Source organism: Brasilonema octagenarum UFV-OR1, from assembly GCF_963888615.1.
In the GTDB taxonomy this organism is placed as follows: Bacteria; Cyanobacteriota; Cyanobacteriia; order Cyanobacteriales; family Nostocaceae; genus Brasilonema; species Brasilonema sennae.
Window position 1 is genome coordinate 1 of record NZ_CAWPKW010000274.1, and the last position, 43,363, is coordinate 43,363.

Below are 43,363 nucleotides of genomic sequence, written 5' to 3' on the forward strand. Positions count from 1 at the left end.
TAGCGTCTCCGCAGGAGATACCCGAAGGGCTTCCCGCTTTCTTAGCACCTGGCGTCTGTGGGGTTCTTAATTTTGAACTTTGAATTTTGAATTTTGAATTAAGCGAAGGGGTGACGTACCGCTATTAATCTACCTGCTGCACCTCCGGTATAAGTATTTGTCTTTGTTACTTTTGCTCCGCTAGTTTCTATTAATTGGATAAAATCAGGCATCTTTAACTGATTAATAATGCTTTGGGCTAAGTAGCGATATGGAGTTGTATCGGCAATAAAAGGACGTACAATCTGGGGTACAATCTTACTCATCCAGATAGTATAAATGTTTCTCCACAGCACAGGTTTTTCTGGATAAAAATGGTCGAGTATGAGTAAACGTCCTCCTGGACGTAGGACTCTTAACATTTGTGCAAGTGACACTTCACGATTTGGAAAGTTACGGAAAGTAAACGCCGTTACCACTACGTCATATGTGCAATCAGGGCGAGGAATTGAACACACATCACCTTCAAAATAGTTACTGTCAGCGTCCATGCTACGAGCTACGCTCAGCATTCCAGGGGAAAGATCCATTCCCTCAATTTGTATTCCAGGATAGAAGCGATTCAAACATCTGGTAGACTCTCCAGTACCACAACCAACATCTAGTATTTTTTCACCTGGTTGCAGTTGTAAATCGCGTAAAGCTTGTCGATACCATAAACTAGTGTGCCCAAGAAAAACAAGAGTTCTTAAGAAATCATAACGAGTAGCAATATCGTCAAAGAGATTACGAATATAGTTGCGTTTGTCATCTCCTTCTAATTTGGTTGCTTGGGTTGGAGTGACAGAGGAGTAATTTGTGTTCTGGGACATTTTAGTTTTCTCACTGATGTTGACTTGGTTGTTAAGTAGTTGGATAAAAATATTATGCGTCCGCCGCGTTAGCGCAGCAGGAAAGGGAGGGCATACGAAGCGTAAGCACTCCGGACATAGTGAAGTTTATTTCTGTCCACTTATAGCAGGGAACGCTTAACAGGGAATAGACTTGAAAGTCTCTTGGTGAGGGTGTTTTCTCATTAGTTCGTGTCCTAATCTACCTGGCGACTGCTATACTTAATAGTCATTAGACACTCGGAAGTAAAAATCCGATTCCTAATAAGAGTCCAAGGCTCAAGTACATGGACACAGCAATAAACTTAGAGTTACTCACCTGATTAGGCTGGTCATGATAATTATTGACATGAGTAAATAATTTCAGAGCGTAAAAAAGACTTAGAAAACTTAGCAAACTCAGCGGTGGAAATATTTTTAATAAAACGAAGACAGCAATTAAAAAATATATTCCATATCCCCACCAAGACAAAACCTGCGCAGATTTTGCGGTACCCAAACGTACAACAGGTGAATACTTCCCTCCAGCTAAATCATCTTCAACTTGGTGAAAATGCGAGCAGAACAAAATTAAGCAGGTTACTAATCCTACAATAACTGAAGCAGCTAAAGCAGTTAGGGACCAAGTTGGATTTTGATTGTAATAAGCTGCACTCACAGACAATGGACCATAGGTGATGAAGCAAATTATTTCACCTATACCTTTGTAGCCGAATCGAAAGGGAGGCCCTTGGTAACTGTAACCTAACAAACATGCAAGTAATACTAAGATAAGAAGCGTTACATCTTTTTGCCAAAAAGCTAATAGCGATGTTGTTAATACACCTATAATTAAAAAGGAATTACCAAACCACAACCAGAAATTTGATGTTTCTTTGCCCGTCAAATTAATAAGAGAGTGTAGTTTATTGACATCTACCCCTGTTTCTGCATCAAACACATCATTACTAACATTAACCCAAACCTGAATGCAAATAGATGCAAATAAAAAAATCAAAAAATTTGTGGAATTAAAGTTTCTAGTCTCTGCGATCGCCACAGTTGTACCCACCCACAGAGGTATGAGAGCAACACTGTAAATAGGAAGCTTAATTGCTGCCCGCCAAAGTTTACTTCTAGATGAATTATCTATTACTGTTGTCATTTGCAAAAAGTTTTGTCAAAAGGAACTGAACTAAGTGAACCGGAATCAACCAGGGTAAATTACTTCAGCTAAATTGCTCAATCGTAAATGAAATGAGACTTTTGGGAACTTATAAAGATATTTCAATATTTTCTCCCTAGAGTCGTATTTCTACAATTGTTCTGATGGTAGTTGTGATGTTTTATTATGATAAATGAAAATGGTAATTGACAAAAAGAAAATTAACTTAAGTTAAAAAGATGTTTTAAGGGTTCCTTCCAACGAACTCTGGTGGGCACATACTGGGCGATGGTCCCAAAAGGGCAATTGCCGGATGGGCAAACTTATGGCAGGATATCGCATTTGTGCATAATTAGCAACTTGGGTTATTAAGGCAATCAATCAACAACTGTTTTGCATTGTCATATTGGGTTTCATCATCCGCCACAAGACTATCGAGTTGGCGTTTCATCAACTGCAACAGGTAGTCTGGGTTTGGCAACATCTGGACTGCGAACAAAAAGACTTCTCGCCAGCGTTTCTCACTCATATGGCAGACAAGGTTTTGAAAAGCTTCTTGTGCATGTGATGGTGGACTAGCAACAATTTTTCTGGCAGCAAAGTATTTCTGAAAGATGATGTGGCCAAAGGAGTAAATACCTCTTGCTCGCTCAACCAGTAAACCATGCTGAGCTTCTATAGATTTCAAAATATCTTCGCTGTCAACTTGAAGTGTTTCTAAAAAGGTGCTATTCTCAGGAGATGTATGGATATGATGGGATATCCCTTGCTTAACGGCACTTACCTTGAAGAAGTACTCGCCACGTTCAAAGGTCGTCCAAGCAATTTGACTTAGCATATCTTCTTTATCCTGCCGAGATTGTTTATAAACCTGATTTCGCTCAATACCGCGTTTGGCATCCCATTTTTTGAGTAATAAATCTACTGCTTCTTGATAAAGCTGCAAACAATGAGTTGGAAAATCTGCTGTTTCGTCAAACACCAAGCATAACAGAGTCAGCAGCAAGGGATTACTTGCTAGTTCTTTAAGCGGCTGACTTGCTTGCAGCTTTTGCACAAAGCGTTCTGCTTGTAGCGTATCTTGAGCTTGAAACCATTTGGCGGCAAAGTCAGCGATTTGTTGGTCATCAAAATCGGCAACTTCCACTTCGGTGAATTCTTCAAAAGTATATTCCAGCGCTGCAATCCGGCAAGTTATAACTATAGAATTGGCACAAAACCGCGTTGAAACGTTGCGAATCTCCTGTAGCACTCGGTTAAGCTCAGTTTTTTTGACTTCATCTAATCCATCTAATAAAAGTAGCGATCGCCCTTGAGTCAAAAGCGTGAGAACTGTTTGAGGTTCAACAACTCCACATTCCTCAAATTGTACTGTGATGTAGTCCAACAAGCTTGGTTGCCCTTTAGTTTCAGCAAAGTCCTTAAGGGTGATAAAAATTGGGACAAGATTCGACAAAAACTGATCGGAATTACATTGAGTTGCTACCCATTTCAAAAACGTCGTTTTACCCGAACCTGGTTTTCCCCAAATCCAATGCTTGTTGTAGCGTTCTACCCTTTCGAGTCCTGAGATCCGTTTTTGGTAAATCTTGTTCTTGTCAGAACTCTCATACAATTGAGCAAGGGAAAGCCGCCTGCGTCCAGTGACTCTCTCTAAAATATAGACATCAGTGTATATACTCTCCAAGCTTACTGGTTGCTCTTTATCTAGGAGCCGAATTATGCTACAACGTCTGGCAATACTGTCGTGAACTTTTTCTCGTACAGTCTGCACCAGACTCTCCATCTGGGAAGTACTTGCTGCATCATCTACATCTGGAAGTGAGCAGAAACTCGCAATCTCATCCCATTCCAATCCTAGTTTTTCGCAGATTGTGACAAAAATATAGCGATCAACTGGTTTACCTTGAAAAAACTTGCTAACTGGCTGACGGCTAATACTCAGTTCCTCAGCTAACGCCTGCTGCGTTAGTGAATTACGAATCAGCGCAGCTTGCGCTTTTTTCATACCCTCAGCAGATGCTTGAAGCGATCGCCGGCTCATTATACTCCATCAGAAATAGTTGTTATATGTATATTAGCTGATTTTTCATAAGTCATGCATAAGTCATACAATACTCAATCTATACTCTCACCTTAACTCACTCAGGAACATAGAATACTGGAATTGTAGTTACTTGACATCTCTTACATCAATTCAATTTATCGGATAACAAATGATGAGAATGTCAAACGAGGTGAAATAATGACTGGAATTAACGTGACAATAGATGCTCCTTGCGACAACGACGTAATGCAACCGCTGTTGCGGATAGCAAGGGGGTTTCAAGATTATCTGAATTCACTACACCCGGACGAAATTAAATGTTTGGCGGAACAAATGGAAAGCACTTCTAGTAAGGCAAAGTACTCTAAGGCTGAAATTGAGTTTGCTGCCAAACTTGGTGCCAATAAAATTAGTGATGAAGAGCGAAGTAAATTAGAATTTGCTGCCTTGACTAAAAATTTTCACTGGAGACAAGAGTTACTCAAATCTTCATTAACTGCTCCTCAAGTCGCCCAAATGCTCAATACAACTCGTCAAACTCCGCATGATCGTTTAAAAAAGAACAGTTTAATTGCAGTTCAAGACAATGGAGTTTGGAAATTTCCCACCTGGCAATTCGATCCTCAAGGACCAGATGGCGTCATTGCTGGACTACCAGACGTTTTAAATGCTCTCAATGTTCCTGCTATGTCCAAAATTAGTTGGTTAACTCGACATAACAAAGCTTTAAACGGGCTTACGCCCATAGAAGCCTTGAAAAGCGGTCAAAAAGAGGAAGTTATTGCTGAGGCGTGTTCCGTGGGAGTCTATTGACGATGTATTAGAGTTCATTCATCAAATGGTACTAAATTTACAAACCCAGGTGTTCCCAGCCACCTGGGTTTTCAGTATTTTTATTTATAAAAATGATAATTAAGAAAATTACTGAAGTTATACTAAAAATTTTTATTGAACTTACAAAAAATTTCCGGAATGATGTGTATAGCTTGTGGATCTTCCAGCTGACAGAGTTTCTAACTTTAGATTCTGCTACGTTTCAAGGCTAATGGAACGCTAAATCTCCGAATTTTATCTATCAATCGGAACAGGAGTAACAAATGTGGTAATAATAACATCCCCCCCTTCTTGCCTTCGCAAGCCGAGACCAAAATTTTATAGATTAAAAAAAGGAACAGAACTTTTAAGAATTTTTCGCCCGGACGAATTTAATACTGACGCCCTAACCTTTCGTTTTTGGGGTCCACTTCATCGCTTTGACCATCATTTGGGAGAGTGTTCCTGTGTTGGTGTTGCACAAGAGAATAATAATACTTGTGGGTTGTGGACAGAGGAGATACTTATCCCAGAAAAACATTTTGCTGCTCCTGCTTGCTATAAACCATTGGAACGCAAAGCATGGAAAGATCCAGAACGTGGGATATACTATGCTGCGCCTGCACCTTTACTTTCGAGCTGTTTAGTGGAAGTTTTTGGGGATACAGGCTGTATAGAAATTACTGACCACCAGATTGCTATGATCACTTGCACAAGTCGCTTAAAATTATTGGATGTACGTGGTTCGGGTGCAATGCGAGCTGGTGCGAATGAGGCAACATTAGCAAAGACAGACAAACGCGGTATGAGTCAAGCTTGGTCGCGCTACTTTTATGAACAAAAAGAAATATACCCTGACATTCAGGGGATTATTTACCACAATGCTCATAATGGTGAAGAGGCGATCGCAATTTATGAGTCTGCTAAAGATCTGCTCACCTGTCTACCAGAAAGCATTTACTCACTAAAACATGAATTGTTCCGGGGTGCAATTCTAAAAGCAGCAGACGAAAATAATCTTGAAGTGGAGCGTTATTGGTGATTCTCACGCTCCGTTGAAAGCTAAAACAACACAAACAAAAGTATGGATAGTAAATCCGATAATTCTGAGTCTGGTAAAAGTGTAATTGCTAGGGAAGCAGTAGATTGGCTACTGCAACGCATCTTCCAACTTCCTAAAAAATGGTTAATTATTAGTATTATTCTTATTCTTCTAAGTACTTGTGAAGTAGGCTGGAGTAAAAAAGAATTATTTTCATTTAAATTTAAAGTTACAAATACAACAGCTATTTTTTTGTCGTTGATTTGGTTACCATCTATATTAAAAGTTTTTGCTTTAAGTGGAGGAGCACTCAAAACACCTTTGGGAGAAATTGGTGGCTCAGGTATGAAGACAATGCTAGAATCATTAACTGGTGATTCACTCGGATTTCTTATTGAGCAAACTAAGAAAGCAGAAGAAGTTGCTCCACCGAAACAGCAAGAAGAAATGCGCCAAATTCGTCGAGAATGGCAGAAAGTTTACGCATCAACAGTTCCTGTGTCAGACGCCAGACAAGAAATGGAGCGCTTAGCCGAACGCTATAAGGAACTAAGAACGACAATGCCTTTTGGAGCACAGCGAACATTTGAGATGGAATCTGTGAGTGGACGCATGCGTGCTTTAGCTCCAGAAGTTAAATATACTGTACAAGAAGTTAAAGACCTTCTGCAATCAGATGACCAAGGTAAACGTTTACTAGGACTTTCTGTTGCTGAGTGGTCTAGTGATGTAATTTATTTTGATTTGGTTTTACACTTAGTTAATCGTTCAGAAACAGCGTTTGAGCAAACAAGTGCATTGCGGGCAGTTGGAAAAATGGTGTCTAAATTGGATGCTCACCAGAAGAAAAATTTACAAGCAGCAATCATTGAACAGCGTAACTTCAATGAAGAAGAAAAGCGTTGGATTAAGCCTAATTCTAATCGTTGGGTATTGAGCGATCGCATTTTATCAACGCTCAATGAATTAGTGTGACTTGCAGTATTTTGAAGTTTTTTAACGTTGAGCAGAATTTACCAGGACTAAAGAGCTTCCAACCCCAAATCCCAGATTTCACTGAGATGATATTTGGTGAATCAAAGTAAGGTGAGCACTGCTTTAATATATTTTCAGATTTTGGTAGGTAATGCCCACGCTACAAGCTTGTGCCTTTACAAAACTTAATTCAGTATATAAGGCGTATATACTTGTACTTCTATCAATATATAAGTCCTAATTGCAAAATTCTCAAATTTTCTACCTTTCCTACTTTTTTTATAGAAATAACCTAACTTTCTCACTTTTAATAAATACAGAGATCTGCTAGTATTTAGGCTGATTTGTAAAGTAAAAATACTTTTTGATTTGAAAATAAATTCATATTTTGTCAATTTTCCGAAAAAGTTAGCGCTTTAAGCATTCTTTTTCAGATAAAGTTAGCTTGAGGAGTGCCTATCGTGGACAAGATTCAACTGGCTTTGGTTGTTAGTTACCTACTGATAACCTGCTATTTTTTTGTGAATTGGTTAATTTTTTCTATTCGGCATCCAAACTCTTCTCCAGAAGGAAAGTTTTTAAATTTGGTGATGCTTGTAATAACAACTGGCTTATGGTTTGTGATTATTCCTATGTCTTATCTAGAAATCTTGAAGACACGGAAACTAGAGGTTAGCATTTTTATACCTGTTATCGTTGCGTTTTTTGCGTTCAGCATGTATCTGTATGCATTTTTGACAAGTTAAGAAAATTGCTTTGACCAACTAACAACTAATAACCCACTCATTACAACTTAGGCAGAATCTCCGGTAACAATTGACCAGGAACTTTAGACAAAGCTAAATTTTGCCCCTGTATGCCTAATTCACTGTGGAAAGCACGAATCGTCTTGACCACATAACCAAAAGTTGTTTGATAAGCTTCAGGTTGTTTACTCATTCCATTCAAAGCTTGCAAGTGATTATCTAATGCTGCTTCTAAATGTTTAGAACGAGTTGCTTTCTCACCATCAAAATACTGGTCTGTTGCTAATTGAAAATGAGCGAGTGCGAGATTATTGTGAGTGGCTAACAGATCAAAATTCAAAGGCATACCGCTAAGTGAATGAGCAAGGGTAAGTGCTTCTTCATATGAACTAATGCACTGTTCTAACAACTTTTGCCGCTCATCTTTGGAAGTTTGTGATTGATTTGCTAGGTGCCAATAGGCAGTTCCAAGGTTATTTTGGGTGGCGGCGCAAGCAGGAGGAACATTAGCAGGAGTTCGATATTTCAGTGCTTCGCGGTAAGCATCAATAGCGGAGTGCAGATTTTCTGGTGGTTGTTCGTACTGTGCAATATTCCAGTATGCCGTGCCTATATTGTTTTGAATCATCCCATATTTAAGCGGTTCTTCCTCGGGATTGTAATAAGCAAGCGCGAGTTTGTAAGCTGCAATGGCTTTCTTGAGATGCTCAACTGGTTGATTGTATTGTGCTAAATGCCAGTAAGCTGTCCCTAAATTGTTTTGGCAAGCAGCATACTTTAATGGTTCTATTTGAGCCGTACGCAGGGAGAGTGCTTCGCTGTAAGCTAAAACTGCTTGTTGCCAGTTTTCAGCAGGGTTAGTAAAACGAGCCAAATCACCATAAGCTGTCCCTAAATTATTTTGTACACGACCGTATGTTTCAGGGTGGCTTTCTGGTGAAATCAGCTTCAACGCCAAATGATAAAATTCAATTCCTTGCTCTATGTAAGCTTGTCCCTCCTCAGAATTGGGTGGCGTGCGGTAAAGCATCCAGTAGAGTGTACCCAAGTCATTTAAGGTATCAGGAACTTGGGGTGAATCGTCATCATGAGTGATTGATTCTTGATAGGTAAGAATTGCCACCATTAAGTTTTCTAAGGTAGGCTGTCCTTGTTCAATACGAAGGCGATATAAGTTTCCTAGGTGATGATAAGCTGCTCCTAGCTTGACGTTTGAAGCTTGTTGGGCGTGTAATTCTTCTATCTCCTCCAAAATTTGCTTGACTTGTAAGTTGTGTTCATCGTCTTGAGCAATTGCCGTGTTCATCGTTGCTAGTACTAGCTCTGCTAACTCTTTGCTAATATGAGATGTCTGCTGAGGCAATGAGCTATCCTTGGTACTGACTTTATCAGTGGATTCCTCTTGAAGAGGTTGGTTTGTTAATTTTTCCGATTTTGACGGAGGAACCTCCTGCGGTTTTTGTCCACTATTCACTAATGTTTGTGTTGGAAAATCGAAATCATCTTGAATGACTGATTCTTCTAAAATAGGTTGCTCAACATTGGCTAACTCCAAACTTCTAGAACCAGAAAAACGTTCTGGTGAGGTTTTGTTTTGATTTGTCGGTGTGGGTTCTCCAGCGAAGACAAAAACACCAGTACGGTAACGCCAAAACTGTGGTGCTGATTGCTGGATAGCATATAACCAAGGACGCGGCACCCACAACAGTAAACTGGATTCAAAGTTAGACAGTTGTTGCTCAGTCAAACGCAGATAGTGCAAAAATAGCCGCTGTACTGCTACTGGTTGTTTAGTGAGATGTTCTACACCTACAATCTGAAACGCTGGTACTGGTAATGATCGCCCTGGATTGTCTTTCGATGCTCCAACAATCGGTGGTGGATAATTAGATAACCACTGATTTATCTGAGCTATAAGATTAGGATCGCTTAAATTCAGCCGCAAGGTGACTAATCGGGGATAGGCTGGTGTGCTAGCTTCCTGTGTATTTGATGGCTGATACAGCACTTGCCCAACAGGATAAGCCAAAGTTGAATGCAAACGCGCCGCCACCTGATTTCTCAGGTTTAAATCATCACACACCGCCAAAAAGATTTGTCGTCTTAAACCGAGACTAAGAGCAAGTTTTAGGCGATGATACACTTGCCGATTCCACGCAAAATTATCTGAGTGTGTACTTTCATTTACGCTCATGGCGGCTAGAGAGCCAAAACGCAGTGGATATACCCCCTTGGGGTGCATGCAAACAGCCAGTAAATCTAACCATGACTAGAATTTTCAGGTCATTGTTGCTTTGCTCAGGATAAATCTATTCATGGAAAGATCAAAGAAGCTAAGTATACAATTACACTTTAAACCGAAAAAATCTTTGAAATAACTTATTATAAATATTTATTATATATAACAATAACCCAGGCTCCGATAAAACCCTGAGCCTGAGAAAACTTAAAAAATGAAATTACTAAGTTCCTAATATAACTCTTTATCAACCAAGGGCGGAAACAGAGAAAGCGACAAAAATCAAGGCACTAACTAAAATTGTAGCAGTAATTCCCAATATAACGTAGTTTCGCTTTTGACCATCGCTAGGAATTTCTGCTTTATAAATTTTGGGTTCACGGGCAAAGTTATTTAGACGACCACCCTCTTCAGTTGTGTAAGGCATGAGTATAATTCCTTATTATGTTCATTCATTTAATTTAACATAAACGTTATATTTGCTCTTAAACATATGATACAAATCGTTATTTTAGTCATTAGTCAGGGAACAGGGAACAGGGAACAGTTCCCTGTGTTTCTTAAAAGTTTGATTCAGGACTAACTAGTAATCGTCCCAGTCAAGGGTGAACTGGCAATAGCATAACTTTTGAGAGGCATTCTGCCAGCAAGATAAGCCAAACGACCTGCAACTGTTGCCAAATTCATGGCATGAGCCATTGCAGGCGAGTTTTGTGCCAGGGCGATCGCACTATTAATCAACAAAGCATCTGCGCCCATTTCCATTGCTTGCGCCGCCTCTGAAGGTGCTCCAATGCCCGCATCTACCACCACTGGCACCTTAGCATTTTCAATGATGATTTGAATATTTGCAGTCGTTTTCAATCCTTGTCCGGAACCAATGGGTGAGGCTAAAGGCATCACCGTTGCACAGCCAGCTTCTTCCAAATGCCTCGCCAGCATAGGGTCTGCATTGATATAAGGCAACACAGCAAAACCTTCTTTCACCAACTGTTCTGCTGCTTGTAAAGTACCAATCGGATCTGGTAGCAAATACTTAGGGTCAGGAATCACTTCTAATTTAACGAAGTTGTTGTCTTCCTGTCCTAAAAGTTTTGCCATCTCTCGCCCCAAACGTGCGACGCGAATTGCCTCTTCTGCTGTTTGACAACCGGCGGTATTAGGTAACATCCAGATTTTTGTCCAATCTAATGCTTCGGCTAAACCTTCATGTCCTGGGGCATTGGTTTGTACTCGCCTTACCGCAACAGTGACAATTTGACAACCACTTGCAGTCACACTTTGCTGCATATCCTCGATGCTGCGATACTTGCCAGTTCCCGTCATCAAGCGAGATTGGAAAGTTTTTCCGGCTATTTGGAGTGGTGAATCTTCCAAAGTGCTGAGTTCTGAGTTTCGTAGCTGAGATTTGTCGTAGTTCTCAGTTGTGAGTTCTGAATTCTGAGTTTTGAGTGTGGGGTAACTAAGCATTGGGGTAGTAGATGACTTGGTGTGGAAGCGCGAGTAGTGGAAATCACAGAGTAAAGGGTCTGTTTTTTGTTCGAGAATCAAATCAGCCAGCAATCTTGCTGTTATAGGTGCTAGAAGAATACCATTACGATAATGACCTGTGGCAATGGTTAAGTTTTCACAAGGACTGGTGCCAAGAATAGGTAATTCATCTGGAGTTGCAGGACGAAATCCCCACCATAACTCCTGAATGGGGTAATTTTGTATTTGAGGAAATAGACGAATAGCTCTTTGTAGTAAGGTTTGAATTCCTACTGGTGTGTTGTGGGGAGTTAAACCGACATCTTCAACTGTCGCACCAATAATAATTCGTCTGTCGCGCCTCGGTACTATGTAAATTTTCTCTCCATACAAAACCCGTGTCAAGGGCAAATCTGGCACAAATTCTGGTACTTTCACACTCAGCATTTGACCTTTGACAGGACGCACCGGCAAAGGAAACAATGAGTTTGACCAAGCACCTGCTGCCAAAACGTAATGTTGTGCATGAAGGACTCCTGTACTCGTTTGCACACCAACAACTTGCCGTTGCTGCTGTTGAATTCCTTCTACGACAATACCTTCTTTGAGTTCAACGCCAAGGGATTTAGCCGCTGCTAGCAGGGCTTGCGCTAATGCCCTATTATCTACTTGTGCGTCTTCAGGATACCACCAACCCCCAAGGACTTCTTCTCCCAATCCTGGCTGATATTGATGAATGGCTTCTTTTTCTAGCCAGTAAGCAGGGGAAGAGGAATCAGGGAGAGAAGTTTCCCTCCCTCTGTCACTCTTTTCCTGTTTCGCCGCTTTTTCCCCTTGTCCCCTTGTCTGGTCTTGATAAACTGGAGCCAGGATACCGCAGGACCAATAACCAGTATTGATACTAGTAAACTCTTCGAGCTTACGCGTCCAGTCAGGGTATAAATACAGAGAGCGCGTGCATAACTCTTGCATTGCCTGGTCTGAGATTCTTTCAGCACCAGGTGCTAACATCCCAGCTGCAGCATGAGTCGCAGCAGCCTGAATATCGCGGCTGACAACTGTTACTTTGGCACCGCGTAACTTTAATTCAATGGCGATCGCCATACTGATGACGCCGCCACCAATAATTAAAACGTCACTAGTCATTAGTCATTAGTCATTAGTCATTAGTCAAGAGTCAATAGTCAATTGTCAATGGACTTTGGACTAATAACTCGTGACTTATAACTCATAACGCATAACTCATAACTTGTAACTCATAAGTTGCAACTTCTAACTTATGAGCTACTACCATAAGGCACGAATTGGTTCGTTGCTCTGATTCTGATTTGTGTCTTTAGGTGATTGATTGTTTCCTGATGATTTACCACCTGATGATTGACCACCTGTTGGCTGGTTGTCAACAGCGTCTGTGTCATCATCTTGTTTTTGGCTATTATTTGTATTGCTGTTCTGATTTGTCTGAGCAGTAATGTTGTTTTTCCTGTCCGCAGAACCGTTTCCAGCCGCAGTGCTATTAACATTAATATTAGCTGGGAGAACTTTTGATTCTTTCGGTGCTTGTGTAGTTGTGGGTGTAGGTGCTTGTGCACTATTTTGTCCACCCATAGGAAAACTAATGCCTAGCAATGTCCCGAGCAAAATTGCTAAGCCTCCAGCCATAAGAATAAGTGGTGTCCATCTACCCATATCGTTAATTTCTCCGTCTTAAGCTTGTGATGTCCAAAGTTTTTGAGAACCTGGGGTTCCGCTGAAAATTAATTAAATCTTGTCAGTTTCACATTGCCCAAAACCTTGGTTTGACATGGCTTACGCACCCAAGATAACCGAAGAATGGGGAGCTAGTGACCGCCGCGTTTTTTGCGCTTGAGCTATTGACACTTTACCTTCTAGAAGAACTGCACAAGGATCGCAGCTACCAAGGTTCCAATAGTCTACTACCTTAGCATCGTTATTGTAGAGGTCAACACCTTTTTGCAGCAATATTTGCGGCAGATTGGCTCCGCGTTCGCCCGTATAGTGCCAAGGCGTTTCTGAATGAAACTCTTGTCCTTGTCTGACAAGGGCGAGTAGCCCAGCTGTCTTACCTTGAGTTTGTGCCTTGGGCATTTGTGATCACTAAATTAGGTTTTTGTTGTATTGTAACAATTCATTTCGATGCCGAAAAATACAGAAACAATATATAATCGATAACTCAAGACTCGAAAAAACTCAAGTCGCTTGTGCATATTTCTGTTGACACTATACAATTAGCGGTAGAGAGCAGGGGCGCTACACTCAACACCCCCACTTTACAATGATGGGGAATCCTGCCGAAACCTCAAATAAACGATGCTTGACTTACCAGTTCTGAGTTTAAAGCAATGAGTCCGGAAGTATTTTATCTTAATTTTTCTTATTGGACTCAGAACTCTGATTACGCCGAAGAAACGGTATTTGTACTCTGGTGAAATCCTCCAAATTGTTTGACGAGGACATTCTAAATTCTGTGTTCTGAATTCTCCTCAATAAAGAAGTGCTCTGCGTAACTTTGATTGTCCTATCCTTAAGTATACTTACACATTACCTTGAAAGTTGTCTCCAAGAGTTCGTATCTTATGACCGCAAATTCCTCACACCAACTTTGGATCTATGACACAACGCTACGGGATGGCACTCAACGTGAAGGGTTATCGGTGTCCATAGAAGATAAATTACGCATTGCCCGGAGATTAGATCAACTGGGAATTCCTTTTATAGAAGGAGGTTGGCCTGGGGCAAATCCCAAAGATGTACAATTTTTCTGGCATCTCCAAGAAGAGCCGCTTCAACAAGCAGAGATTGTTGCGTTTTGCTACACCCGACGTCCTCAGAAAACAGCAGGAGATGATCCAATGTTGCAAGCAATTCTTGCTGCTGGCACTCGGTGGGTGACAATTGTTGGTAAGTCTTGGGATTTACACGTCACAGAAGGACTCAGAACAACCCTCACAGAAAATTTAGCGATGATACAGGATACGATTGAGTATCTTCGTTCTCAAGGACGTCGTGTGATATACGATGCAGAACACTGGTTTGATGGCTATAAGCAAAATCCAGATTACGCTTTACAGACCCTAAAGACCGCAATCTCTGCTGGTGCTGAATGGATAGCTCTTTGCGATACGAATGGCGGCACTTTACCCCATGAAATGACTCAAATTGTCACAGATGTGGTAAAAGCAATTCCCGACAATACTCAACTAGGAATTCATACTCACAACGATTCTGATACCGCAGTTGCCAACGCTTTGGCTGCTGTCATGGCAGGAGTGAAGATGGTACAAGGTACCATCAACGGATATGGTGAGCGCTGCGGTAATGCCAACCTCTGTTCGTTAATTCCCAATTTACAACTGAAGCTAGGTTACACGTGTATTGAAGATAGTCGATTGTCGGAACTGACACAAACCAGTCGCTTTGTAAGTGAAGTTGTTAATCTTGCTCCTGACGAACATGCTGCCTTTGTGGGACGTTCGGCTTTTGCTCACAAAGGTGGTCTTCATGTATCGGCTGTAGAACGCAATCCTCTGACTTACGAACACATTCAACCAGAACAAGTCGGAAATTGTCGCCGCATTGTAATTTCTGAACAGTCTGGAATGAGTAACGTTTTAGCAAAAGCTCGCACTTTTGGTATTGAACTGGATAAGAATAATCCAGCAACAGGGGAAATTCTGCAACGTCTCAAAGCTTTAGAGAGCGAAGGATATCAATTTGAAGCAGCAGACGCAAGTTTTGAGTTGTTGATGCGCCAAGCGTTAGGTCGTCGCCAGTCTTTCTTTGAAATCAAAGGTTTTCAAGTTCATTGTGATTTGGTTGAGGGGAAAGAAACGACTAACGCTGTCGCCACTATAAAAGTTGCTGTCAAGAATAGAGATATTCTAGAAGCGGCGGATGGAAACGGACCGGTTGCAGCTTTGGATGCTGCTTTACGCAAGGCTTTGAGGAATTTCTATCCCCAGATAGCTGAGTTTGAGTTAACAGATTATAAAGTACGGATTCTGAATGGACACACGGGGACTGCAGCGAAAACCCGCGTTTTGGTAGAGTCGCGTAATAGTCATCAACGCTGGACAACAGTGGGCGTTTCCACAAATATTTTGGAGGCTTCTTATCAAGCTGTCGTAGAAGGTTTAGAATACGGTCTTCTGTTACACTCTCAAGCTGAGGCAGCTTTGAGTACTTCGAGTGGAAACTGAACCATCATTGATGATGAGTTGTGAGTTTATTGTCAAGATTGCCAATCCCAGACAATTTATTAAAGCTCCCACACCACGAAGGTGATTGGCAATTTGGCTTTGTGAGTTGACTGTATGATTAGTTGTTAGTTATTAGTTGTTTGATCACAACTCACTTCTCGCGCGCAAAGAGTGCGATTGACTAACCACCAAACCTCTGTTACGAGAAATTTTCCCAAGCTTGAGCAACGACTTGGCTAAGCCAACGTCTTTGTTGTAAATCTAGCAGGCTGTCGTCGGCTAGCACTTGGGCAGTTAAATCTTCTAAGGATTGACCTTGAGCACGAACAATTTTGATGACACCAGCGATCGCAGCAGCAACCATTTCTTCATCAATCGGTTTTTGTCTCAAGGCAACAATTTCTTGTGGGCTGTCTGGAATGGGATAATTCATGGCGTGTGTTTACAAAAACAAAGAATGAACAAGAAATCTGAAAAAGTCTTAATATTTCTTTACTAAACAGGAAAGAGACAGATAGGGCGGATAGTACTATACTCTATTCCTTTATAAAATCTGTCTCAATACATAGATTTATCGGAGATTTGACAAAAAAATGCAAGAGATTCTTTACCTGGAAATTTCCACTTCTGATACAACCGCTGTGTGTAACTGGTTGCATACTGATTTTGAACCGGGAACTGGTGAAAAAGTCCTAACTGCGCAAGGCTTTCGCCTAAGAGTTTCTAATACTACAACTAGCACGGAAATTATTTCGGAAAAGTTACCTAGTGAACTTTCCGTCTTTATCTGGTCAGTGCAGCGAACTACGTATTTAAAAGTATTCCGTTGGGCAGACAAACCCTTCCCCAGAGAGCAACAAATTCTGCAAAAGCTCACTACTGGGATAAGAAGGCGCTTTCCCCATGAATACCCTGAACCTCCAACGATTAATTTATCTGAGCAATCGATTTTTGAGGCACTTGCTCCATACTATCCTCTAACTGTCAAATATTTTCAAAAAATGCCCAATGGCGAATATGACCTGAAGCGAGTCTACTGGTGGGAGCAACGATGGCGTGAAGGTGTGCGCAATCCTCAGCAACCGCGTCAGGTAGTGTTCTCCCATAGAAGTAAAGCAGGTGAGACAGCGCTGCGGGAGGGGAGCCAGTGCGTTGCGGAGCCAGTGCTGAAGACGGGTTTCCCGTCGCAGGCATCTGGCGTTGGGGTTCCCCCCGTTGTAGCACCTGGCGTTTTCCCTCCGCAGGCGACTGCGAACCCGAAGGGGCAGCACACAGAAGACTTTTCTCCTTTGCCTGAGCAATACGACCTCATCTACATCGGTGGGGCGCTTGGCGTTATCCATGCAGCAGTCATGGCAAGACTGGGTTACCGAGTGCTGCTGATTGAACGGATGCCTTTTGGACGAATGAACCGAGAATGGAATATTTCCCGTGATGAGATTCAAAGTTTGATTAACCTAGGTTTGGTAACGACAGCAGAATTGGAATCAATCATTGCGCGGGAGTATAAAGATGGATTTAATAAGTTCTTTGATGCCAATAACCCCAAGAAGCTAAAAGCACCTGTTTTGCATACGCCCACAGTACTAAACGTGGCTTTAGATTCCGAAAAATGGTTGCATATGTGTGGGCAAAAGCTACGAGCAGCAGGCGGTGAAATCTGGGATGAAACAGAGTTTATCCGGGCAGATGTGTATGACACACAAGTTGTGCTAACTGTCAATAATTTGACCAATCAAACCCCAAAGCAAGTGAGTGGGCGATTGTTAGTAGATGCGATGGGAACCGCTTCACCAATTGCATGGCAATTGAATGGTGGTCGTGCTTTTAACAGTGTTTGCCCGACTGTAGGAGGAGTGGTTTCGCGTGGATTTGAGCCTGGAGTATGGGATTCTCAGTACGGGGATGTTCTCTACAGTCATGGGGATATTTCGCGAGGACGACAGTTGATTTGGGAGTTGTTTCCTGGGGCAGATGAAGAACTGACGATTTATTTATTTCATTACCACGAAGTTAATCCAAAAAATCCCGGTTCCTTATTGGAGATGTACGAAGACTTTTTCACAATTTTGCCAGAGTATCGCCGCTGCGATATGGATAAGCTGGTGTGGAAAAAGCCGACATTTGGGTATATACCAGGGCATTTTAGTGTGGGGAGTCGCGATCGCACAGTTGCTTTTGATCGCTTAATAGCCATCGGAGATGCAGCATCACTCCAGTCTCCCCTAGTTTTCACTGGCTTTGGTTCTTTAGTTCGCAACTTAGAACGTCTGACAACTCTTTTGGATACAGCTCTCAAACACGACTTGGTGAGTTTCCGGCATTTGAACCAAATTCGCGCCTTTCAAAATAATATTGCCGTCACTTGGATGTTTTCCAAAGGGATGATGGTTCCTACTGGAAAATTTATACCACCGCAGAGAATCAACTCTATGCTCAACAACTTTTTTGGGCTGTTGGCAGATGAACCCCGACAAGTGTCAGATAATTTTATCAAAGATAGATTTGATTGGTTGACCTTCAATCGACTGGCGCTGAAAGCAGCTCGCAATAACCCAGCATTGCTTCTGTGGATTTGGGAACTTGCAGGTGCCAAGGATTTACTGAGATGGACTAAAAACTATCTTGACTTTAGTCGCCATGCTCTTGTCCGCGCTTTGCTCAATGGATGGTTCCCAGGCTTCCTTCGTCGAATTGGTCCAATGCTGGAACAACGATATCCAGCATTATGGTTACAGCTATTAGCGATTAACTATTCTCTCACAGCAGGCATTGCACGTCCGCAAAATCTAGTCCCTCAGGTGACATCGAAAGCCAGACTTGAGAAGCCAGAAGTTATTTAGTTATTAGTCATTAGTGAGCGCTGGCTCACTATTGGCTCTTTTGTTGAAAATTTGGTAGCTCAACAGATGCTAGAGACTTTCGCTTTTTGGGTGGACGCTGCGGATAGAGTAGTGGGGAAGGGTCGTTAGTAGCGTAATCGGTGAAGGCTTCTGCAGAGTCAGGAGTTTCTTGCAATTCGAGGGATGATGATGATTGTCCTACCTTTATCCAGTAGTCCTCAGTTTCTTCTGAAGAATCGTTAGTCGTCAATGTTTCAGTAGTTTTTGGTTCATCTTTGAGGGGTATTACAGGAGTTTCCCAAATTGCTTCACCTACTTGGATGTTATTTGCATCTTTTTCAACAGGAGGCTCAACAGATGTCGATACAGGAGGATTGGCAACAAAAAACATTTGGATAACACCATCCAACTGCTCTTCTAAGCCTGTTAATTCCAAAGATGAAACTGTTTGAATTTCTGGTTCTGGTGTGTCAACTGATTGCGTTTGTGTAAGTGTTTCTTCTGTATCTAAATCGCCAGTAGATGATGGATTTGGTGTGGAGTTATCCGATTGATTTATGGGTGAGGCTGGAGTTTGCTTTAATGCATTATCTACACCGTTTGTCAAGGGTTCTGATTCTACCGACCAAGGTCGAATTGGTTGTGCTTGGCTAAACAAAACGCTCTTGTGTCTAGAAGGTCTTGTTTGACTAGTGCTTGTGTCCTCATTCTCAAGGCAGTCGTAGCTAGGAACAGGTGTCTCCAGACACTTTTCCAGAGCTGATTTGAACTGCAGAGTCTGACGTTGTTGTCGCATGAGCCTTGTTCGTAGCTCCCGACAAGTACTTTCTGATTGCAACAGTTGGTGAGACTGATCGTTGTAGCTAGATTTCATGAAGGCACATTCTCGTTCTAGCTGTGCAAGGCGTTGTTGACTGATTTCGAGCTGAGTTTTATAATTTGAAATTAAACTTTCTTGGCGCTGAACAGTTTGTACAGCAGTTTCCAATTGTTGAAATAAGGAATTTATTTGCTCTTGACCCGCACTCAGTTCCTGGGCTTGTTGGTTAAGCATTGACTCTGTGACACTTGAGCGTTTTTTCTGCCACTGCAAAGCCATCTCCGACTCAGTTAGGGCACCTTTTAGCTCCTCTACTTTGTCATATAATTCATTGTTGGCAGAACGTAATTCTTCATTCAATTCCAGCAATTTCTTGAACTCAGCGTCTACGAGTTCTTGTTTTTCGCCCTCAGGTTCTGCAACCCAGTCTTGCTGGGGTGCATTTTCTTCTGATATAATCTGGCTTTTACGCTCCTGGTTTTCTGCTGGTGCCAATAGTGGCACTTTCGCAGTTACAGTGTTTTCACTTTTGCTAACTGAGTAAAATGGACAACTCACATGCTCAGGTTGCAGTGAATTGCTATCTAGGGGTTGAACAAAATCCCCATTGTTTGGGGTGTCAGCTTCATTGATCACTCTCTCTTCACCCACCAGCTATAAATAAACAAGCACAGACTGCTGTAGCATTATATATAAATCCTGTCTTACCAAAATTTACTATAGAAGGCAAGTTTTGGTCCTTCTAAATTAGATTAATAAACATGAGTGAATTGTAGCTTTTCCTCGCTGCTGTCTGCAAAAGCAGTGGAGGTTGAAAAATATTCCCGTTTTTGATACTGCTATCTGAAAACCGCGACAGTACTGCAACCAGGAGACTCGCGGTTGTTGTAGGTGAACGCGCCCGAATCGCTCAACCCATATCGCCTTTTTGGGATATGAGCCTTTAACTAGTGTAAGAAACCTTAGCAACAGCCTTAAGAAACACTGTCCCTGTTTTTTAGAGTTCCCTATTCCTGTTGAGCGTTAAGCGTGTTTTTACGGTAGCCAACGGGGATGAAATCCCACCAATGGAAGCTGTTGTGGCTTGATCTCGTTTGCCGCACTAGGATCTGAGATTGGCAACAAGGGCATTAACCACAGGCTACTGGTCGCGATTGGCTGTCCTTCATCAGTTGTTAACATATTCGCTTGTGATGAGTCAGTGGGGGAAGTCTTGGGTACAACTTGGTCAACTAACAACCCCAAACCATCAGGTGCTAAACTCATCTGTACATTCCGTTGGTTAGGGGGCAATACTAGCAGTGGTTTTTGTTGCATGGTTTTGAGGTCAATTGCCACTAAATATGGTTGTTCTTGATAGAGTTCCCCTTGTAAAAGCTGTGTTAACAAACAGTAAAGCGTGGGTGAAGCAGTATCAAACTGGCAACTGAGAATTGAACCTGTGGTGCGTAACACTGGTTTTTGGACGCCTTGGTTTCTCAGCAAAAACAATTCTCGCGTGGAATCTGGATTAAACTTGACCATTGCTGCTTGCAACCCATCCGGAGAAAAAGCCTCCACCAAGCCAAACTCCGGAAAAAATTCTCGGGGTTTGCTGGCATCTCCTTGCAGAGGTAATAGCCCTATTCCCTGACCTTGGGCGATCGCTACCTCTTGACTATCCGCCGTAATCAGAAAGTCTCCTCCTGGTTGACTTTTGAGACGTTTAGGGTTTAGTTTTTCCTGAGAACTTTCGTTGTTTACGGACATAAACCACAGCCCAAAGTCACCCGGTTCATCTTTTTTTCCTCGTTGGACAACAAGAGTTTTTCCATCTGGCGATAAGTCAAATTTCAGATTTTGAAATTCTTTGTTATCCAGAAGTAAATCAACTTTACCCAGTGCTTGTGCTGGTTTTTCAGGTTTTGCAGAAATACCTGTTGTCACTGTGTAAAGTTCAGTTGAGAGTAAGTCTTGGCTTCCTAGTTTACGAGCAGAAAATAAAATTTTCTCTCCATTTGGAAAGGGCTTAAAATCCATGACAACCAAGTCTTTTGGGGTGAGTACCATTTTTCGTTCTTGGCTTAGGTTGTAAAGAACTAATCGCCCCTTGTCTTGTTGATCTGCCCCGATGTAAAGAATAATGCGATCGCGTGTGCGGAAACTTCCTGTAAAAGGTTGTATCTGTCTATTTTTGTTCCCTTCTTTTTGGGAAAATTTATCTACCGCTCCCTGCAACTGCACTTTGTACGTTGTTCCATAGGGGGCTGGTGTCATCAGTGTGTAAACCATCCGCCGTCCTGCCCAACTCACTTTACCTGCTAAAGGCGGATCAATTTTGATGTTATCCTCTACGCTTTTTGAGTCCATTGGGCGACTGAAGGTGAGGGTAAAGGATGTGTCATCTGCTGCAATTAGTTGATTTTGCCAGCTAAAATAACGCACATTCGGCTTAACTCCATCACCCTGTAACATTAATAGCCCAATCAGCAGACTGAGGATGAGTATCACTCCTATAGCAATACGATCTAAAGGTTGGAAAAAAATTTTACTGGTGGTCATTATTATCAGTTATCAGTTATCAGTTATCAGTTACCAGCTATAGGACTCGTATTTGATTTTTGACGAAGCTAGGTACACTTTTATTGCTTCTTAAGCGTTAAGCGTCTCTACTTTGTGATTCACACTCATCAAACCGGATTCCTATATCAGTCATCAGTCATCAGTTGTTAGTGTTCACTGTTTACTGTTCACTGTTCACTGATAACTAGTAAGTATATGGATCTTTGGGTTGAGGAATTTTCTTCAAGGAAGTTGCATCGATGGTCAGTTGACGTTTATTTGCTAGGTTTTCCGTCACCATTTGTCCTTCGACTTCTAACCAGGTATCGGCTGGGTACTGATCAGCACTCTCTTTCAGTTTTACTGGTAATCCTACGGGATACGCATCTGCAGCACAACAAGTAATCACAAATCGTGCCAAGAACAAATGTTCTTTTCCTATATCTGGTGGATGGATGACAAATCCTTGCACCTTGACTTTTTGTCCATTATATGCGTCAGGTTCTGGGTAGACATTCAGCGTACGTACCCAACCTACGAGTGTTCGCTCTTCTGGAGGGCTGGAAGCCTGAAATGGTTGAGGTTGGGGGCGTTTTCCTTGAAGTTGATCCGCTGTTGTTTGGGGTTTAGCGCGTGTTGCTCCCATTAAATCTGTTACACCTCGCTCAAGCGCAGTTTGGCTGGCAAAAACGTGGGGTGTGATTATTAATCCTAAAATTGCTGCTGTTAATACTAAAGCACTGCTCCAACCTGGTGGAAATAAAGTCAAGTGCTGTACATTTGGGGTGATTTCACGACGTCGCTGCAAAAGCTGCAGTGCCTTGAAAAAAGCAATAGTTATCAAGCCAATGGCACCTACAATTGCTAACCAAAAGTAGTCGGGGTGAATTAACAAGTTTAACTTGTTAGTCAGCCAGTATTTCAGAATTAAAACACCCCAAGCTGTAATAGCTAAAACATCCACCCAAGGCAGTAATTTTTGAGAAGGAATTTTAGATTTTCTTTTTGGTATTGAAGTCATTAGTCATTTTTTAAAGGACGTGCAAATTGATGAAGAGTGTGAATAGAAATGTTAACAGTCCTGCTAAAACAAACAAGTAAATAACAGCCCTTGGTTTAAAAATGGATAATAATAAACCAACGCCTTTGATGTCAATCATTGGTCCATATATCAAAAAAGCCAACAAAGAACCGCCGGTAAATATCGAGGCAAAAGACAGGGCAAAGAATGAATCAACTGTAGAACAAATTGACACCACCACAGCTAATATCATCATGGCAGTGATGGAGCTAATTGGACCAGCCCCTAAACCGATGATAAATTCACGGGGGGTTAGTACTTGAATAGCAGCAGCAATGGCGCTTCCTATAACCAATACTGCTCCTAATTCACGCAATTCTTGCACACAATTATCGACTAACAACCGCAGTTTATCTGATAGAGGTTTACTGGGTTTAGAAGCTCGCATATTTCCTTGCAAAATATCCCCATCCATGCGTATGTTTTGTCCTGCTTGTCCTCCTAGCAAATATGTTCCAGACTGTAATAAAGTAGATCCACTTGCCTCCTGCTGTTGAACGAATTGACTTTTAGGGCGGCGTTTGGGTTGTGGTTTTGCAGGTGGATTAAATTTTAGATAACGGGCGATCGCAGGTTGTACCAAAGGATCTAAATTTTTTTGAAAACTAAAGATATAGGCGACGATAACTGCGATCAAGAAAGAAAGTACGACTCGTAATACCACGATTTCTGGCTGATCGCGAAATGCTGTCCAAGTTGCCCAAATGACGATGGGATTGACAGTCGGTGCTGCTAGCAGAAAGCCAATTGCTACTGGTATGGGGACTCCTTGCATCAGCAACCGTCGTGCTACTGGTACGTTACCGCATTCACAAACAGGAAATAAAAAGCCCACGAGACTACCAACCAATGCACCCAGAAACGCATTTTTGGGCATTTTTTCTACCAGTTTGCGCTCATCGACAAAAAACAGTAGCAAACTAGAGAACAAAACCCCAAGCAACAAGAAAGGTATCGCCTCAACTAGCAAACTAAGAAAAAGAGTGAAACCATTGTTCAGTTGATTCATGTGTGTCGCTGATCAAAGCGGTGTTGAGTTTTCAGATTTTGCCAAGTCATTTGATGCAAACAAGTATTACTCATAGGTTGTGATTATTCAAGAACACTCAAGTAACAAGATGTTTTTATGTTAATTGCGATTTTTTATCTAGCCAATCTTCGTTAACCATGAGTCATGAGCAATTAGCAGTCCGATATGGCTGTATATACTTGTCTTTGTCCTTTGTGTCCTTTAGGTGAGCCGTAGTTTCTAGATTGTCAGACTTCAGAATTAGTTCCAATTTGGGAGAGTCAGCACTTATTTGCACAATATGTAATTAGCAAATTTTTCTAGTGAAAGTAATTTTGCATGTTATGTTATTCTTCGCCCATTGTCATAAAGGATTCACAGTTTTTAAACATTTGGCGATCGCGGTAGGTAATGACTCATTTTGGGGTATGCCTATTTTAGGTAACATCTCATGCGAGTATGGATAAATAAGTACTACAAAATTTTTCAAACTGCAAGACCAAAATGGAACAAATATGTTCACAAGGGTGTAGGGTGCGGAGTGTGGGGGTTCCCCGCGTTGAGGCATGTGGCGTGAGCCAGTTCCCACTCTTGCAGTCGCGCCCGAGAGCGGGAGACAAGGACTGCGCTGTGCTGTCTCTCCGGGGTGAGGCAGCGCGGTCTTGGGGAGCGCTAGCCATGCAGGAGGGTTTCCCTCCGTAGGTGTCTGGCGTGGTTTCCCCCATGAGCGGCTGCCGAAAGGGTTTCCTTATACCCCGTTCTCACGTCAGTGCTGACATCATTACTTTCCTTTGTTCAAAATATCTTCTACCAGCCTTCTAAAGTAACTTCGTCGCCTTTGTAACCAATCGACTTGAGTGCTTGATTGAACTGCTGTAAACTAACTTTGTTAATATCATCTACCATTTCAGAAAACATTATGTAACCAAGCTTAGAGCCTTCATCATCTAGTTGTTGAGCTTCCATGTAGGAGCGTGCTAATTTTCGAGCTTCAGTCATCATTTCCGCATCTTTAGCTGATACTCCATTTTTAGCGACACCTTGAGAAATAAGGTACTCAGACGTTTTTTCACGATGCCATAAATAATAAGGCTTACCTTCATTGGGCGTGATTTTCTCAAATAAACCACCATCTTTAGCCATTTGACTAGGTTCACCATCTTTTTCGCGTAATCCATATTGCTTGAGCAGATTACCGAATTTGACGGCTGACACTCCAAACTCTTGACCTAGTTCAGTTAAGGTTTTCCAAACTTTTCGGAAGTTGTTTTTCTTTCCCACGATATAATTATTTTCGGTAATAGTGTTAACCTTGACACTTGTAATTATTTACTCACATATAGAATTCCTATTTGATTTTTGAAGAAGCTAGGTACACTTTTATTGCTTCTTCGCTGTTCGCTGTTAAGCGTCTCTACTTTGTGATTCACACTCATCAAACCGGATTCCTATATTACCAATTATTAAGATTTGCGTATATCTTCTCGAAGAGTCTTGCACCCTACTCTAGGCGCGGCCGTCGCTAACCTTATGCTATTAAAGAAGATATGGACTAATGTGAAATAGATATTTATCGTATAATATTTTAATTTTCAAATGAGCAAGTCAGTTGTCATCAATCTGGGACATGGTAACTTGTGTGATGGATTTCCAAAAGTGACTATCCAATTGTGGACATTTAGTCAACCGCTTCGAGAGCAATTCATCGGCTCGTTACCCCCTGCACCAAACTTGATTGAATTGTATCAAAAATGGCAGCTAACCTATTATAGTTTATGTAAATCCGTGTATCTACGTTCCAGGTTGGCAGGGGAAGATGATGAACTCGAAATTGATGAAGGCGCTATAACCAACGTCTCTACTGTTGAATTCGAGGATTTATGTCAACAGTTACAAGAAAGTATGAATGCTTGGCTCAAATCCGAGTCAATTCTCAATACTAGCCGACAACTACGCACCTTACTAAACCCAACAGAAGAAATACGGATAATTCTTGAAACTGATAATGAAATAATACGGCGAATACCCTGGTATCGCTGCGATTTATTTAATGATTATCCACACGCAGAAATAGCTCTGTCTCAATCAGAATATAAACGCCCCAAATTGTCACAACTACAAGTTCATAGAAAAACAGTCAGAATCTTGGCAATTTTGGGGAACAGTGAAGGCATAAGTCTGGAAGTAGAAAGTGAGTTTATCAAGAATTTTCCAGGAGCAGAACCTGTTTTTCTTGTCAATCCTACACGTCAAGAATTCAACACACAGCTTTGGGATTCTGCTGGCTGGGATATCCTATTTTTTGCTGGTCATAGTCACAGCGAAGGTGAAACAGGTCGGATTTATATAAACGAAAACAAGACAAATAATAGTCTAACAATTGAACAGTTAGAAGAAGCACTGAAAGCAGCCATTGACAACGGTTTGCGCTTGGCAATTTTTAACTCTTGTGATGGTTTAGGATTAGCAAATGCCCTACAGAAATTGAATTTTTCTACAGTGGTTGTGATGCGAGAGCCAGTACCAAACTTCGTAGCACAGGAATTTTTTAAGTATTTTTTGCAAGTTTTTGCACAAGAACAACTGCCTTTACACCTATCAGTGCAGCAAGCACGCAGAAAGTTACATGGTTTAGAAGATGACTTTCCTGGTGCTTCTTGGTTACCTGTTATTTGTATTAATCCTGCAGCAGAACCACCAACTTGGTTACAACTGAGTGAAAAAACCCTTCATTCCCATTTAGATCAAAATACGAAAATAAGAGCCACCAGCAAATATCAGGATTGGGGAGAGGCGATTGATGCCTCAGTGTTTTACGGACGTACTGAAGAACTCACCACATTAAGGCAATGGATTATTAAGGAAGATTGCCGACTTATCACGTTAATTGGTATGGGTGGGATTGGCAAAACAACTTTGTCTGTGAAATTAGCACACTTTCTGGAAGATGAATTTGAGTACTTGATTTGGCGAAGTCTCCGTAATGCGCCATCAATTCATGAGCTTTTGAGCGACTTAATTAACTTTTTGTCCAATCAACAGCAAACCGTTTTACCAGAAACTTTAGACGGTAAAATCTCTTGTGTAATAAAATATCTGCGCAACTCACGCTGTTTGTTAGTGCTAGACAATGGTGAGTCAATTTTATGTAATGACAAACGCGCTGGAGCATATCGACAAGGATATGAAGGATATGAGCAACTTTTCAGATGTTTGGGAGAGAGTAAACATCAAAGTTGCCTGGTGTTAACCAGTCGAGAGAAACCTAGAGGAATTAGCGTCAAAGAAGGTATCAACTCTCCTATTCGTTCATTAAGGTTGTTTGGCTTAACACAAGGAGAAGGTCAGGAAATTCTGGCAGAAAAAGGCTTTTGTGTATCAGAAGAACAATGCCGATCGCTTGTGGAATATTATGCAGGCAATCCTTTAGCCTTGAAGATTGTCGCAACAACTATTGCGGAATTATTTGATGGCAATACCGCTCAGTTCTTACAACAAGGCACAATTATATTTGGAGATATTTCCGATTTACTAGATCAGCAGTTTAATCGGTTGTCAATTTTAGAAAAACAGGTGATGTACTGGCTGACAATTAATCGAAAATGGGTGTCGTTTCCAGAATTACAAGCAGACATGATTCCTGCTGTCTCACTACGAGATTTGTTAGAAACATTAGAATCTTTACAATCGCGTTCATTAATTGAGAAAAAATCTGGTAAATTTACCCAACAACCAGTAGTGATGGAGTATGTGATTGACACATTCATCGAACAGATTTGCCAAGAGATTGAAACTCAAGAAATAGCATTATTTAATCGATGTGCATTAATCAAATCTCAAGCCAAAGATTACGTGATAAGTGCACAAATTAGGCTGATCCTAAAACCAGTAGCAGATAAACTATTAACTCTTTTTGGTCATCGAGAAAATATTCAAATTTCTTTGAATCAGCTTTTGTCAAAACTGAGGTCGTCTACCTTACAAAAACCAGGATATGCTGCTGGTAATATTCTCAATTTACTCTGGCAGCTTCATGTAGACCTCAATGGTTATGATTTTTCCTACTTAACTGTTTGGCAAGCTTACTTACAGGGCATGAATTTGCATCGAGTCAACTTCGCTAACTCCGATTTAAGTAAGTCTGCTTTGACTCGAACATTAGGAGGAATTTTATCAGCAACTTTTAGTCCAGATGGAAAATTTTTGGCAACAGGTATTGACGATGAAATTATTTTGTGGGAAGTTGCAAACATTAAACAAATTATCACCTACAGTGGTCATATTGGTTGGGTGCAATCTCTTGCTTTTAGTCCAGACGGACAAATTTTAGCAAGTGGTAGCAACGACAAAACAATTCGGTTATGGAATATTCATACCGGACAATGTCTGAAAACACTGCGAGGTCATACTAATTGCGTACAATCTCTTGCCTTTAGTCCAGATGGACAAATTTTAGCAAGTGGTAGCAACGACCAAACAATTAGATTATGGAATATTCAGACTGGACAATGCTTAAAAATTTTGCCAGGGCATACGAGTCGGGTTATATTTGCTAGCTTTGCTTCTCCTATCGGAGACGCTGCGCGTTCACGAAGTGTGCGCTTTGCGCTTACGCAACGCTGCGCGAACAGTCTTAATGGGCAAACATTAGTTACTGGTAGTGAAGACCAAACCGTGAGAGTTTGGGATGTGAACACGGGTGAGTGTCTACAAATCCTAGAAACTCATATCAATTGGGTGCTATCTATTGCTTTAAGTCCTGTTCGCGTAGCGTCCCCGCAGGGGTTTAAGCAAACACTAGTCACTGCAAGTGATGGCACAACAGTAAAATTCTGGGATTTAGCCAGTGGTGAGTGCATAAGAATATTACCAGATTACAACAGTTATGTGTGGGCAGTTGCTTTCAGCCCAGACGGCAAGACATTGGCAACCGGGAGTGAAGATAAAACAGTCAAGATATGGGATGCTTTAACAGGAGAGTGTTTGCAAACTTTGCATGAGCATAGCGAGCGCGTTTGGTTGGTTGCTTTTAATCCAGATGGACAAACTCTGATCAGCGCAAGTGAAAACCAAACGATGAAGCTGTGGGATGTTCATACAGGAGAATGCTTGAGAACAGTGGATGGATATAGTAATTGGGTGTTATCTGTCGCTTTTAGTTCAGATGGTCAAATGCTGGCAAGTAGTAGCGAAGACCAAAGGGTAAGATTGTGGGATGTTGTGACAGGCGAATGTCTACAAACTTTACAAGGACATACTAACTTGGTTTCGTCAGTCACTTGTGCGCCACAAAATATAGATGTTCGTACAAACAAATTCATCACTTCAGGTGTTGAAACAAAGCAAAAAAGTCAAATTTTAGCAAGTAGTAGTGATGACACAACCATAAAGCTTTGGGATGCAAGTACGGGTGAGTGTGTGAAAACACTTTGGGGACACAGTAGTTGGGTACATGCAATCAGTTTCAGCTTAGATGGACACATTTTAGCAAGTGCTAGTCGTGACCAAACGGTAAAGCTTTGGGATTGGCGCACGGGTGAGTGTTTGCACACTCTCGAAGGACACACTCATCGCGTCAAAACAGTTGCTTTTAATCGTCAAAGTTCAATGCTGGTAAGTGGTAGCGACGATAACACAGTCAAGCTTTGGGAAGTCAGTACAGGAATTTGTTTACAAACGTTCCCAGGACACAGTGACTGGGTTTTATCTGTTGTGTTTAGTCCCTGTGCAGGTATCCTTGCAAGTGCTAGTGGAGACCAAACAATTAAGCTGTGGGATGTTAGCACAGGCGGTAATTTCAAAACATTTCAAGGACATACATATCGAGTCAGAACAATCGCTTTTAGTCCAGATGGCAAAACTTTAGCCAGTGGAAGCGACGACCAAACAGTTAAACTGTGGGATGTGAGTACAGGTGAAAATTTCAAAACATTTGTAGGACATCATAAAGCAGTACGCTCAATTGCGTTTAGTCCCAATTCTCCCTTATTAGTCAGTTGCAGCGAAGACGAAACCATCAAGCTTTGGAATATTGAAACAGGCGAATGCGTGAAAACGATGAAAATCGACAGACCCTATGAAGGTATGAATATTACAAATGCCATTGGTTTAACAACTTCTCAGAAAAACACATTAAAAGCTTTGGGGGCAGTAGAAAGATAAATTAGAGGTATGATTTTATTGGGGTTCACCCTGAGCGTAGTCGAAGGGTAATATCACTGTTACAAAATTTTGGTGCAATATCGAATATGGAAAATCAAAAAGCGAAAAAAGATCCTGAAAGTCAAGTCACATCTGAAGCAGATGATGTTAAGAAACAGATAGACCTAGAAAAGAAAGAATTGAAAAGAAGTCTGGAAAATGAAGCTGTACCTGATACAGAAGGTGAATTTGATTCTCCCAGTAAAGACAGAGGTCCATAGCTCAATACCGTTTGGCATTTAGAAACGTTACATGCAACGTCTGTGCTTTTTATTTGCTGAGGAGCGCGATCGCTCTTGGCTGCTAAATATTTGACAAATAGCTCTTTTTGCTGTATTAAAACCTTAGTAAAATTAAGATACAAGCGATCGCTCTTAAAAGTAAGAACTAGTTGTCGGGTGAGGTGGCGATACGCAAGAGCGTCAAGCGTATGCGCAAAGCGCACGCTGCGCGAACGACTGCCCTTCGGCAAGCTCAGGGACCGCGCTCACGCCGAAGTCCAAGGGCTGATCGCTTTTTAAAATTCGCTATGTAAATAACTCTAGAACTACCTTCGTTTATATATTCAGAACTAGCGGATCATTGAAGGTGATAGCCCCTACTTTTTGTCAAAACTTATTTATTAAAATTAAAATTATTTAAATAAAGATAGATATCAGAATTCTGATTTTTATGACCAGTTATAAGGGTTTGATCAGGTATATTTTTAGAGTACGCTGACCACATTTGAGAATGAAGATACAAGTCAAATATATTTCCGACTACAACAATCCCAATATTTGATTCGTTGAAAATTGGATATTTTGTATCTTTCGACCTATTTATAGCGCCTTTCTTTCCATTCGACTGTTCGCAATTATATTTCAAAGCGCTTGTTAATCTAACATAATATATCCCTGGCTCTTTTGGTGCAGTTAGCTTAAAAGGTTTTTTGTCTTCATTTTTTTCCCCTTTAATACCAAGTTGACTAACATCTATGCATGCTGGTTGACCTTTACCTGGAATACCAATCACGATTTTGTTAAATACTGTTGAATACGCTTGTGCACTGTCATGAGTGTAGAGATATCTGTAACCAGTAGTCCCGTGAATCTCTTGCCCGGGAGAAGCAAATATGACATTTTGTTTATGTGTCAAGGTAGACAATATTGTCCCCATAAATGTCGCTGCGGATGCAACAAATGTTGTGATGACCAGCGACACAGTGATCCCAATGCCCCAACGCGAACGCGAACGGATGTTTCTATGTTTTTGCCTAATGCTGCGCTGGACAAACTCAGTTTCTACCTGATTTAACCAGTTATTGTTGGGTGAATTGAGTACTTCCTTCTGTAATACATCCAGATAGGGATCACCTTGCCAAAGATAGTCTGGCTGTTGCTTACTTTTCCACTCAACAGCAGCAGGTGTTAAACGGCGTTGCAGTCTTAAATTTTTCTCCTCTTTTACCCAATTTTGCAATCTTTGCCAACCCCGCACTAAAGCATCATGGGCAGGTTCTACATAACATTTCTCTTCTCCATCTGTTCCACCAATCAGCAGCCGTGCATCACTAAAGCGCTGAATCACCTCTGTGACTTGCGGCTGTAAAGCCTCTGGATACTCCAGTTCCGACATCGGTACTTGTCTGCGTGCTATTTGCCCACCCCCAACAGCAACCATCCGCAGCATCACGTGACGTACAGTTTGCTCGTAAGCTGGGTTAAGCTCCACGAGTGCTTTATACTCCTGGTCAGCGCGTTGCGTTAGAGATTGGATCACCCCTCCCAATTCTTCATAATCTGCTTGAGTCAGAGCGCGGTCAATAGTTATACCTCTGTAACTTGCCTCGCGCTGTCGCTTTAAATACTTCAAGTACATCTCGCTCAAGGCGAAAGACAGCAATGGCAATGCTCCTGGCATATCCGCCACTTCGTCAATCAACTGGTCTACCAGACTATGCGGATTGAAATACATCACCCGTGCTTCTGCTGGTTTCTCAATTGCTTGGCGTAATTGTGCTCGCGACATCGCAGGCACAATAAATCGACCTAGTTGCCAATTATTCTTTATGGTGCTGTTTTCCAACTGAAGGGCATTAGGAAGCAACTGTAAGATAGAGTCTCGCAGATGGGGTTCAAAATCGGAGCGTAGCGTAATTACTACCCGTAATTGCTGAGGATGGATGGCGATCGCCTGACCTAATTGCCTAAAAAACTCCTGACGTTCTTTCTCATCTCGGCACAGGGTAATCAGTTCTTCACTGTGGTCAATACATAATAGCAGCTTAGAGTTGGGGTTGCGACTTACCCAAACTTTTATACTCTGGGCAAGGTTCTTCACAGCTTGCCCAAAAGAAGCATTGGGAACTTCTATTTCTGGCAATTTGCCATTTTTGAGCGCAATATTCAATGCCCGCAATGGAAACTCACCAGGACGTATAGTTGACAAAATGTACCATTGCTCCATAGTTGACTTTTGCAGTTGAGGAACTAATCCCGCCTTCACCAAGCTGGACTTCCCTGAACCGGAAGCACCCAACACTACTGTGAGGGGATTAGTGGTGACAAACTTGTGCAGCTTTTCTACAAGTGCAGTTCTACCGAAAAACAGTGAACTGTGTTTTTCCTCAAACGGCTGCAAGCCGCGATAAGGATTTTTCGACTCGTCTAAAGGAGGTGCAGGCGGTAAGTTCAGTGGATGTCCAGGTGTAAGGAAAATATACTCGCCTTTATCATGTTTGTTCAGTGGCCAAATTCCGGGAGTTTGTCGTAAGCAATTTCCTTGAGTGGCTAATTCGACGCGATCGCGCAAATATAAATACAATTCTGTAGCAGTAATCACCCCATCTCCACAGAGTTTCTCATTACTAGCCCGAGGAAAAGCATCAGCTTCTCCTGTGAGTGCTTCAAACAACGCGCTGGCAAACGGCGAATGATTGTCAATTTCACCGCGATCAATGTTAAAAGTAAAGGCATCTAAGGCTTTTTGATTCGAGGCGGCGCTAGTTATCACCTGCCATGCTGGGTCAGTAATAAAGCGATCATAGCGTTCTTGATGAATTACCTCTGGTGCAGGTAACAAGTCTCTAGTACTTGACCGACGAAAAGCCCCAGCAAAACAGCAATCGAGGATTCCCAGGAAATGACGGCAAGGCAACTTACTCAAGCTTTCATGTACCAGAGTCATTGGTAGGTAAGTTTTGGTATCTCTCAACTTGGCATCTTGGGGAACCAAATAACCAGCAGGACCATCCTCAATATTAAGGGCAATACCATGACCTGCAAAGTAAAACAGCAAGCGGTCATCTGCGGTAACTTGTTGTGCAAGAGTTTTCTCGAATAAATCCTGAAGATTCTTGAGAGTTGCTTGTTGATCTAAGTACATCGACACCTGGTATCCATGCTTTTTGCGCAGAATTTCTACCAGCTTTTTGGCATCATTGACAGCGTTGTGCAGGGGGGAAATGCCGTTGGTATAATTGTTAATTCCAATCACAAATGCCATATTGCGTGCAAATTCTGGCATGGCGGTAGTTCCTTATTTCTGTTTTTACCAGTTTGATTACATCAGGAAATAGGTGACACCATTTGCAACTTATGCACCCTCACATATGGCTACCGTACCCGACTTTGAAAGCTTTGATTGCTGGGTTGTGTGTCATTTGATTTGTGTTGCCAGAACAGCAAGCCGATCATTGCGAATACAGCCAATCCTCCAATAACCATATCAATTAACCATTTGGGTTTGGTTGCCTGGGCTGGAGTAGTGTTGGTAGTAGGATTCACAATCGGTGTTGCGACAGCAGCCAAGGAAATACTCGCATCTGGTGTGGGCGCCAAAGTTGTCTGTTGAGGGCGCACAGTTGTGATGGTCATTTGACTGCTTACCCAGTCGTCACATAATTCTTCTTCCTGTGGTTTGGCTGTGATGTCACGAGATGGAATCCGGTTCATGAGGCGGTTTAGAGTACCTTTACCACCACGAAGTGTTGATACTGAGCGAGAAGGTAAATCAAGTTCGCTTTGTTCGAGCAAGGTAGCATCAAATTCGGCGGTACTGACAATCAGTTTGAGAATATCTTTGACTTCGGTAATTCCTTGTTCCCACCATAGTTTTTCTGGAACTGTGGCAGAAATCGAGTCACCTCCTAACGCCCAAGCTTCCTGTCCTGGTTGTAACCAGAGTCCTCCGCCGTCAAATAAATCAGCACTAACGGCGTAGCGGTCTGTTAAATCCAACACAGAGCAGTACAGTGGTTCATGGGTGGTGTTTTTCAGCTTAATTCTCAAAGAAGGTGGGTTCCACTTATTATTTTCCTGTCGATATTCCAAGCGCAGTTGCACATCTTGCAGTTCTTGCCCGTTTTGTTCAATGACCATTTGCACTGCATTAGGTCGAATGCGACTGCTGGCGGGACTGGAGAGTTCAACGATATTCGTCCAACGAGCAATATGTTCTAATCGCTGAATAACCTGTAAAGCTGTCGCGGTTGTGTAATCCTGAATTTGTGCGACTAACAAACGGTCATCGGCGGGTCGTGTTATGAAATATTTACCATCACGAGCAACCAGTTGGAACTCGGTTTCTTCAAGGGTGGTGACTTCACGAATATATAAAGAAGGTTGACTTTGAGGACCGGCTTGCAAGAGTGCGGTGCGAGCAAGTTGTACTCCCGCTTCTTCTCCTGTGATCAACACTCCTTTGGGTGGTAGGGGTAAACTGGTGACAACTGCTTTGAATGTTGTGTCGGGGTTTAAGTTCTCTATACCGCTGATGTGAATTTTACTAACTTGCGGTAGGACTTGCAGGACTTTTGCTTGAGCGATTGCTCCTGACAATTGACGTAGTTGTTCGGCAGAACTCTCAAAGGGAAACAACGCCAGTAAGGTTGTCTCATCTACAGGTTGGGGAATTCCGTGAACTGCACCGCCATCAATCACCCAGCCGTGGTCTTTGTGATCATACACAGTGAAGTAGGGAGTGCGTGGGGCGATAAGCCCTTGGCTTAAAGCTTCGCTTATCGCACCCCCAAGAAAAGGTTGGTCTAAGTCCCCCAAAACTGTTGCTTGTATTTGCGGAGATTGTGCTGTAACTTTAGAGCGAACCAGAGCATTGGTACGTTTGAATAAGTCTCGATAACTCAGGTTACCATTCGCTTTCTTTAAAGTGTCGAGCAAAAAGTAAGAAAATGCTCCCCGACGTTGCCCATCCCCGTTATACTCTTTAGCTAATTCGGTGTTTAAGCAAGCTGAAAGAAAAATATGTTTTCCTTGCAGGAACTTCCAGCGACTTAGATTTTCTTCCCGACTCTGGGAAGCTGCTAATTGGTTGACTTCTGCTATGGAGTTGATGAAGCTGTCTAAAGGTCGCTTTCGTCGGTCACTTTGGGCTTGACGGACTGCTATTTCCCCGTCCAAATCACGAGTCCCAGAACCAGAATGACAGCAGTCCATAATCATAGTAATGTGAGGATTTTTTGCAGCTACCTCAGCGATGAGTTTCGCCAACTCCTTATCCGCTAAGTCCCAACCTCCGGGACTGCGACTGTCAAAACACACAATGGTTTCATCGAGTTGGTCTGGCTCTAAAATCCAAAACTCTTCTGGGGCTTCCTCTTGACTACCATGCCCCGCAAAGTAAAAGAATACCACGTCCTCACTACTGGCTTGGCACAGATGTTGCCGGAAACCATCAATGATTGCTTGACGGGTGGCATTTTGATTTAGTAGTGTGCGCAGATGTAGCTGGTGTCCATCTGTCGCAACCCGTCCTTGCAAATATTCTTGTACAGCCATGATATCGTTGACACAGCCCTGAAGGGCAGAGACAGGACTTACGTATTCGTCAATACCAACCAGCAAGGCATAGATATTACGAGTCATATTTATCTAACTTTTTATATAGATGCAACGATATTCTGCTACAACAGAACATAGCAACTTTCCAAATTATTTGATAAAAAAGGGAACTTCAACAAAATAAAGACTCCCAAGTCGCTACGGACTTAGGGTCTATTGAAAAACTATTGGGATGATAGGATTAGGTTTTTATTTTTTTGAGGTGCGGGCAAACCACTCCTTATATGTTTTCTGATGTTCTTCATCTTCCACAATGACTGTGACTCGCACTGCTTTGCATCCATGATTTCGCTCTAGGGCGATCGCATTTAAAAGTAAACTGGCTATTTTTGGAGAGCTAAATTCACCACTTACAGTTAAACCATCATCCGAATGGCTAGTCGTCGATATTTTTGGAGAGCTAACTTCACCACTTACAGTTAAATCATCATCCGAATGGCTAGTCGTCGGTGCAGATGTTTCTCGTTGAGTCAAATCAACACCAGAAATTGCTTCTCCTCCTAAATCTATTTGTGCAAGCTGTTTGTATTCTGGGCTAATTTGTTCGACTATAAGTTTCTCGCGCCGGATTGGCACTTGTACAATGTGGGTTTCAATTTCTTTACGGACAATCACCTCACCAACTTTATGTTTGGTGCGCTCAATGATTAATCGTTCTCCGAGCAAACGAATAACATCTTCTACTGAAGAAACCTGACTATTTGTAGCAGCTGCTACTGCTGCAATTAGTTCTGAGTTTTGTGTGTTTGCTTCTTGAGTGTTTAAATTATCTTCCATTTCACTATCTTGAGTTTCTCTTTCTATATAGTTAGGTAAATATTGTACTTGCGATTTCTTTAAGTTTATGAAAATGAATTTATTTGGTGAGTCAATTTTTTCGACGAGCTTACTGCTTAATAGAATTAATCGATCATTTTCCTGACTGTCCGACTTCGATACAACGAAATTTACCTGACGATTGATATCTATGATTAAATCTCTAACTTCACCTACGACCTGACCTTCCCGAGCAATTACAGCATATTTTTTGACTTTTGCCCTTAAATTTTTTAAAAGATTACCAATTCTTGCTATTTTACTTGCCTTTTCATGACTGATATTATATTCTTTGTCAATCATTGCTAAAAATTAAAATAAAGAATCCAGGAGCGGAGCGCTAGATAGCTCCGCCTCCGGTCAGAATCACTTACGTTCGCGGGATTTGGATCTCAACCAACTGTAGGTAGCGTATAGACAGTGGGGATTTAAACCCCTACTCTACCGAGTTTCGCTCTTAGCGTGCGCTTGCGCTTACGCAGTCGCCTACGGAGGCTCTCTCGCTCTCGGGCACGACTGCGAACCCGCCACGCCTTACAGTGAGTCCAGCACTGGTCTCACCTCCTGCGCCGTGCTGGATCCTAACTCCTGAGTTCTTTTGTTAAATTTTTCAAAAATCTTGATTTGATTTACTTTACTAATGATAAGTAGAGACCCGAAATTCCGCGTCTCTACTTATATCACTTAGTAAATAATATTTGATTTAACGCTCATCAATGGGAAGACCGGGAGCGTTGATATCCAATTCTTCACGACGAATTGTTTCTTGAGCCTCAACCGTGTCTTGGTCTACTACTTTCTTCACTCTGACTTCTTCACGTAGAAAAGCTTCTTTGCGAACGTCAGCTGTTTCTTCGTAAATTTCTACGCGAGCAACTTCTCCTTCACGGAAGGTTGCTTCACCAGGAGCAACTGCTCTACCAGCATCTGCTGGAGTGACTCGCTCAACAACAACTCGCTCTTTTTCTACTGGAATAGCAACTCGTGCAGTTTCAGTTTCAATATGTTTACCAACCGTAACTTCTCCAGCTTTCTGGCGTCTCTTATTAGCAACTAGCCGTTCTTCATATAATCTGAGGGTTTGATGATCCTGGTCGTTCATATTGTACAACGGAGCATCTTGATCATATTTGTATGTATCCCGGTCATAAGTGGGATTATTTACCGCAGGTGTTGGTACCACTGGTGTTGGTACCACTGGTGTTGGCTGATATCCTGCTGTCGCCGCTGAATATGTTGGATCTCCTAAACCAGCCGATGCTTCCAGAGGAGTTGTTGTATCTAAGGGAGCGCGATATGTACCGCGTACCCGCTCTTCATAGTCGTAATCAAGAACGTCATGCTCGTTGTACTCAGGTAATCTTTCAGCTTGTTCTCTGGTCATTCCAATTGCATAAACGCGATCAACATTATAGTCAATGCGAGAACGACCAACTGGTAACAAGACTTTCTTGCCAAAAATCCAGAAACCTAGGTCAACGACTAAATAACGGAAATGACCTTCTTCATCTACTAAAACATCACTTACAGTACCGACTTTCTCATCGCTTCCTTCCCCATAGACACCCATTCCTTTAATGTCATTACCTTGGAAAGTATCTTTGTAGTCTGCATCAAAGTCTGCAATTTTATATAAACCCATGATAATTTCCTCTTAACCTATTTTCTCATTTCTCATCTATGATATTAACCAGGTTATCTAATATGCTCCATCTCCCTAACGAGGGAATCAGTTGATGTTACTAGTGTTCTAAAGTCATATCTTATTTTTTGTGATTAACTTCTCTTGCTTTTTTTTAAGTTTTATACTTTTTGTTCCGAGCAGAGTTTTAAATAACAAAGACAGGCAAAATATGAGTCCTTTTTCTCTTGCCTGTCTTTTTTGAGACCACAACTCTATTCAAACAGTTTTGAAAAAATCAATTTAAACAAGATCATTTGGATTCATATCAGTTTGAGCTATGGGTAAATCTCCTTGAGTCCGAACGTCTAACTCTTCCCGACGAATTGTTTCTTGTGCTTCAATTGTCTGTGTTTTAACCACTTTTCTAACGCGGACTTCTTCACGTACAAACGTCTCTTTATGAATATCAGGCTTTTCTTCGTAGATTTCTATGCGTGCTATTTCCCCTTCTTGAAACTGAAATTCACTCGGATTTACTGCGATGCCTGCATCTGTAGGATTAATTCGCTCAATAATAACTCGCTCTTTTTCAATTGGTACTGAAACACGTGCTATTTCTGTTTCAATATGCTTACTAACTGCGACTTCTCCTGTCTTGACACGGTTTTTATTGGCAATAAGCCGCTCTTGATATAGTTTGAAAGTTTGATGGTTCTGGTCATTCAAGTCGTACAGGGGTGCATCCTGTTTATAATTATAAGTATCTTGATTATGATTTACATCACTAGAATTTGGACGATAAGCGTTACGTAGCTGCTCTTCATAATCGTAATCAACACTCATGTCATCTTTGTAGACAGGTAAACTTTGCACTTGCTCTTTGCTCAGCCCATCGACATAAACACGCCGCTGATTATAATCTGTCCGGGAAAGACCAATTGGTAGCAATATTCTTTTATTAGATGAATTATACTCAGTATCTATAACTAAATAACGAAAGCGACCATCTGCATCAACTAGAACATCGCTGACTGAGCCAACTCTGACTCCACCTTCTGTATATAAGTCCAAAGTTGTGATATCGTCGCCACCTAAAGTTTCAGCGTAATTTGGATCAAAGTCTGCAAGTTTATAGAGAGGCATAATATTATTACCAGATCAATTAAGAATGTCTATCCTTTTTTAATCTAGAAATAGATTTAATTTTTGTCATCTGGCTGGCGACTTAATTTATCTAATTAATAATTAGTCATTAGTTATGACTAATTAGTTAGTAGACTATTAAGAAAATGATAGATAGCCAAAAAAAATCTTCCGAAAGATAGGCGAAGAAGATCAACTTAACTCTCTAGTATTGAAATATATATGTCTATTGTAGGATACAAGATGTATGTCCTAATCATTCAGACATAATTTGAAATATTCAAAAGGTAGAGAACTACAATCTACTATGATCAAAACTGCTAATCTAAAATATAAAACTCGATAAAAATGTCTGGTCAAGCTTGGTTATCGCAGCTCAAACAACATAAAGTTATTGCAGTTGTCCGCGCCCCCAAAGTGTCCTTGACACGCCAAATGGCTTTGGCTGTGGCATCTGGGGGAATTCAATTAATTGAAATTACCTGGAATAGTGCTGGTGCGACTGAACTGATTGCACAACTAAAAATAGAATTACCTAATTGTACTATTGGAACTGGTACACTGCTAAATTTAGAACAAATGCAAGAAGCAATTGCAGCGGGGGCACAATTTCTCTTCACTCCCCACGTTGATCCAAAGATGATTCAAGCAGCAGTGGATATAGGCGTAACTATCATACCAGGAGCACTCTCCCCAACGGAAATAGTAACTGCTTGGTCTTGTGGAGCAACCTGTGTCAAGGTGTTTCCCACAGAAGCGATGGGAGGAGTCAGTTATATAAGAAGTTTACGAGGACCTTTGGGTCACATTCCCTTGATTCCGACAGGGGGTGTGACTTTAGAAAATGCCAAAGAATTTTTAGAAGCGGGGGCGATCGCAGTTGGTTTGAGTAGTCAATTGTTTCCCAAAGAGTTTGTCGATACACAAAACTGGGAGGCGATCACTTCAAAAGCTGCAAGCTTAATGCAAAAAATTAGTTAGTTGTGTTGTACCCTTGCCAAGGGCTAACTTGGAGTATGCCTTGCTTAGTAAACACCACCCTGAAATGGACAATTGCTTCCCTAGTTGCTGGTCGTCTTTTCACCAGCCTAGAAAGTAAGTCATTTTTCTTCGTGGTTTCTTCAGTTGAGTAACCACCATTTGAATTGACGAGTTGATAACCTAAAATTGCTCCATCACTGGCTGCACCCAAGCGGTAAACTAAATTTTCCTGACTCCGCCCTCGTTGTTCCCAAGCTTGATTGACTTGGTTGTAAACCTTTTGGTTCAAAGGATAAAACAGGGTGGAGTCTGTGCTTTCTGGTTGTTTAGTCAGAACTGCTGCTAATTCTACAGCAGAAGGTAGCGTGACAATATCAGTTTTTGAAGGCACTTGCCAAATCTTGATAGTTTTGTCTGCACTACCACTGGCGAGGGTATGATTTTGAGGATTGAAAGCTACAGACCAAACGGCTTTGTTATGCCCGACAAGAGTGTTAAGCAACTGCCCAGTTTGGACATTCCACAACTTAATTGTCCGGTCATAACTACCACTGGCGATTTGCTTTCCATCCGGACTGAAGCCAACAGACCAAACTCCATTGTCATGTCCAGAGAGGGTGTGCAGTAATTCCCCTGTCTGGGAATTCCACAACTTAATAGTCCTGTCATAACTGCCACTAGCAAGAGTTTTGCCATCAGGACTCAACGCAATAGACCAAACGGCTTGATCATGTGCTGCTAGGGGGGTTCTCAACTTTCCAGTTTTGAAGTCCCAAATCATAATTTTGCCGTCTTCATTACCACTGACAAGAAGCTGCCCATTAGGACTTATCACTAGGGTTCTGACTGCATCTTGTTGTTTTATAGTGCGTATCACCTCCCCAGTCTTCACATTCCACAGCTTGATTGTCTTATCCCAACTACCACTTGCGATCTGCTTTCCATCTGGACTAATAGCAACAGATTCAACATCGTCTAAATGTCCTGAGAAAGTACGAATGAGTTTGCGGGTTTGAAGATTCCACAACTTAACCTCATTATCCCAACTGCCGGAAACAAGCATACGCCCGTCAGAACTAATGGCTAGGGATTCAACCGCATCGCTATGACCGTCGATAGTATCGAGTAATTTGCCAGTTTGCAGATTCCAAATCTTAAGAGTGCCATCGTAGCTACCACTGACTAAAGTTTTGCCATCCTGACTAATTGCTACTGCATAAACCCATACGGAATGCGCTTTTAGAGTGCGAATAGGTCGAGTAGTTAGCAACGATTTAGAGGTTGATGAAGTCTTTGGTACTGAAGACAAATTCCACCAACTCAACCCTACAACAGCGGCTGTTGTAGTGATTACAAACCCTAAGAAAATTTTCCAATAGGTTTGTTTTAACAGCATAGAAAAATGATTCTTGTTTAGAAATTGACTTGTAATTTTCATTGCCACATCAACATTTTTGTCAGAGTTCTTTTTTGCTTATCTTTTCTTTTTTTTGTTGCTTTTTCCCTTTTTCAATTCTAAATCTCATAAAAAAGAAAACTGTGATTCCGCTCAGACCCACAATTGCAAAGGGCGTTAAATACGTCCAATGACCTGACATTTTGTCCAAAACATGCCAGATTAAAAGAAACATAGCCAAATAAGTGAGTTGATGCAATTTCTTCCAATTTTTCTTCAGCCTCTTTACACTCCAATCATTAGAAGTGATAGCCAGAAGTGTAAAAATTATGAAAGTTCCTATTCCTTGGATATAAATCCAAGATGTCTCTAAGTCTAAGAAATCAATTTTTCTTTGTTTGACTAATAGAAACCCATGACAAAAAGCAAAAAAGAACGCCAAAATTCCTATAAGACGGCGTTTCTTGAGTAGCAATTGAGGAATACCAGTCTCTTTTGTTTGAGGGAAAACAATTCTTAGAATCGTCGGAAGTAATGTGACAATATAACTGAATAATGCCAAGAATCCCAGAATGTGAGGCTGTGTTGGTATATCTAATTTAAACATAATAAATATCTAATTTCTGGATTGATTTCCAATACATAATCGAACCCCGTCGCCTGCTTTGTTTGAGGTGCGGCGATTTTTGAGGTCGTGGTTACTGGAATGCTGAAAGTTTTGTTTTACAAGGCGTTGAGCTGCAATGGTGTGAGGCTTGTTTGATTAAATTCTTTACATGAGAATTTATGCTTACCTTTTGCACGATTTGATAAATTTCACCAAACCTGAATCAGCCTAGCAGCAGTCAATTTTTGTCCTCCATAGTAGTACAACGACTGAGGTGAACACCCCTGAAAGCAAGTACAACCAAATAGGCTGACTTTGCTCCATATATAGGTGAAAAACTGGTTTACTTATGCAGTACTTGAAGAAGTAAAAGTTAAAGAAAGATTTAAAATACTTATTATTTTTTATACTAAAGTTAAATGTCATCTATCGGGACTTAAACAAAATCGATAGACGTTGGCACTTTGAAAACATTCATAATCTCCATACATGACGAAGACTACAGCAGCATTCAGTCTACCTTGAATATGATCCTGGGTTGAAAACGGAACGAATAAAGAACAATTATTACGGTCGTAAGTCATCTTTCGGTTTGTATTGAGCAAACTTAAGTCTCACAACCCAACTGCGCTAAGTTGCTATGGATTCTATGGATTCAATATAGACAATTGACCCTTTGTTGTAGTCCACTCTGGGTTGACATTTTTGTACAATCGAGTGATGGATGAACCTGTCCATCTCGCAGTGGAAGGTTGTCTCCAACTTTAGTTGGAGTCTGAAGTCAGCCAATTTTGGATTTGGGATTTTGGATAATGGAATTGACTCCACCCTAAAGGTGAGAAGCTTGAAAATGAGCGGATTTTGAATTGAGGAATTAATTCCGTCCTAGAAGGACG

29 protein-coding genes are annotated in these 43,363 nt (G+C 41.5%); 8 read left to right on the plus strand and 21 right to left on the minus strand.

Features of this window, described 5'->3' with window-relative positions; translation table 11 throughout:
• Positions 1–98 precede the first annotated feature (98 nt).
• From AC5590_RS23075 to AC5590_RS23085, 3 genes are all read right to left on the minus strand, one after another.
• Positions 99–851 carry a class I SAM-dependent methyltransferase gene (locus tag AC5590_RS23075; protein WP_169265736.1) on the minus strand — a complete coding sequence of 251 codons (753 nt, stop codon included), beginning with the start codon at positions 849–851 and terminating at the stop codon, positions 99–101.
• Between the two features lie 250 nt (positions 852–1,101).
• On the minus strand, positions 1,102–2,013 hold the full coding sequence (menA, locus tag AC5590_RS23080) for a 2-carboxy-1,4-naphthoquinone phytyltransferase (RefSeq protein ID WP_169265737.1): 912 nt from the start codon (positions 2,011–2,013) through the stop codon (positions 1,102–1,104).
• A gap of 352 nt (positions 2,014–2,365) precedes the next feature.
• Complete coding sequence (locus tag AC5590_RS23085) at positions 2,366–4,057, minus strand: NACHT domain-containing protein (protein WP_169265738.1); 1,692 nt, start codon at positions 4,055–4,057, stop codon at positions 2,366–2,368.
• Positions 4,058–4,258: 201 nt separating this feature from the next.
• Here AC5590_RS23085 and AC5590_RS23090 point away from each other — a divergent pair, with 201 nt between their 5' ends.
• The 3 genes from AC5590_RS23090 to AC5590_RS23100 all read left to right on the plus strand — a co-directional run bounded on the left by AC5590_RS23090 (position 4,259) and on the right by AC5590_RS23100 (position 6,890).
• Positions 4,259–4,873 carry a hypothetical protein gene (locus AC5590_RS23090; protein WP_169265739.1) on the plus strand — a complete coding sequence of 205 codons (615 nt, stop codon included), beginning with the start codon at positions 4,259–4,261 and terminating at the stop codon, positions 4,871–4,873.
• A gap of 286 nt (positions 4,874–5,159) precedes the next feature.
• On the plus strand, positions 5,160–5,915 hold the full coding sequence (locus AC5590_RS23095) for an RES domain-containing protein (protein WP_169265740.1): 756 nt from the start codon (positions 5,160–5,162) through the stop codon (positions 5,913–5,915).
• A gap of 42 nt (positions 5,916–5,957) precedes the next feature.
• Positions 5,958–6,890, plus strand: coding sequence for a hypothetical protein (locus tag AC5590_RS23100; RefSeq protein WP_169265741.1), 933 nt, complete (start codon positions 5,958–5,960; stop codon positions 6,888–6,890).
• Between the two features lie 786 nt (positions 6,891–7,676).
• Here the strand turns inward: AC5590_RS23100 and AC5590_RS23105 are convergent.
• The 5 genes from AC5590_RS23105 to AC5590_RS23125 form a co-directional block, all read right to left on the minus strand.
• On the minus strand, positions 7,677–9,830 hold the full coding sequence (locus tag AC5590_RS23105) for a tetratricopeptide repeat protein (RefSeq protein ID WP_169265742.1): 2,154 nt from the start codon (positions 9,828–9,830) through the stop codon (positions 7,677–7,679).
• A gap of 292 nt (positions 9,831–10,122) precedes the next feature.
• Complete coding sequence (gene psb34, locus AC5590_RS23110) at positions 10,123–10,302, minus strand: photosystem II assembly protein Psb34 (protein WP_169265743.1); 180 nt, start codon at positions 10,300–10,302, stop codon at positions 10,123–10,125.
• Positions 10,303–10,454: 152 nt separating this feature from the next.
• A complete protein-coding gene (thiO, locus tag AC5590_RS23115; RefSeq protein ID WP_169265744.1) occupies positions 10,455–12,491 on the minus strand; it encodes a glycine oxidase ThiO in 2,037 nt (678 codons plus the stop codon).
• 141 nt (positions 12,492–12,632) lie between these two features.
• A complete protein-coding gene (locus AC5590_RS23120) occupies positions 12,633–13,034 on the minus strand; it encodes a hypothetical protein (RefSeq protein WP_169265745.1) in 402 nt (133 codons plus the stop codon).
• Between the two features lie 120 nt (positions 13,035–13,154).
• On the minus strand, positions 13,155–13,454 hold the full coding sequence (locus tag AC5590_RS23125; protein ID WP_246162915.1) for a hypothetical protein: 300 nt from the start codon (positions 13,452–13,454) through the stop codon (positions 13,155–13,157).
• A gap of 488 nt (positions 13,455–13,942) precedes the next feature.
• Here AC5590_RS23125 and cimA point away from each other — a divergent pair, with 488 nt between their 5' ends.
• Positions 13,943–15,565 carry a citramalate synthase gene (gene cimA / locus AC5590_RS23130; RefSeq protein WP_169265746.1) on the plus strand — a complete coding sequence of 541 codons (1,623 nt, stop codon included), beginning with the start codon at positions 13,943–13,945 and terminating at the stop codon, positions 15,563–15,565.
• 199 nt (positions 15,566–15,764) lie between these two features.
• Here the strand turns inward: cimA and AC5590_RS23135 are convergent, their stop codons facing one another.
• Complete coding sequence (locus AC5590_RS23135) at positions 15,765–15,998, minus strand: hypothetical protein (RefSeq protein WP_048866956.1); 234 nt, start codon at positions 15,996–15,998, stop codon at positions 15,765–15,767.
• A gap of 160 nt (positions 15,999–16,158) precedes the next feature.
• On the opposite strand from AC5590_RS23135, the gene AC5590_RS23140 reads away from it, so the two are divergent.
• Positions 16,159–18,408: an NAD(P)/FAD-dependent oxidoreductase gene (locus AC5590_RS23140; RefSeq protein ID WP_169265747.1), complete on the plus strand. Its 2,250-nt coding sequence runs from the start codon at positions 16,159–16,161 to the stop codon at positions 18,406–18,408.
• A gap of 28 nt (positions 18,409–18,436) precedes the next feature.
• On the opposite strand, the gene AC5590_RS23145 is transcribed toward AC5590_RS23140, so the two are convergent.
• From AC5590_RS23145 to AC5590_RS23165, 5 genes are all read right to left on the minus strand, one after another.
• Positions 18,437–19,864: a hypothetical protein gene (locus AC5590_RS23145; RefSeq protein WP_318284284.1), complete on the minus strand. Its 1,428-nt coding sequence runs from the start codon at positions 19,862–19,864 to the stop codon at positions 18,437–18,439.
• A gap of 399 nt (positions 19,865–20,263) precedes the next feature.
• The gene (locus AC5590_RS23150) at positions 20,264–21,769 is read right to left on the minus strand and encodes an Ig-like domain-containing domain (protein WP_169265748.1); all 1,506 of its coding nucleotides are present in this window, start codon (positions 21,767–21,769) and stop codon (positions 20,264–20,266) included.
• A gap of 205 nt (positions 21,770–21,974) precedes the next feature.
• Positions 21,975–22,790: a TIGR03943 family putative permease subunit gene (locus AC5590_RS23155; protein WP_169265749.1), complete on the minus strand. Its 816-nt coding sequence runs from the start codon at positions 22,788–22,790 to the stop codon at positions 21,975–21,977.
• Between the two features lie 10 nt (positions 22,791–22,800).
• Complete coding sequence (locus tag AC5590_RS23160) at positions 22,801–23,859, minus strand: permease (RefSeq protein WP_169265750.1); 1,059 nt, start codon at positions 23,857–23,859, stop codon at positions 22,801–22,803.
• Positions 23,860–24,666: 807 nt separating this feature from the next.
• Positions 24,667–25,140 carry a hypothetical protein gene (locus AC5590_RS23165; protein WP_169265751.1) on the minus strand — a complete coding sequence of 158 codons (474 nt, stop codon included), beginning with the start codon at positions 25,138–25,140 and terminating at the stop codon, positions 24,667–24,669.
• A 315-nt stretch (positions 25,141–25,455) separates the two neighbouring features.
• Here AC5590_RS23165 and AC5590_RS23170 point away from each other — a divergent pair, with 315 nt between their 5' ends.
• Positions 25,456–30,021 (plus strand): WD40 domain-containing protein, encoded by a 4,566-nt coding sequence (locus tag AC5590_RS23170; protein WP_169265752.1) that lies wholly within the window; start codon positions 25,456–25,458, stop codon positions 30,019–30,021.
• 86 nt (positions 30,022–30,107) lie between these two features.
• A complete protein-coding gene (locus AC5590_RS23175) occupies positions 30,108–30,281 on the plus strand; it encodes a hypothetical protein (RefSeq protein ID WP_169265753.1) in 174 nt (57 codons plus the stop codon).
• A 394-nt stretch (positions 30,282–30,675) separates the two neighbouring features.
• Here AC5590_RS23175 and AC5590_RS23180 read toward each other — a convergent pair whose 3' ends face one another.
• The 5 genes from AC5590_RS23180 to AC5590_RS23200 form a co-directional block, all read right to left on the minus strand.
• On the minus strand, positions 30,676–33,567 hold the full coding sequence (locus AC5590_RS23180; RefSeq protein WP_169265754.1) for a caspase family protein: 2,892 nt from the start codon (positions 33,565–33,567) through the stop codon (positions 30,676–30,678).
• 89 nt (positions 33,568–33,656) lie between these two features.
• Positions 33,657–35,924, minus strand: coding sequence for a caspase family protein (locus tag AC5590_RS23185; protein ID WP_169265755.1), 2,268 nt, complete (start codon positions 35,922–35,924; stop codon positions 33,657–33,659).
• Between the two features lie 165 nt (positions 35,925–36,089).
• Entirely contained in the window at positions 36,090–37,019 is a 930-nt protein-coding gene (locus AC5590_RS23190) for a DUF2382 domain-containing protein (RefSeq protein ID WP_169265756.1), read from the minus strand.
• Between the two features lie 400 nt (positions 37,020–37,419).
• Complete coding sequence (locus AC5590_RS23195) at positions 37,420–38,358, minus strand: DUF2382 domain-containing protein (protein WP_169265757.1); 939 nt, start codon at positions 38,356–38,358, stop codon at positions 37,420–37,422.
• A gap of 282 nt (positions 38,359–38,640) precedes the next feature.
• On the minus strand, positions 38,641–39,483 hold the full coding sequence (locus AC5590_RS23200) for a DUF2382 domain-containing protein (RefSeq protein WP_169265758.1): 843 nt from the start codon (positions 39,481–39,483) through the stop codon (positions 38,641–38,643).
• A 348-nt stretch (positions 39,484–39,831) separates the two neighbouring features.
• Between AC5590_RS23200 and AC5590_RS23205 the strand changes: the two genes are divergently transcribed.
• Positions 39,832–40,464 carry a bifunctional 4-hydroxy-2-oxoglutarate aldolase/2-dehydro-3-deoxy-phosphogluconate aldolase gene (locus AC5590_RS23205; protein ID WP_169265759.1) on the plus strand — a complete coding sequence of 211 codons (633 nt, stop codon included), beginning with the start codon at positions 39,832–39,834 and terminating at the stop codon, positions 40,462–40,464.
• Here AC5590_RS23205 and AC5590_RS23210 read toward each other — a convergent pair.
• Together AC5590_RS23210 and AC5590_RS23215 are read right to left on the minus strand one after the other, a co-directional pair.
• On the minus strand, positions 40,457–41,860 hold the full coding sequence (locus tag AC5590_RS23210; protein ID WP_169265760.1) for a WD40 repeat domain-containing protein: 1,404 nt from the start codon (positions 41,858–41,860) through the stop codon (positions 40,457–40,459). The genes AC5590_RS23205 and AC5590_RS23210 overlap by 8 nt on opposite strands.
• 61 nt (positions 41,861–41,921) lie before the next feature.
• Positions 41,922–42,467 carry a ferric reductase-like transmembrane domain-containing protein gene (locus AC5590_RS23215; protein WP_169265761.1) on the minus strand — a complete coding sequence of 182 codons (546 nt, stop codon included), beginning with the start codon at positions 42,465–42,467 and terminating at the stop codon, positions 41,922–41,924.
• Positions 42,468–43,363: the final 896 nt, after the last annotated feature.

Excerpts from the sequence above, each read along its gene's own strand:
- AC5590_RS23075 (WP_169265736.1), bottom strand. The coding sequence starts at position 851 with ATGTCCCAGAACACAAATTACTCCTCTGTCACTCCAACCCAAGCAACC.
- menA (WP_169265737.1), bottom strand. The coding sequence starts at position 2,013 with ATGACAACAGTAATAGATAATTCATCTAGAAGTAAACTTTGGCGGGCA.
- AC5590_RS23085 (WP_169265738.1), bottom strand. The coding sequence starts at position 4,057 with ATGAGCCGGCGATCGCTTCAAGCATCTGCTGAGGGTATGAAAAAAGCG.
- AC5590_RS23090 (WP_169265739.1), top strand. The coding sequence starts at position 4,259 with ATGACTGGAATTAACGTGACAATAGATGCTCCTTGCGACAACGACGTA.
- AC5590_RS23100 (WP_169265741.1), top strand. The coding sequence starts at position 5,958 with ATGGATAGTAAATCCGATAATTCTGAGTCTGGTAAAAGTGTAATTGCT.
- AC5590_RS23105 (WP_169265742.1), bottom strand. The coding sequence starts at position 9,830 with ATGAGCGTAAATGAAAGTACACACTCAGATAATTTTGCGTGGAATCGG.
- psb34 (WP_169265743.1), bottom strand. The coding sequence starts at position 10,302 with ATGCCTTACACAACTGAAGAGGGTGGTCGTCTAAATAACTTTGCCCGT.
- thiO (WP_169265744.1), bottom strand. The coding sequence starts at position 12,491 with ATGACTAGTGACGTTTTAATTATTGGTGGCGGCGTCATCAGTATGGCG.
- AC5590_RS23120 (WP_169265745.1), bottom strand. The coding sequence starts at position 13,034 with ATGGGTAGATGGACACCACTTATTCTTATGGCTGGAGGCTTAGCAATT.
- AC5590_RS23125 (WP_246162915.1), bottom strand. The coding sequence starts at position 13,454 with ATGCCCAAGGCACAAACTCAAGGTAAGACAGCTGGGCTACTCGCCCTT.
- cimA (WP_169265746.1), top strand. The coding sequence starts at position 13,943 with ATGACCGCAAATTCCTCACACCAACTTTGGATCTATGACACAACGCTA.
- AC5590_RS23135 (WP_048866956.1), bottom strand. The coding sequence starts at position 15,998 with ATGAATTATCCCATTCCAGACAGCCCACAAGAAATTGTTGCCTTGAGA.
- AC5590_RS23140 (WP_169265747.1), top strand. The coding sequence starts at position 16,159 with ATGCAAGAGATTCTTTACCTGGAAATTTCCACTTCTGATACAACCGCT.
- AC5590_RS23150 (WP_169265748.1), bottom strand. The coding sequence starts at position 21,769 with ATGACCACCAGTAAAATTTTTTTCCAACCTTTAGATCGTATTGCTATA.
- AC5590_RS23155 (WP_169265749.1), bottom strand. The coding sequence starts at position 22,790 with ATGACTTCAATACCAAAAAGAAAATCTAAAATTCCTTCTCAAAAATTA.
- AC5590_RS23160 (WP_169265750.1), bottom strand. The coding sequence starts at position 23,859 with ATGAATCAACTGAACAATGGTTTCACTCTTTTTCTTAGTTTGCTAGTT.
- AC5590_RS23170 (WP_169265752.1), top strand. The coding sequence starts at position 25,456 with ATGAGCAAGTCAGTTGTCATCAATCTGGGACATGGTAACTTGTGTGAT.
- AC5590_RS23175 (WP_169265753.1), top strand. The coding sequence starts at position 30,108 with ATGGAAAATCAAAAAGCGAAAAAAGATCCTGAAAGTCAAGTCACATCT.
- AC5590_RS23180 (WP_169265754.1), bottom strand. The coding sequence starts at position 33,567 with ATGCCAGAATTTGCACGCAATATGGCATTTGTGATTGGAATTAACAAT.
- AC5590_RS23185 (WP_169265755.1), bottom strand. The coding sequence starts at position 35,924 with ATGACTCGTAATATCTATGCCTTGCTGGTTGGTATTGACGAATACGTA.
- AC5590_RS23190 (WP_169265756.1), bottom strand. The coding sequence starts at position 37,019 with ATGATTGACAAAGAATATAATATCAGTCATGAAAAGGCAAGTAAAATA.
- AC5590_RS23195 (WP_169265757.1), bottom strand. The coding sequence starts at position 38,358 with ATGGGTTTATATAAAATTGCAGACTTTGATGCAGACTACAAAGATACT.
- AC5590_RS23200 (WP_169265758.1), bottom strand. The coding sequence starts at position 39,483 with ATGCCTCTCTATAAACTTGCAGACTTTGATCCAAATTACGCTGAAACT.
- AC5590_RS23205 (WP_169265759.1), top strand. The coding sequence starts at position 39,832 with ATGTCTGGTCAAGCTTGGTTATCGCAGCTCAAACAACATAAAGTTATT.
- AC5590_RS23210 (WP_169265760.1), bottom strand. The coding sequence starts at position 41,860 with ATGCTGTTAAAACAAACCTATTGGAAAATTTTCTTAGGGTTTGTAATC.
- AC5590_RS23215 (WP_169265761.1), bottom strand. The coding sequence starts at position 42,467 with ATGTTTAAATTAGATATACCAACACAGCCTCACATTCTGGGATTCTTG.